The organism is Pseudodesulfovibrio sp. JC047, assembly GCF_010468615.1.
GTDB lineage: Bacteria > Desulfobacterota > Desulfovibrionia > Desulfovibrionales > Desulfovibrionaceae > Pseudodesulfovibrio.
In genome coordinates this window covers 57,672-115,342 of the sequence record NZ_WUEH01000005.1, presented here as the reverse complement: position 1 = coordinate 115,342, position 57,671 = coordinate 57,672, and the positions used below count along the sequence as shown (strand labels likewise).

54 protein-coding genes and 1 tRNA gene (2 of these 55 cut by a window edge) are annotated in these 57,671 nt (G+C 51.6%); 20 read left to right on the top strand and 35 right to left on the bottom strand.

The window, feature by feature from the left end:
* A protein-coding gene (locus GO013_RS04755) for a purine-nucleoside phosphorylase (RefSeq protein ID WP_163808911.1) crosses the window boundary here: on the top strand, positions 1-381 show its end. 459 nt of this gene lie to the left of the window's left edge; 381 of the gene's 840 nt are visible here — the last part of the coding sequence; its start codon lies off the left edge, out of view; the stop codon is at positions 379-381.
* A gap of 63 nt (positions 382-444) precedes the next feature.
* Positions 445-1,104 carry a FlgO family outer membrane protein gene (locus GO013_RS04750; protein WP_163808910.1) on the top strand — a complete coding sequence of 220 codons (660 nt, stop codon included), beginning with the start codon at positions 445-447 and terminating at the stop codon, positions 1,102-1,104.
* A 128-nt stretch (positions 1,105-1,232) separates the two neighbouring features.
* Here the strand turns inward: GO013_RS04750 and GO013_RS04745 are convergent, their stop codons facing one another.
* The 9 genes from GO013_RS04745 to GO013_RS04705 form a co-directional block, all read right to left on the bottom strand.
* The gene (locus tag GO013_RS04745) at positions 1,233-1,820 is read right to left on the bottom strand and encodes a 2-oxoacid:acceptor oxidoreductase family protein (RefSeq protein ID WP_163808909.1); all 588 of its coding nucleotides are present in this window, start codon (positions 1,818-1,820) and stop codon (positions 1,233-1,235) included.
* Positions 1,820-2,662, bottom strand: coding sequence for a 2-oxoacid:ferredoxin oxidoreductase subunit beta (locus GO013_RS04740; protein ID WP_163808908.1), 843 nt, complete (start codon positions 2,660-2,662; stop codon positions 1,820-1,822). The genes GO013_RS04745 and GO013_RS04740 overlap by 1 nt, the downstream gene beginning before the upstream one ends.
* Positions 2,663-2,666: 4 nt before the next feature.
* Positions 2,667-3,812, bottom strand: a complete 1,146-nt coding sequence (locus GO013_RS04735) for a 2-oxoacid:acceptor oxidoreductase subunit alpha (RefSeq protein ID WP_163808907.1) — start codon at positions 3,810-3,812, stop codon at positions 2,667-2,669.
* A 3-nt stretch (positions 3,813-3,815) separates the two neighbouring features.
* Positions 3,816-4,100, bottom strand: a complete 285-nt coding sequence (locus tag GO013_RS04730; protein ID WP_163808906.1) for a 4Fe-4S binding protein — start codon at positions 4,098-4,100, stop codon at positions 3,816-3,818.
* A 238-nt stretch (positions 4,101-4,338) separates the two neighbouring features.
* A complete protein-coding gene (locus tag GO013_RS04725; protein WP_163808905.1) occupies positions 4,339-4,977 on the bottom strand; it encodes a precorrin-8X methylmutase in 639 nt (212 codons plus the stop codon).
* A 437-nt stretch (positions 4,978-5,414) separates the two neighbouring features.
* On the bottom strand, positions 5,415-6,143 hold the full coding sequence (locus GO013_RS04720; RefSeq protein ID WP_163808904.1) for an amino acid ABC transporter ATP-binding protein: 729 nt from the start codon (positions 6,141-6,143) through the stop codon (positions 5,415-5,417).
* A gap of 324 nt (positions 6,144-6,467) precedes the next feature.
* Positions 6,468-6,866, bottom strand: coding sequence for a hypothetical protein (locus GO013_RS04715; protein ID WP_163808903.1), 399 nt, complete (start codon positions 6,864-6,866; stop codon positions 6,468-6,470).
* A gap of 15 nt (positions 6,867-6,881) precedes the next feature.
* Entirely contained in the window at positions 6,882-8,963 is a 2,082-nt protein-coding gene (locus GO013_RS04710) for a TRAP transporter permease (protein WP_163808902.1), read from the bottom strand.
* 145 nt (positions 8,964-9,108) lie between these two features.
* Positions 9,109-10,077 (bottom strand): TAXI family TRAP transporter solute-binding subunit, encoded by a 969-nt coding sequence (locus tag GO013_RS04705; protein ID WP_163808901.1) that lies wholly within the window; start codon positions 10,075-10,077, stop codon positions 9,109-9,111.
* Between the two features lie 303 nt (positions 10,078-10,380).
* On the opposite strand from GO013_RS04705, the gene GO013_RS04700 reads away from it, so the two are divergent.
* Genes GO013_RS04700 through GO013_RS04690 form a run of 3 tightly spaced genes read left to right on the top strand, consistent with a single transcriptional unit; the run spans position 10,381 to position 14,490 of the window.
* Positions 10,381-11,781, top strand: a complete 1,401-nt coding sequence (locus tag GO013_RS04700) for an ATP-grasp domain-containing protein (protein ID WP_163808900.1) — start codon at positions 10,381-10,383, stop codon at positions 11,779-11,781.
* A gap of 1 nt (position 11,782) precedes the next feature.
* A complete protein-coding gene (locus GO013_RS04695; protein ID WP_163808899.1) occupies positions 11,783-13,336 on the top strand; it encodes a KamA family radical SAM protein in 1,554 nt (517 codons plus the stop codon).
* Positions 13,336-14,490 carry a M20 family metallopeptidase gene (locus GO013_RS04690; protein WP_163808898.1) on the top strand — a complete coding sequence of 385 codons (1,155 nt, stop codon included), beginning with the start codon at positions 13,336-13,338 and terminating at the stop codon, positions 14,488-14,490. The genes GO013_RS04695 and GO013_RS04690 overlap by 1 nt, the downstream gene beginning before the upstream one ends.
* Positions 14,491-14,993: 503 nt before the next feature.
* Here GO013_RS04690 and qrcD read toward each other — a convergent pair.
* The 6 genes from qrcD to rfbC all read right to left on the bottom strand — a co-directional run bounded on the left by qrcD (position 14,994) and on the right by rfbC (position 21,939).
* Complete coding sequence (gene qrcD, locus GO013_RS04685) at positions 14,994-16,220, bottom strand: menaquinone reductase integral membrane subunit QrcD (RefSeq protein ID WP_163808897.1); 1,227 nt, start codon at positions 16,218-16,220, stop codon at positions 14,994-14,996.
* A gap of 11 nt (positions 16,221-16,231) precedes the next feature.
* A complete protein-coding gene (qrcC, locus tag GO013_RS04680) occupies positions 16,232-17,041 on the bottom strand; it encodes a menaquinone reductase iron-sulfur cluster-binding subunit QrcC (protein ID WP_163808896.1) in 810 nt (269 codons plus the stop codon).
* Between the two features lie 11 nt (positions 17,042-17,052).
* A complete protein-coding gene (gene qrcB / locus GO013_RS04675; protein ID WP_163808895.1) occupies positions 17,053-18,999 on the bottom strand; it encodes a menaquinone reductase molybdopterin-binding-like subunit QrcB in 1,947 nt (648 codons plus the stop codon).
* 13 nt (positions 19,000-19,012) lie between these two features.
* Positions 19,013-19,762: a cytochrome c3 family protein gene (locus GO013_RS04670; protein WP_163808894.1), complete on the bottom strand. Its 750-nt coding sequence runs from the start codon at positions 19,760-19,762 to the stop codon at positions 19,013-19,015.
* Positions 19,763-19,934: 172 nt separating this feature from the next.
* Entirely contained in the window at positions 19,935-21,365 is a 1,431-nt protein-coding gene (locus GO013_RS04665) for a mannose-1-phosphate guanylyltransferase/mannose-6-phosphate isomerase (protein ID WP_163808893.1), read from the bottom strand.
* A 4-nt stretch (positions 21,366-21,369) separates the two neighbouring features.
* Positions 21,370-21,939 (bottom strand): dTDP-4-dehydrorhamnose 3,5-epimerase, encoded by a 570-nt coding sequence (gene rfbC, locus GO013_RS04660; protein ID WP_163808892.1) that lies wholly within the window; start codon positions 21,937-21,939, stop codon positions 21,370-21,372.
* A gap of 197 nt (positions 21,940-22,136) precedes the next feature.
* Between rfbC and GO013_RS04655 the strand changes: the two genes are divergently transcribed.
* Positions 22,137-22,664 carry a CvpA family protein gene (locus GO013_RS04655; RefSeq protein ID WP_163808891.1) on the top strand — a complete coding sequence of 176 codons (528 nt, stop codon included), beginning with the start codon at positions 22,137-22,139 and terminating at the stop codon, positions 22,662-22,664.
* Positions 22,665-22,704: 40 nt separating this feature from the next.
* Entirely contained in the window at positions 22,705-23,511 is an 807-nt protein-coding gene (mazG, locus tag GO013_RS04650) for a nucleoside triphosphate pyrophosphohydrolase (protein WP_163808890.1), read from the top strand.
* 198 nt (positions 23,512-23,709) lie between these two features.
* On the opposite strand, the gene GO013_RS04645 is transcribed toward mazG, so the two are convergent.
* The 17 genes from GO013_RS04645 to GO013_RS04565 all read right to left on the bottom strand — a co-directional run bounded on the left by GO013_RS04645 (position 23,710) and on the right by GO013_RS04565 (position 41,689).
* Positions 23,710-23,898, bottom strand: a complete 189-nt coding sequence (locus GO013_RS04645; protein WP_163808889.1) for a hypothetical protein — start codon at positions 23,896-23,898, stop codon at positions 23,710-23,712.
* A gap of 144 nt (positions 23,899-24,042) precedes the next feature.
* The gene (locus tag GO013_RS04640; RefSeq protein ID WP_239057743.1) at positions 24,043-26,325 is read right to left on the bottom strand and encodes a PAS domain-containing sensor histidine kinase; all 2,283 of its coding nucleotides are present in this window, start codon (positions 26,323-26,325) and stop codon (positions 24,043-24,045) included.
* A gap of 39 nt (positions 26,326-26,364) precedes the next feature.
* Positions 26,365-26,805, bottom strand: coding sequence for an Rrf2 family transcriptional regulator (locus GO013_RS04635; RefSeq protein ID WP_163808888.1), 441 nt, complete (start codon positions 26,803-26,805; stop codon positions 26,365-26,367).
* Between the two features lie 94 nt (positions 26,806-26,899).
* A complete protein-coding gene (locus tag GO013_RS04630) occupies positions 26,900-28,819 on the bottom strand; it encodes a response regulator (protein ID WP_163808887.1) in 1,920 nt (639 codons plus the stop codon).
* Between the two features lie 71 nt (positions 28,820-28,890).
* A complete protein-coding gene (gene divK / locus GO013_RS04625; RefSeq protein ID WP_163808886.1) occupies positions 28,891-29,262 on the bottom strand; it encodes a DVU0259 family response regulator domain-containing protein in 372 nt (123 codons plus the stop codon).
* 139 nt (positions 29,263-29,401) lie between these two features.
* Entirely contained in the window at positions 29,402-29,755 is a 354-nt protein-coding gene (gene divK / locus GO013_RS04620) for a DVU0259 family response regulator domain-containing protein (protein ID WP_163808885.1), read from the bottom strand.
* A gap of 133 nt (positions 29,756-29,888) precedes the next feature.
* Complete coding sequence (locus GO013_RS04615; RefSeq protein ID WP_163808884.1) at positions 29,889-30,782, bottom strand: universal stress protein; 894 nt, start codon at positions 30,780-30,782, stop codon at positions 29,889-29,891.
* 19 nt (positions 30,783-30,801) lie between these two features.
* Positions 30,802-32,193, bottom strand: a complete 1,392-nt coding sequence (hmcF, locus tag GO013_RS04610) for a sulfate respiration complex iron-sulfur protein HmcF (protein ID WP_163808883.1) — start codon at positions 32,191-32,193, stop codon at positions 30,802-30,804.
* A 39-nt stretch (positions 32,194-32,232) separates the two neighbouring features.
* Positions 32,233-32,910 (bottom strand): sulfate respiration complex protein HmcE, encoded by a 678-nt coding sequence (gene hmcE / locus GO013_RS04605; RefSeq protein WP_163808882.1) that lies wholly within the window; start codon positions 32,908-32,910, stop codon positions 32,233-32,235.
* A gap of 54 nt (positions 32,911-32,964) precedes the next feature.
* The gene (gene hmcD, locus GO013_RS04600) at positions 32,965-33,096 is read right to left on the bottom strand and encodes a sulfate respiration complex protein HmcD (protein WP_128328731.1); all 132 of its coding nucleotides are present in this window, start codon (positions 33,094-33,096) and stop codon (positions 32,965-32,967) included.
* A gap of 17 nt (positions 33,097-33,113) precedes the next feature.
* Positions 33,114-34,289, bottom strand: coding sequence for a sulfate respiration complex protein HmcC (gene hmcC / locus GO013_RS04595; protein ID WP_163808881.1), 1,176 nt, complete (start codon positions 34,287-34,289; stop codon positions 33,114-33,116).
* Positions 34,290-35,342 (bottom strand): sulfate respiration complex iron-sulfur protein HmcB, encoded by a 1,053-nt coding sequence (gene hmcB, locus GO013_RS04590; RefSeq protein WP_163808880.1) that lies wholly within the window; start codon positions 35,340-35,342, stop codon positions 34,290-34,292.
* A gap of 18 nt (positions 35,343-35,360) precedes the next feature.
* On the bottom strand, positions 35,361-36,968 hold the full coding sequence (gene hmcA, locus GO013_RS04585) for a sulfate respiration complex hexadecaheme cytochrome HmcA (RefSeq protein ID WP_163808879.1): 1,608 nt from the start codon (positions 36,966-36,968) through the stop codon (positions 35,361-35,363).
* Between the two features lie 549 nt (positions 36,969-37,517).
* Entirely contained in the window at positions 37,518-38,594 is a 1,077-nt protein-coding gene (locus GO013_RS04580; protein WP_163808878.1) for a Gfo/Idh/MocA family oxidoreductase, read from the bottom strand.
* Between the two features lie 17 nt (positions 38,595-38,611).
* Positions 38,612-39,751 (bottom strand): N-acetylglucosamine-6-phosphate deacetylase, encoded by a 1,140-nt coding sequence (gene nagA / locus GO013_RS04575; RefSeq protein WP_163808877.1) that lies wholly within the window; start codon positions 39,749-39,751, stop codon positions 38,612-38,614.
* Positions 39,751-40,794 carry an SIS domain-containing protein gene (locus GO013_RS04570; protein WP_203529387.1) on the bottom strand — a complete coding sequence of 348 codons (1,044 nt, stop codon included), beginning with the start codon at positions 40,792-40,794 and terminating at the stop codon, positions 39,751-39,753. Before GO013_RS04570 ends, nagA begins: the two co-directional genes overlap by 1 nt.
* On the bottom strand, positions 40,787-41,689 hold the full coding sequence (locus GO013_RS04565; protein ID WP_163808876.1) for a BadF/BadG/BcrA/BcrD ATPase family protein: 903 nt from the start codon (positions 41,687-41,689) through the stop codon (positions 40,787-40,789). Before GO013_RS04565 ends, GO013_RS04570 begins: the two co-directional genes overlap by 8 nt.
* Positions 41,690-41,814: 125 nt before the next feature.
* On the opposite strand from GO013_RS04565, the gene GO013_RS04560 reads away from it, so the two are divergent.
* The 6 genes from GO013_RS04560 (at position 41,815) to GO013_RS04535 (ending at position 48,611) form a co-directional block, all read left to right on the top strand.
* A complete protein-coding gene (locus tag GO013_RS04560; RefSeq protein ID WP_163808875.1) occupies positions 41,815-42,732 on the top strand; it encodes an N-acetylmuramic acid 6-phosphate etherase in 918 nt (305 codons plus the stop codon).
* 46 nt (positions 42,733-42,778) lie between these two features.
* Positions 42,779-44,041 carry an ABC transporter substrate-binding protein gene (locus tag GO013_RS04555; protein ID WP_163808874.1) on the top strand — a complete coding sequence of 421 codons (1,263 nt, stop codon included), beginning with the start codon at positions 42,779-42,781 and terminating at the stop codon, positions 44,039-44,041.
* A 61-nt stretch (positions 44,042-44,102) separates the two neighbouring features.
* Complete coding sequence (locus GO013_RS04550) at positions 44,103-45,035, top strand: sugar ABC transporter permease (protein ID WP_163808873.1); 933 nt, start codon at positions 44,103-44,105, stop codon at positions 45,033-45,035.
* 9 nt (positions 45,036-45,044) lie between these two features.
* A complete protein-coding gene (locus tag GO013_RS04545) occupies positions 45,045-45,881 on the top strand; it encodes a carbohydrate ABC transporter permease (protein ID WP_163808872.1) in 837 nt (278 codons plus the stop codon).
* 9 nt (positions 45,882-45,890) lie between these two features.
* Positions 45,891-46,973, top strand: coding sequence for a sn-glycerol-3-phosphate ABC transporter ATP-binding protein UgpC (gene ugpC, locus GO013_RS04540; protein ID WP_163808871.1), 1,083 nt, complete (start codon positions 45,891-45,893; stop codon positions 46,971-46,973).
* A gap of 411 nt (positions 46,974-47,384) precedes the next feature.
* Positions 47,385-48,611 (top strand): ROK family transcriptional regulator, encoded by a 1,227-nt coding sequence (locus GO013_RS04535; protein WP_163808870.1) that lies wholly within the window; start codon positions 47,385-47,387, stop codon positions 48,609-48,611.
* Between the two features lie 444 nt (positions 48,612-49,055).
* Here GO013_RS04535 and GO013_RS17365 read toward each other — a convergent pair whose 3' ends face one another.
* Positions 49,056-49,691 carry a CatB-related O-acetyltransferase gene (locus tag GO013_RS17365; protein WP_163808869.1) on the bottom strand — a complete coding sequence of 212 codons (636 nt, stop codon included), beginning with the start codon at positions 49,689-49,691 and terminating at the stop codon, positions 49,056-49,058.
* A gap of 589 nt (positions 49,692-50,280) precedes the next feature.
* Positions 50,281-50,372: transfer RNA gene (locus tag GO013_RS04525), tRNA-Ser, on the bottom strand.
* A gap of 205 nt (positions 50,373-50,577) precedes the next feature.
* Between GO013_RS04525 and GO013_RS04520 the strand changes: the two genes are divergently transcribed.
* Positions 50,578-51,006, top strand: a complete 429-nt coding sequence (locus GO013_RS04520) for a Fur family transcriptional regulator (protein WP_163808868.1) — start codon at positions 50,578-50,580, stop codon at positions 51,004-51,006.
* Positions 51,007-51,024: 18 nt separating this feature from the next.
* Here GO013_RS04520 and GO013_RS04515 read toward each other — a convergent pair whose 3' ends face one another.
* Positions 51,025-52,005, bottom strand: a complete 981-nt coding sequence (locus tag GO013_RS04515) for a hypothetical protein (protein WP_239057742.1) — start codon at positions 52,003-52,005, stop codon at positions 51,025-51,027.
* A 217-nt stretch (positions 52,006-52,222) separates the two neighbouring features.
* On the opposite strand from GO013_RS04515, the gene GO013_RS04510 reads away from it, so the two are divergent.
* The 6 genes from GO013_RS04510 to GO013_RS04485 all read left to right on the top strand — a co-directional run.
* Positions 52,223-52,906 carry an HAD family phosphatase gene (locus GO013_RS04510; protein ID WP_163808866.1) on the top strand — a complete coding sequence of 228 codons (684 nt, stop codon included), beginning with the start codon at positions 52,223-52,225 and terminating at the stop codon, positions 52,904-52,906.
* A 119-nt stretch (positions 52,907-53,025) separates the two neighbouring features.
* Complete coding sequence (locus GO013_RS04505; RefSeq protein WP_163808865.1) at positions 53,026-54,279, top strand: hypothetical protein; 1,254 nt, start codon at positions 53,026-53,028, stop codon at positions 54,277-54,279.
* A gap of 286 nt (positions 54,280-54,565) precedes the next feature.
* Entirely contained in the window at positions 54,566-55,321 is a 756-nt protein-coding gene (locus GO013_RS04500; RefSeq protein WP_163808864.1) for a GntR family transcriptional regulator, read from the top strand.
* Entirely contained in the window at positions 55,309-55,587 is a 279-nt protein-coding gene (locus tag GO013_RS04495) for a hypothetical protein (RefSeq protein WP_163808863.1), read from the top strand. Before GO013_RS04500 ends, GO013_RS04495 begins: the two co-directional genes overlap by 13 nt.
* A 63-nt stretch (positions 55,588-55,650) precedes the next feature.
* Positions 55,651-57,069, top strand: coding sequence for a hypothetical protein (locus tag GO013_RS04490; RefSeq protein ID WP_163808862.1), 1,419 nt, complete (start codon positions 55,651-55,653; stop codon positions 57,067-57,069).
* Positions 57,070-57,087: 18 nt separating this feature from the next.
* Positions 57,088-57,671, top strand: partial view of a twin-arginine translocation signal domain-containing protein gene (locus GO013_RS04485; RefSeq protein ID WP_203529385.1) — the 5' portion only. Its footprint extends 574 nt past the window's final position; the window shows 584 of its 1,158 coding nt (coding positions 1-584); the start codon lies at positions 57,088-57,090; its stop codon lies beyond the right edge, outside the window.

Here is a 57,671-nt window from a genome sequence, read left to right as displayed (position 1 = left end):
CGATTCCCGGACATGTGCTCCGCCTATGACCCGGCATTGCGACAACTGGCGATATCCACGGCTCTGGAGTTGGGCATCCGACTGGAACGGGGTGTGTATATGCAAATCATGGGACCAAACATGGAAACTCCGGCCGAAACCCGCATGTATCGAAACCTGGGAGCCGACGCCATCGGCATGTCCACCTGTCTGGAAGCGATCGCTGCGCACCATATGGGTATCCGCCTGCTCGGCCTGTCCTGCCTGACCAACAAAAACCTGCCGGACTGCATGAAGAAGGTCCCTCTGGATGCCGTGATTGCCCAGGCTGAAAAATCCTCGGCAGCCATGATACAACTTATTCGTGCGCTCCTAAAGAAAATGGTCGGGACAGCCGAATAGATAGGTGACAGATCGTTGAAACGATTTGGCACTCAAAGGGACAACGACTTCAGGATGGCATAGATGAACAAGGACATACTGGTTTTTTTGATACTCTCTACCACACTCCTCACTGCGGGATGTGGTAATCGCATGTGGGAAGACGGCAAACAAACCACATCGGACGGATTCAACTATGTTTTTGACACCACCCCGACGGCACGGCCCTATCATGAGACCGCAGCCATCCCTCTCATTGAACTGAACTACAGAGCGGCTGACGAAATATATGCCAATGTCGGCAAAAGTGAACTCACCCCCAAATCGGCAATCTTTGTTTCTCGGTTCACCAACCCTCAGGATCCCGGCGATGCGGCCATTTTCGGTTCGGTCATGACACAACAAATCGCGGACCGGCTGGTTCAACGAGGAGTGCTGGTCACGGATGGCACCCCCGATGTCACGGACTACCTTTACGCTCCGGGGACCACTGCCGAAGACTACAAAAGCCTGACCGCAACCATGTCAGGTCGATTGCCTCCGCGATCAGCCATGCTTTCCGGCACGTATGTTCTCGGAGACAACACGATCTACCTTTCTTCCAAAGTCATACGATTGGTTGATTCCGCAGTGGTATCCGCCCACAACTGGACCATCCCGATCACGGATAATGTCCGGGAGATGCTCCCGCAACTGCCTCAAAATGAAGGCATGATGCCCACCGTCAAAAACACCTTTGAATAATTATCCGACCGATCCAACAAACAAGGCCACAGCTGCATCTGCAACCGTGGCCTTCTCTTTGTCTGCGCTTCAGGAATATCTCGACTCACGATATCCCGGAACTTTTTTTCCAATAAAGTTCTGTCGAATTATTCCGTGCGCCAGGAGTCCCCGGCCTCTTCTCCCCATTCCTTTTTGGCGAGCCGATGGCCCAAATTGAAAGCCTTGGTATTGATCGCCTTGATCTTGGGTGGCAAAATGGACTCCAGACTTTTCCGCATGGTTCCCTGAATGACAAAGGGAAGCAAAAAGGACAGGGAGCCGAGAACCACCGTATTCATGGCCTGAAGGATGCCGACCTTTTCCTTGGCGAGTGCAGTATATGGCAGGCCGAGAAATTGATTGGTCGGCGGCTGTTTGACCAAATCGGACTCCAGCACCAGCACACCCCCGGGCTTCAAATAGGGATAATAGCTGTTGCAGGCCTCTTGAGATAACGCAACCAACAGGTCCAGATTTTCCGCTTTCGGATAACTGATGGGACCGGAACTGATGACCAGGTCACACTTGCTGGACCCGCCACGGGCTTCGGGACCATAGCTTTGGGTCTGGGTCACATTGTATCCATGCCCAAGGGCCAGACCCTGGCCCATAATTTTGCCCAAGGTAATGATTCCCTGCCCCCCAAGACCTGAGAACCGAATCTCAAACCGTTCAAGCTCTTGTTGCGGTTTCATTACTTGCCCCCCTTTGCCTGCAATTTCGACCGGAGTTGCGCATAGCTTTCCTCGAAGCCGGGTCGATTCCGCTCGACAAAAACACCGATCGGCAACCGTCCGGCCCGTTTGTCTTCAGGCAATTCAGCATACCGTTCAACGGAAATCGCGGTCTTCTTCATCCATTTATACATTTCAACAGGATTTTTGAACTTGTTCTTGCGGCCATACTGAGTATGACACGGGGTTATGGCTTCAACCACACTGAATCCGGGACGCTGAATGGCTTCGGTCATGATCTTTTCCAATTTATTGACATGGAAAACAGTTCCACGAGCCACGTAATTTGCCCCTGCCCCCCGAGCCAGCTCAACCGTGTCGAAATTGCTGTCGAGCTGTCCGTAAGGATTCGTCATGGTGGTTGATCCCAAAGGCGTTGCCGGAGAACTCTGGCCGCCTGTCATGCCATAAATGCTATTGTTCAACACCAAAGCGGTCACCCCTATATTTCGTCGCGCCGCGTGAATGAGATGGTTTCCACCAATGGACAACGCATCGCCGTCACCCATGATGGTGATGACATTGAGCTTCGGATTGGCCATCTTGATGCCAGTGGCAAAACTCAAAGCACGGCCATGGGTGGTGTGAATGGTGTTGAAATCAACGTACACGGCCAATCGCCCGGAACACCCGATACCTGCCACGACCACAACGTCGTCCTTGGGAATTTCTAATGCGTGAATGGAACGGATCAGGGTGCCCAAAACAATACCATGTCCGCATCCGGCGCACAAAACATGCGGGAACTTCTTGTTGTGCCTCAAATACTGATGAATTATTTCATTTCCGGTAAATGTACTCATGTCACTACCCCTGCATGATAACCTTGAGAATTTCCGCGGGAGTGACGATCTGTCCGTCCACGCGATTGATGGTCCTGACCGCGGCCTGGCCCATATTCACACGTTTCACCTCGCGAGACATCTGCCCCATATTCATTTCGGGGACCACCAACGTCTTTGCGTGTGCCAACAATTTTTCCGTGTGTCTTCTCGGATACGGGAACAGTGTTTTCAACTTGAGTAACCCAGCTTTGACGCCGTTTTCCCGAGCCTGATGAACAGCCAATTCAGCGGATCGAGCCACGCTGCCATACGCGATGACAACCACTTCGGCATCGTCGGTCTGTACTTCATCGACCAACTGGATATCATAAAAGAATTGATCGATCTTGCGATGAATTCGATCCATCAACTCAACGACCTCTTCAGGGCGTTGGGTCGGAAATCCATTGCGATCATGGGTCAACCCCGTCACATGAAACCGATACCCTGATCCAATGGCAGGCATGGGCGGCACACCGCGCACGGTTTCCTCATACGGTTTATACCATTCCGGCGGCATGGACGGGACAGTCCGGGAAAACACTTCGTACTCCCCGTCATTGGGCAATTCGATCTTTTCTCGAGTGTGAGAAGTAACCTCGTCAAGCAACAGTATGACTGGCGTCCGATACTTTTCGGCCATGTTGAAAGCGGTAATCGTCATATCCAGACATTCCTGAACATTGGACGCGGACAACACGATAATCGGATGGTCACCATGGGTTCCCCAACGAGCTTGCTGCACATCGCCCTGTGCGGGACAGGTCGGCAGCCCCGTTGACGGGCCTCCCCGCATGACATTGACCAAAACCAACGGTGCTTCCGCCATGATCGCATACCCGAGATTCTCCTGCATCAAGGAAAATCCCGGCCCACTGGTGGCTGTCATCGCCTTTCGTCCTGCCAGGGATGCGCCGACGACGGCCCCCATACTGGCGATTTCATCTTCAAGTTGGATAAACACACCGTCTTCAAGAGCGGGCAGACGAGAAGCCATAATTTCCATGATTTCGGACGATGGTGTAATGGGATACCCGCCGAAAAATGAACACCCTGCCAACAACGCTCCTTCAACAACCGCTTCGTTGCCAAGAGCGAAAATTTCTTTGCGTTTCTTGCGTCTGGGCATTGGCTACTTTCCCTCACTCTCGTTCTGTGTGACGTCCTTGGACATCACTGTCCGGTCAACCTTCTGATCGCTTTCAGGGTCCTTGTCCTTGACCACAATCGCAAAATCGGGACAATGCAACTCACAAAAACCACAACGGATACAGTTTTCTTCCCGAACCACCGAGGACTTGCCTTGGTCATTCAACTCAAGCACGTTGCCCGGACAAAATTCGACACAAATGCCGCACCCCTTGCACCAATCCGGGTAAACGGTGACTTTGTTCTTTCCCTTGTCTTTTCTGGCCATAGCTCCTTCCAACTCGTGAAAGATTCCTTCAGGTTTTACCTGAATTTACAAAAAAGTCATCTTCGCAAGTATCAAACATTCAAGATACTCACCTGAATTCCTAACAGGATTCTTTCAAGTGTCCAGCGTTTTTCAAATTTTCTTGAACCATCACACAGGACCATTTTGAAAAAACACAAAAAAAGCGTTCCGAGATTTCACTCAAAACGCTTTTTGGAAACTGAAAAAATGGAAAAAATCACAACACCATAACCGCCATTGCATTGATAACACACGCGGCCAAGGCGCTTCCGCCCTTCCGACCTTCAATGGAAATGTATGGGATATCGCGGCTCATGAGCAGAGCCTTGGACTCGGCGGCATTCACAAATCCAACCGGCATTCCGACGACCAACGCTGGAGAAATATCACCGTTATCCACATGCTCGACAAGCCGAATCAACGCGGTTGGCGCATTTCCTACAACGAATATTTCCGGTTTGACCTCGTTGACCGCGATGTCAACAGCGGCCTTTGCCCGGGTCATTCCTTCACGTTGAGCACGCTCGACAACACGTGGATCATTAATAAGACAACGGGCAGTACACCCCAACGGGTCTAAACGACGCACAGGCATCCCACGCTTGGCCATCTCTGTATCCGTCACGATTATGGCACCACGTTTCAACGCAGCTGTCCCTGACTCAATGGCACCATCGTGAAATCGAACCAAATCAAGCATCTCAAAATCGGCTGTGGTATGAATCATTCTCCGAACAATTTCCCATTTATGACCAGAGTAAGGACGCGGTTCAGGAACTTCAGAATCAATGATTCGGAAGGACTCTGCTTCAATATCATTTGGTTTTTGAAAATTCTGAATCGTTATTTCTGACAAAACAAACCTCCTTCGAGGTACATTTTTTTGATATTCTTAAAAGATTAAATCAAAAATTATTGGTAGGAGAAGAACACTTTTTTCTCTTTTTCCTACTCGTAAAAAAACACTTTAGCGCCCATGTGGACACGTAAATTCTCACAATCAAAAAACATCAGATAAAAAAAACAATCCTTTTCGCTCAACGCATCAGTCTGAAGACAGTCTTTCATCCCAAAAGACACCGAGAATCATCCAGACATGCATCTCGTATCAGAGAAAAGCCGGAAACGCCTGAACGTCCCCGGCACACGCTTCAATCACGATTCCTTACGCAAAAAGAATCAGCTTTCACGGCTATACAGTGAGCCGCACACACCGCCACGAGACAATCCCAAGGGCCGAAGCACCCTGCGAGTCTCCAACAGTGTCTTCGTTGAAAAACAAACCGCTTTGGCTTACAGAATTTCCTTCAGGAAATTTTTGGTCCGCTCATGCTGTGGATTCTTGAAAAATTCTTCCGGTGCCGCCTGTTCGACCACGACACCGCCATCCATGAACAACACCCGGTCGCACACTTCGCGGGCAAAACCCATTTCATGGGTGACACAAAGCATGGTCATCCCCTCGCGGGCCAAATCCTTCATGACATTCAGGACTTCATTAATCATCTCTGGATCCAGAGCGGATGTCGGCTCATCAAAAAGCATGACCTTGGGCTTCATGGCCAAAGACCGGGCAATGGCGACACGCTGCTGCTGTCCACCAGACAACTCGGACGGATATTTATGTGCCTGATCGTGGATTCCCACCCGTTCAAGCAAACTGAGCGCAACGGTTTCAGCTTCGTCCTTGGGAACATTCTTCACTTTGATAGGAGCCAACGTGACATTTTTCAGCACAGTCAGATGGGGGTACAGATTAAACTGCTGGAACACGATACCGATCTCGGCCCGCAAATCATTGACGTTGACATCCTTATCCAGAATATCCTTGCCGTCAAACAGGATTTGTCCCTTTTGGTACTCCTCCAACCGATTGATACAGCGAATAAACGTGGATTTACCAGACCCGGAAGGACCGCAAATCGCGAGCACTTCCCCTTTATTCACGGACTCGGTAATCCCCTGTAATACATGAAAATCGCCATACCATTTGTGCAGCTTCTGCACTTCTATCATTGCCATTTGAAGATTGCTCCTCAGCATAAATTTTGGAAGAAAAAAAGAAGCCCATCAGCAGTTCATCTGTTCTGACTGCCGACCGAGCCTCCTGAACAGGAAAAAACATTGTCTACAACGCGTAAAAAGTCAAGATACAGTTACTTTCCGACTGACAGAAATTACTGTTTGAAAAGCCCTATTTCACGCCTGTGGTCAAACCAACGCTCCAACGATTCACTTTTCCGACGATTTTTCGCCTTTTCAAAAACCTATCCCCGTAAAAACACGCAAAAAGTCTGCCAAAAGCAGTTTCCCGGAAGTCCCAAAGGGACTTCCGGGAAAGCTGAATTATTCGTTACTCACATAATCCTGCATGAAAGCACGGACCCGGCGTTGAATTCGAATCATTCTTTTCAACATTTCACCCAATCCGAAAAGGGTGACAGACATGACCATACTGAAAAGCAGAACACCAAATCCCGCACATGCAAACATCCAATTTCGGCTGCTATCATCCGAATTGGTATTCCATAAGAGGAAAAGACACCCAACCAGGCCAATCATCCACATGAGATGACCCGTGGCATACAAAACCCGCTCCATGGGCAATCTGGAAAACGGATTCTGTATCTTGTACCCAATCAAATCGTCACTGCCGCATACTGGACATGTCTCCAAATCTGCCGAGAAGACTTCGAGACATCGTTCGCATTGAACCATTTTCCTGTAATCACTGAGTTCAGGCATAAGAGTCTCCTCGCACTACGCCGTGAGGGCGCTTGCCTTCTTTTGTCTCGGACGCTGAATCATCCACATGACACCCCACAAAATCAAACCAATGGGGTAGACCCAATACCGCATGTCATACGGCAGACCAATCAGCCTGGAAATGAAGTCAGGTCTGAACATGACAATCGTAATGCTCAACAGAATCGGAATATCATAGAACTTGTTCTTGGCAATGAACCATCCTTGCGTGGCCGAAGCAAATGCAAAGTTTCCAATACACGCCATCACGAAGATCAATATTCCCTGCGGCCAACTGTCAACGTTATGCAAAATAAGGTCATGGTTGAATATGAACATGAACGGTAAAATGGCCGTTCGGATATCATACATGAACCCCTGCAATCCCGTTGGTATGGGGGGCGCCTCGGCAATGGCTGCGGCAGCGTAGGCTGCCAGCCCGACCGGCGGCGTGTCATCCGCCAGAATACCGAAGTAGAAGCAGAACAAATGCGCCGCCATAAGCGGAACCAGGAAGCCCTGCAATCCACCGATGCTCACAATGGCCGGAGCGGTCAGGGACGCCATGACAATATATGTTGCCGTGGTGGGCAGCCCCATCCCGATCAACAAACTCGCCATGGCCGTAATGACCAGCATCAAGAAGATGTTGCCTCCAGACAGGACATCAATGATCTGTGTGATCAATCCCCCCAGTCCAAGGGCCACAACACCGACAATAATACCGGCCGCAGCCGTTGCCATGGCAACGCCAGCCATATTCCGCGCCCCTTCTGCCATGGAAAGAAAAATATCCTTCAGGCTCTGAATAATGGCGGGGACAATCGGCTGCTTATCCAGCACTGCCCTGATCGGTTTCTGCAACAACATAATGCCCATCAAAACGAGAATGGCCCGGAAGGCAGCCAGCTCAGGGGAATGCCGCAAAGCGATCAGTTCGTACAAAAGCATACTTAACGGCAACAGAAAATGTAATCCGGACATGAGTGTCGGGAAGAATTTCGGCAACTCGGCACGGGGGATTCCCGACAATCCGAGCTTGGAAGCCTCAATATGCGAGATGTAAATCAACGCGGCATACGAGGCAAACGCCGGAACCGCAGCCGCTTTGACGACTTCGATATACGGCACGTTCACATACTCGGCGATAATGAAGGCCGCAGCCCCCATGATCGGAGGAGCAAGCTGACCATCCGTGGACGCCGCGACTTCAATGGCCCCAGCCTTGGTCGGCGGATACCCGACTTTCTTCATCAGGGGAATCGTGAAGGTTCCTGTGGTCACGATGTTGGCGATGGATGATCCCGAAACCATGCCGGTCAGACCGGAGCCAAGAATTGCGGCCTTGGCCGGGCCGCCTTTGAACCCACCGAGAATACAGAGTGCCAACTGAATGAAGAAATGTCCGGCCCCGGCCTTTTCAAGCATGGTTCCGAACAACACGAACAAAAAGACAATCGTTGCCGACACATCCAACGGAATACCGTAGATACCTTCGGAACTCATGGCCATCTGTCCTATGAACCGATTCAGGGAAACCCCTTTGAACGCAATAACGTCAGGCATGTACGGTCCAAGGAACGCATACACGCAAAACAGGATGGCGATCACGGGTAAAGCCGGGCCGATAACCCGGCGGGTCGCTTCGAGCAACAGGCCGACCAGCATCAACCCGAACAGGATATCCCTGGTCGTCGGTGCTCCATAGCGCATGGCGATTCCGTCAAAATCAATAAAGATATACAATGCGGCAAAGGCAGCCAGTATACCAAAAACATAATCCAGAATGGTCACGCGGTTCATGATCATGAGGAAGCGGAGGTCAGGCCGCCATTTGGGATTCCCCTTCATCATGGGCACGTTCAAGAAAACAAGCAGAATGGCGAATGCCAAATGAAACGCCCTGATATACAAGGTGTCCACGATCAACCAACTGGCAATAGACAATTGAAACAGGGACCACATGATGGCGATGGCGATCGTCAATGTCCGCGTGACACCGACACTGTCGCCCTGCATACCGTGTTCTGCTTCAGCCAGTTCCCGAGCGTATTCCACTCCTTTTACATTGTTGTCATCGAAAGTCTTATCTTCCATTTCTCCCTCTATCGCTGTGGTGGCGAAAATCAAAGAACCGTTTGCAAGCTCCCCTGCAAACGGCGGCGGTCTGGCCGAATTCGGCCTCAGCCTGATGCGACCGGACGGCGAACCGCCCGGTCACGATACTGCAAAAGAAAACGCCTTACTTCAGGCCGGCTTCCTTGTAATATTTCATTGCGCCAGGATGAATCGGAGCGGATAACCCCTGGAGCATTCCTTCTTTAGTCAGGACAGCGTATGCGGGATGCAATTTCTTGAATTCATCAAAGTTTTCGAAAACTTCCTTGGTAATGGCGTACACCACTGCATCAGGGACATCGGCAGAAGTCACAATGGTCGCCTTCACGCCGAAGCTGTTGACATCCTTGCCTGCATTGGCGGCACTGGGATAATTCTTCATGGGGATAATGGACGGCGCATAGTACGGATGATCCATGTACAGGGAATCCACACCAACGATGGGCACGATATTCACTTTACGAGCACCGGCACAGGCTTCCTTGATGGCACCGGAAGGATGTCCAACAGTGTAAAAAAATGCGTCGATACGTCCGTCCTGCAACAAGCCAGGAGCCTCAGCGGCCTTGACCTTTTCAGCGTCAATATCATCCATGGTCAGACCAACGGCGCTCAACGCGTCCTTGGAATTCTGCAACTGACCGGAACCAGGGTTTCCAATGTTGACTTTCTTGCCCTTGAGATCCTTGATGCCCTTAATACCAGTATCAGCACCGGCAACCAGGGTCACGGATTCGGGATGAATGGAAAAAACCGCACGCAGCTTCTTCTGCGGCTTGCCTTCCCATTCGGCAATACCTTCAAAAGCCTGGAACTGACGATCAGACTGCACGACACCGAATTCGAGGTCGCCTGCCATGACAGCATTCACGTTGAATACGGAACCGCCGGTCGATTCAACCGTTGCACGGATGCCGTAGACATCTTTCTTTTTATTCACGATTTTGGCAATAGCGCCACCAGTGGGATAATACACACCCGTGATACCACCAGTTCCAATCGTCACAAATTTCGTTTTTCCAGCCGAAGCGGGAACAGCAGTGAGCATGTACCCCAGGCACAGCAACAGAGCGACGTACAGAAGCTTCTTCATTCTCAGTTCCTCCAAAACAAAAACAGTTAACCCAATCGGCCCGGCCCTCTCAAAGCCCGACCTAGAACGAAAATCCACAGGGAAATTCACAAAAACAAAGCCTGAGCCAGTTTACACTTCCGTCAAACTCGACGTATAAGCTTACCAGCTAATAGAGGTATTTACCAAAAAACGTTTTTTTTCGCAACGAGTTATTCCAAAAATAGAGACAGCCCGATGGATTTCTGTTAATTGCATATCAGCTGCTGCTGTTCACAACAACAGCCCGCACTTGTTGAACGTTTAAAAAAGTATGTATCACATATGGACGAACCGCATTTCACTCGCACACACCTGGATCCTTCGATTTCATATTTTCTCTTTATTGGTGAATTGAAGGCATACGGACTGAACGACTTTGTTGCCAAGGCCTTGGAAAGAGAATTCAACACCCCCTTCAAGGCCATTTCCATTGCCCCGGATCTTATCGACACCTCGTCGTTTGACAATCTTATCCTCATCAATCCTGATGCTCGGGCCGAAATGGAAACCGCCGGACAAAAAGTGGCCTATCGGACTCCCATGGCCGATTTTTCCAAAACCGTCTCGCAATCAGCCTCTATCAATACAGTATTGGATACGCTGCTGGAACGACAGGATCACGTTTTTGTCTGGATGTTCGAAAGCCGTCCGGAACTGGACCTTGGACACGACGGACAGGTCTTGTTGCTCGGTCCAAAAGCCGATCTCATCGAACATCTCAATGACAAAACATGGCAATACGAAACGTTTTCCCAAGTCGTCCCGGTGGTCAATTTCATGACATGCTGCGGAACAACCGCCTTGAAACACTGTCTTGAAGACATGGAGCGTCATTGCCAACATGGCATGTTCGTCTCGGCCAGCCACAGTGCGGGAGGTGCGCAAAGCATGGTCTGTCAGTGCGCAGAAGAAGCCCTGTCCCGTTTCACGAACGATGAGACCCAATACCTTATAAGTGCATATACCCCACACACTTCGGACCCGACGGTTCTGGCTGTCGTGGGCAATGAAAACGAAGTCTATGTAGCCGGTGTCGCGGATATGAACATCGTGGATGGCAACAAGTTCAGAGGGTCCACCTTCCCTTCGACCCTGCCCGCCACAATCCAAGCCGATCTCAGAGATCACACCGCAGCCGTTGGCCGGGAACTCGGCAAACTCGGTTTTCGAGGCATCTACGGGTGCGACTACATTGTGACGGAAAATGATGAAATCTTCTTCATTGAAGTCAATGCCCGGAAACAGGGAACAACCATGGAATTTTGCAGTGCGCTCGAACAGCTCCTGCCCGAAGAAGCCCCCAACCTGTTCGATATGGAATGTCACGCCGTCTTGCACGACGGGCTACCGGCAACAACAACCGAGCCGGATCATGACGCCATCATCAATGGACATCTCCACTGGGGCACATTCAACCACAAAGTCGAACAGGATGTCGTCACCACCGACATCATCAGACAAAATATACCAGAACGCGCACTTTTTGCAGAAACAGCAAAAAAAGGCAGTCATGGACACGTCATTCTGGAGCATACCGGAAAAGACGTGCTGGTCAGATCCGGGACATTCCTGGGACGCGTAGCCGCCGTGGCCGCTACTCATGATGAGATGCTTCAAGAATTGAAAAAAGGAACACATCGGTTGGCGGAATCCATCGTCAACCGGGAAACAAACAGGTACTGATATGGCTTTTCAACTGGATGATTTTACGACGGACTTGCTTGAACAGATTTCCGGCAACGGCACTGCGACCGAAGCCGATTCCGCCAACATGCAACAGCTTTATGCCGACGCCCAAAATAGCGAAGGAACCGCGCCCATCGTGGCCCTCTTCCACGCACTCAAAGACGCCAAGACAGCGGGCGGTCCTGGGTACGAAGCATACGGTTTGACTCGCGAAGGCCTTGTCGAACTCTGCGCTAAACATGTTGAGATTGATGAACACTCAGTGACGATTGGTGGCCGTGTCGGACGCGCCCTTGAAATCATCACCGACGCAGGACTCCGCGTACAGGACTATTTGGCACGCAAAGACGTCGAAGCCCCCAGCGGAATTCAACTCTGGGACACTATTCTCGAGAATCAAGCCCGCATCAAATCTGTTTTAGGCATGACCGATGATGATTGGAATTCCTTTCCCGGCCAGCTCAACAATTGCATCGACACCGCAGAGACACTCCAAAAATGTCTCAATCTGCCAGATGACTGTATTCAAGATGTTGCGCGTATCACCCAAAAATACCGGATGCGCATGACTCCCTATTATGCCAGTCTGATTCAGCCGGTTCCGAACGACCCGGTTCTGCTTCAGGCCGTGCCGACAGCCGAGATGGTTGATACGGTCGGCAAAGAAATTCCCCCTGTTGCTTCGGACCACTCCCCTGTCCGTCTTGTGGACCAATTTTACCCTCGGGTCGTCGCGCTCAAGTCCACCAACATCTGCGCCATGTATTGCACCCACTGCCTACGGATCGCCCATATCGGCGGATCTGACCGCACGTTCTCCAAACAGGCGTATCAGGAAGCACTGGATTACATCGCGTCCAAACCGGCCATCCGCGACGTCTTGATTACGGGCGGTGACGCCTTCATGCTCTCCAACAGTTCCCTGCGTTGGCTGCTCGGCAAACTTGACGACATCGATCATATCAAAATGAAACGTCTCGGTACCCGTGTTCCGGTCACAACACCGCAACGAATCGATTCGGAACTGTTGGATATTCTGGAAGAAAGCAACGACAGGAATCCGGTTCGAGTGGTCACGCAGATCAATACGGCACAGGAAATCACTCCGGTTTCTCGCCAGGCCTTCAAAGACATCTCAAAACGTGTTTTCGCAGTTCTCAACCAGGCTGTTTTACTGCGCGGCATCAATGACTCCAAAGTCAAGATGTGGCATCTGTGTGAAACCATTCAAGAAGCCTATGTGCGTCCGTACTACATCTTCAACTGTTCCTACCGGAACCCCCAATATTATCATATGCGCGTGCCCATCCAGAAAGGACGGGACATCGTCGAAGGCATGTACGGCAACATCTCCGGGGATGCCATCCCACGCTATATTGCCGCAGCCGGTGGAAAAATTCCGCTTCATCGCGACAATGTTCGCGGCTACGACGAAGACGGTACAGCCATTCTCGAAAAGCCCTGGGGTGGCGAAGTCCATTACCCCAACGCGGATCACGAAAAATACATCAATGACGACGACTTCGCCTTCAATAAGTACGGCAAGAAATAATGCAGCGCATCATTCGTTCCTATCTGGCAGACCATGAACAGGAAATGATGGATCTGCTCGAAAAGACCGTTCGCATCAACAGCTACACGCCCAACAAGCAAGGGACTGACGCCGTTGTCACGGTTTTCGAACAGGTCATGACTGACATGGGGTTTACCGTTCAACGCGAAAAACAGGACAACGTCGGAGACAACCTCATCGCCCGAAAAAACTGCACGTCCGACGCCCCGGGGCTTTTGCTCTGCGGCCACATGGACACGGTTTTCCCTCCCGATGATGGGTTTGACTGTTTTCGCCCGGAAGGGGACACCATCATCGGTCCCGGTGTCATTGACATGAAAGGCGGGTTGGTCGTCGGCATCTATGCCCTCAAGGCACTTGATACCGCAGGACTGCTCGATCACATGCCCATCACCTTTGTCTTCAACTCGGATGAGGAAATCGGCTCGCCAAATTCCCAGGCTCTCATTATTGAAGAGGCCCGGAAAGCGGCTGCGGCTTTTGTCTTCGAATGTTCCGGTCCCGGCGGAAAAGTCGTGACCGCGCGCAAAGGCAAGATATCCTTTATCTTGAATGTCCAGGGAAAAGCCGGTCATTCCGGCAACCTCTCAGGGCCAAAGGCAAGTGCCATTCTCGAAATGGCCCATCAGACAATTCGCCTCGAAGCGCTCAACGATGCCGCCAAAGGTATCTCGCTCAATGTCGGGTTGGTTGAAGGAGGCATTGGTCCAAATACCGTTGCTCCATCAGCCTCCGCAAAGATCGAATGTCGCTACTGGCACGAGGAGGATGGCGTGCTTCTGCAAAAAGCCATTGAGCAATCCGCCGCTTCTCCTACCATTCCCGGGACACAGTGTTCACTGCAACGCATTCCCGGGCGGCCCACCATGGAAACTAGCCCGGCAATCACCAAGCTGTTTGACATTGTGGCTAAGGCTGGTGCCGATCTCAATATCGCAGTGCAAGAAAGTGCGCGAGGTGGTGTCTCTGACGCCAACTTCATCGCCAATGCCGGAACACCTGTCATCGATGGCCTTGGTCCCACCGGCGGCAAGGACCACTCGCACAACGAATATATGCTCACCCGCTCTCTGACCGAACGCACCATTTTGGCCGCCGAAGTGTTGCGCCGGACTTTCGAAACATTCATCTAATCCCTGCCGGTAGGTTCCCTTTCCAAGGAAGCCTACCGGCAGCCACCCTACCGGGGGTCGCCTTCAGCGAGACCAGGACGCTGTCCTGGACCTGCCAGAGAACCCTTTGAAAAGGGTCCTCTGGACTCTCCGAAACTTCTTATCGCTCGCTTCGCTCGAAGCTGTCGACAGCGTAATTTCGTACAATTTTTGAAAAAATGTCATAAAGAATATCTTTTACAAACTTTGAAAAAAAATTGACACATATTCTTTTTGCCCCCCCCCTTTTTTAATTCTTCAATCCCACTCAACCGATAACGAATGGCCTCGCCGAAGGCGCGATAAATAGTTCTGGAAGGGAGTCCAGAGGGAAACCTCTTTCAAGAGGTTCCCCTCTGGCCGTCGGAGACATTCCACGCCACCCCGGCGAAGGGTCGCCGAAGGCATTCCCAACTCAATCAAATAAACAAAAAAAAGGCCCGCTCATTTGAACGGACCTTTTCATTTTTCAGTATTGGTAACGCTTAGTTCAGTTCACGCTCTTGCGGGAACAAGGGAAGATAGCGATATACCAAAGTCAAAACCAGGAATCCATACGCCACAATCATGATGGAAGACGCATATTCAACCCAGTTCGGATAGTACACCTGCCATTCGTCAAACGGCATAACCGGGAAGGCGATGGTTTGAACGGTGAAGATGTAGCGATTTAGGGAAACGCCGATACAATCCAGTAAAGCAGCAGTATACAACAGCGATGGTGTATTGCGAATGGCCGGAACAATCAACATGACTGCCGGGACAACACCACACAACACGATCTCCGAGAACAAAAGCCACTTACCATAGGCCACACCATAGAACATGTCATCAAAGGTCAATCCGATAGAAGGCAGGTAGCCATAAGCCCATGCCCACGTATCGAGAATCTTGAAGAACATGTACACACACAGCATGGTACCAGCGATTTTGCCCATCAAAGCCTTGGTCTTGAAATCGACCAATTTCTTGCCTGTCAATTTTTCCATGAACGTCGCAACCAGCACGGTGAAAACCGGACCGGAACCAACAGCGGAAAGGATAAACAGGAAGAATGTCCACGGCCAGATAAAGAAGCCTTCGCGGAAAGCGAAAGGACGACCAATCAAAACGCCATACATACCACCAAGGGACCCCTGGTGGAAGGTGGACAAAAAGGCACCGAGACCAGCAAACAAAGCCATGTTTACGTGCATATTGTGCGCCAGCGCATGGATGAAAGGAATCTTGTTCAACTGTTTCTGCTCAAGAACCAGCGGGATAAACTCGATGATCAAGACAGTGCAGTAACAGGTGATACAAAAGATAACTTCCGTCAGCATGGAATGAACGTTCGGATGCCAGTAGCCAAACCACGCACGGCCAGGCTGTCCAATATCGAGCGTCAAAACCAGCATTGCACCGGAATAACAGATAAATCCAACAACAACTGTCAGATTAATAATTTTTTCAAGTTGTTTGATCTTGAGAATGTACTTGAGCAGACCGGTAAAAAAAGCACCGGCGCCAAGTGCGATCACAGCAAGGTCAAAAGTAATCCATGCACCGAACCCGAAGTAGTTATCCAGGCCGGTGGTCCCGATTCCATTGTACAAAACGAGTACTGCGGAATAAAGCCCCCAGGTGAAGAAGCCCAATATCACGGCTGTCCAGATCAGGAACTTGCCAAACGAGCACCGCTGCACCCCTTCCGGGAAGAGTTTGCTATCCATTGTTCAGCCTCCTAGTGACCGCCGCCATCGGCGTTATAGTTATCACCCTGATTGCGGACCCATTCACGTTCACTCATGTAGTAGACCTGGGGTGCCAGGCCGAGCTTTTCAAGCAGACGGAATGCATTCGGACTCTTGGCAAGCTGATGTACCTTGTGTTCGGGATTGTTCAAATCGCCAAAGGTGATTGCCTTGGTCGGACAAATTTCCGCACACGCGGTGATGTATGCCCCTTCAGGCAGATTCATCGGGTCCTCACCATTCTGTCGGGCCTCGTCCTTTGCGTTCATGTACCGAGTATGACAGAAGTTGCATTTCTCAACCACACCACGAGGACGCGGAGACACTGCCGGGCTCAAGCCCTTGTCCATGCCTTCCGGCCAGAGCGGATCCCACCAGTTAAAATACCGAGCGTGGTACGGGCACGCAGCCATGCAATACCGACAACCGATACAACGGGGGTAAATCTGCGAGACAATGCCACCCTCTTCATTCTTGTCCGTGGCGACAACCGGGCACACAGGCACACAGGCGGGGTTGCCGCACTGCATACAGGGCCGAGGAAGATAGGCTGTCTCGTGTTCCGGGAAAGCCTTGCCATTGGACAACTCATACACGTTCATCCACGTCAAGGTCTTGAGTTTATCGGACGCGTCATCACGGTCCTTGGTCAAAGCCTGAACATAGTTATATGGGTCCTTTTTCGTCATGGGAGCGATATTGTTCTCCACCTGGCAGCCGACCATACACGCGCCGCAGCCAGTGCATTTGTCAATATCAATGACCATGCCCCATCTAATTTTGAATTCTTTCATATGCATGTCGGTTCTCCCTAGATTTTGGCGACATTCACAGTGGAACCGGCCCATGTCGAGGCACCGGCCGCAGCCTCGGAACTCACTGTAAGAATCTTGTACACGTTATCGCCCTTCCCCTTCGAGAACTCGTCGCCGACAGTGTGTCCCATTCCCAAAGGAGCGGCCACAACGCCGGGCAAAACGCCTTCGAAGATCTGGACCAAGGCTTCGCACTCACCGTTTCCACCGGAGAGCTTGACCTTGGAGCCAACCGTCACGCCAAGCTGCTTTGCAGTGGCGGAAGCCATCATCACGACCATGTGATCGCCAACCAATTGGTTGTTGCTGATGGTACACGGAGCATTCGGGGTGGTCGCCTGATTGGCGGTACCGACATTGAGCAAGGTATACGGGGCGAGTCCCACCGCGCCAGTTCCTTTGACAGGAACAGCGGCTTTCCCCAATTCGCTCGGAGCCATGCTCGTCGCAACTGGAGTCTCGCCATCCAAAATAAATGCACTACCTTCTGCCAATTCATCCATATCCGCGCCAATGGCTTCGACTTTGGCTTCAAGAACCTCTTCAAAGGTCTCGAATCCGAGATCAGCCAGACCGAGGATGAAATCAGCGGCATTTTTGACATTCAATGTTGCCTTGGACGCCGGAGCACCCAAGGAATACGTTGCTGTCGGTAATCCATACGGAGCAGCCAGATCATCGAACCGCTCAAAACAATGCGGCGTGGGGAGCACCAAGTCAGCTGCGGCAGTCGTTTCGGTATTCACCGAATCAAATGCAACAGTAAATCCGACCTTAAGCTGCTCAGGCAACGCGTACACCGGGTTGGCTTCATAAACGAACAGCAGGTCGGTGGAAACACCTTCCAAAATGTCCGCTTTCAACATTTCGTGACGGCTCATGGCCATTCCGACAGCCTTATTGAACTCGGGAACTGCCTTCATGGCACCACCGAGCAACAGGTTCAAGGCAAATGCAGCACCATGTGCGGCAACAGAGCCACCAGGGACAACAACCGGATTGCTCGCGGCCAATAAATCCTTTGCAATGGCAGCCATCATATCGGCCTTGACGCCAGTGGCAGCTTCGACCTTGGCCGGGCTGTAATCATTCATGACCATAGCCTTGAACTGACCGAAGTCAGTCATGGACGCGGTCTTGCCAGACTGCAAGACATAATAGGCAATACCCAGCGTGAAGGCAGCCATGCCCTCAGCCGGAACTGGTACCCATTTGTCTGTCACGGAAGCGGTTTTGGTCTGCATGGGACCAGCAAAATAGAATTTGCCGGACTCATTAGCCGCAAACGCCTTGAGATTGGAAACCGTCGGTCCCCATGATTCAAGTGCGTCGGCTCCTGCCAACAAAACCACATCCGCATTTTCCAGATCGTAACCGATCTGACCAGAACCACCCATGAGACCAGCCCAGGCCTTGTCTGCGGCCTGCATGTCACATGGCATGGTATAAAATGCATCGCTGCCCTTATCGGCCAACAATGCGGAGAAGACCTCATTCACGGTGCCATTCTGATCACCGGAAACAACAGCAATCCTGCTGCCCGCGGCGTCCAGTTTCTCGGCAACAACCTCCTGAGCCTTTTCCCAGGAAATCACCTCACCGTTCAACAAGGGTGTCTTGATACGATTCGGGCTGTTTTTCACCTGCACACCATTGGCGCACAAGGGACAAACACCACCGCCAGAAAGCGGATTTTCCATATTTCCTTCAACACCAAAGGCCTCACCAGCAACGGTGCGAACCTTCACGGCACATCCGGATTCACACATCTTGGACACAGTCGGTACACCTTTGAGTTCCCCGTATTTCAACTTGGGAATCCAAGGCCAGTTCTGGGTCCAGATGGAGACATCATCAAGGGCTTTCCATACCGTCGGTGTAAAAAGGATACCAACGGTGGCGCCCACACTTAACTGGATAAAAGCTCTGCGTGCTACGCTCATTCTCAGTACCCCTTTACTTATGGCAGGTGTAGCAGGCGTTCGGCTGGCCCTTCAAGGCGTGACACCGTTCGCACTTCCACATCTTCATGGTCATCTTGCTGTAACCGGAAAGGATATTCCGTTCGAATGCCGGCGGCACATCGTTCGTGCTGATATCCTTCACATGGCACAGATTGCAGTTCTGCTCGGGAGCCTCGCCCTCAAACACTGCAGGGTCAACGACATCAGCCAGATCTTTCTTCATCTCTGCCATTTCGGCAATATCCAGCTCGGCATGAGCCTTATGAGAGAAGTACACATTGTCCGGCTGGTACTGGTAGTTCAACCAGGGAACTTCTTTTCCCTGAATCAGATACTTCACCACGTACTCGCGTTCGGCCTGCATTTTGTCATCATCCGAAGAAGCCAGATTGTCCTCAATGGCACCCAGCTCGGCTTTGATGATTGCCTCGTAATCAGTCGGGTCGATATCTGCTTCAGCAATGGCTTCCATTGCTTCTTCAGGATCAACCGAATGACATTCGGCACACACTTCGTTGGTCGGGAACCCGGCATAGGAGCCGTCATCCCGGAAATAGTGGCAACTTTCGCAATCCATCCCCTCGCCTTCAACGTGCACAGCATGGCTGAACCAAATCGGTTGTTCTTCTTTTTCGAAGAACAATCCGGGGATCACAGCCCAGCCCAACACACAGAAGGCTAGGAAACCGATGATAAAGGGAAGAGCCCCTCCACACCGTTTCGATGCTTTTCTTTCCTCCATAACCTCGCCCCATCACTCTAAAGTTAATGTGAAAATCACACCAATTGAACTCTGTTTCCATACGGCATGGAACGTTTTCGTGTCAAGAGAATATGAATATTTTCACGATCTCCCTCAACAAAAAAACGATTTAGAATTCAATATGTTATACACAAAACCCCAAACATCTCCTTTATTTCAAAACCCTTCCATAAACATCGTCGAATCGGACAATATCGTCTTCTTCCAAGTAGGGTCCACTTTGAATTTCTATAATATTGAGCGGCAACTTGCCAGGGTTCGTCAACCGATGTTGTGAGGCCTTGGGGATATCAACAGATTGATTTTCCACAAGAACTCGCGGTTCATTATCCACTTCAATCTCGGCGGTTCCATCCACCACAACCCAGTGTTCACTCCGATGATGGTGCATCTGCGAGCTTAATCTGGCCCCCGGGCTGACCTGAATCCGTTTGATCTTGTAATGCGCCCCTTCTTCAAGCACCGTATAATTTCCCCACGGACGATAAACCGTCGGATGACTTTCCACCAGAGGACTTCCCTCGGCTTTCAGGGTTTCAACCACATCTTTCACGGCCTGAACCCGGTCCATAGTGCAATGCAACGCTGCATCGCGCGTCTGAATCATTATCATGTCGGAGACTCCGACAACCGCGAGTTTACCGCTATCGCTGACAAGCAGGGAATTTTTACAATCCATGGCCAAAACATCACCTTGAATCACATTCCCGTTTTCATCCTTGTCACCAAGACGATACATGGCTTCCCAACTGCCAAGGTCATCCCACTCAAAACCGGCACGGATCACGGCAATATTGTCGATTTTTTCAGCAACGCCATAATCAACTGAAATATTGGGGATTTCACGATACCCCTGAACAAGTGGAACTGTTTCCCGCCGCAGCCACCATTCCCAGAGTTCAGGTTGGCATTTGGCCACCTGTGTCAAAAAATGTTTGGCAGAGAACAAAAACATGCCACAATTCCAATAATGACTTTCGTTTCTGACAAATGTTTCGGCAACAGCGTATTCCGGTTTTTCCACAAACCCATCCACCACATGGACACCGGGTTCAAGCGAGGCACCAAGGGCGATATATCCGTACCCCGTTTCGGGTTTGCGGGGTTTAACGCCAAAAGTAACGAACCGTTTGTCGGCAGCCAGAAAGGACGCCTTGACCAGGTCGTTTACCCAGGCCTTGCCGTCGCTGATGAGGTGGTCCGATGGAAACACCGCGGCTAATGCCGTAGGATCACGTTCGACCACCTTGTCCAGCCCCAACATAATTGCCGGCAAGGTATTTCGCCCCAACGGTTCAGCCAAAACCTGTTCTTTTAAATCCACATCCAAGGCTCCCACCTGTTTGCGGACCTCAAAAAGATGCTCCTCGTTGGTCACGATCCAAATGTTGGACGGAGCAAAAGCCTCCAGCACTCTGGAAACCGTCTGCTGCAAAAGAGTGCTCGTCCCACCCAAGACCAATAATTGCTTGGGCATCAAATTTCTGCTCAAAGGCCACAATCGTGTCCCAGACCCTCCCGCAAGGATAATTGCATGGCATGGCATGGCAAAATCGGCTTGACAATGTTTACCCTCTGACATGGCGTTATCCTTCGAAGTTAAAAGGGGAATCAAAATCCATTAACCGAGGCAACCGTTTATCTTTCTCTGACAGAATCGGAATCTGTCCGTTGAGAACCGCTGCCCAATCAACACCAATATCAGGATCGTCCCAAGCAATCCCTCCATCATGTTCAGGCGAATACGGGGAGTCCACCTTATACTGGAATTCCGTATCCGGCTTGGTCGTGACATACCCATGGGCAAAACCAGCTGGAATAAATAATCTTTTAAAATTATCAGCATTGAGCAAAATCTGCGTCCACTGGCCAAACATGGGGGAACCTTTTCGAAGGTCCACCACCACATCCACTACCTCGCCACGGGTCACCCAAACCAACTTGCTCTGGGCTGCCGGAGGTATTTGAAAATGCAATCCTCGAAGGACTCCGACGTCTTTGGAATAGGCGTGATTGTCCTGAACAAAATCACAGGAGATCCCAAGTCCTTCAAATGCTTTCTTATTATAGCTCTCCAAGAAAAAACCTCGTTCGTCCTGAAAGACTTGAGGGACCAGGACCTGAAGACCTGGAAATCCTGTTTCGTGAACCTGCATTCACCGCTCCTTCATATAATTGGGTGCTGTTGCGCTGACTTGAAATCATGTAGCCGAGATCGCATACGGACACAAGCCCAACACTCATTTTACAATGACATATATAAAAAAAAGCAGACTGCCGGTTCACATTTCCTCCTCAGTTTGCTAAATCCTCGTGCAGAACGAATACTTCAGCGAATCAAGGACATGATTGCATGAATTTTTTGGATATCATTCTCATCTGCATTATTGCACTTTTTGTCGTGCGCGGGTTTTTCCGAGGACTGATTCAGGAAGTCCTTTCACTCGTCGCCATTATTCTGGCCCTTTTCCTGGCCTCCCATTTCGACCATCTGGTCGCGCCGCATCTGGAATTATACATTGAAAACGGCATCACGGTCAGTGCGCTGTCGTACTCGCTGATTTTTTTCGGGACCCTCATCGTTTTCTGGCTGTTGACCAAGCTGATCCGTTCCATGTTGGAGCTGTCCCTTCTTGGTTGGCTCGATCGAACGGCCGGAGGAATCTTCGGTCTAATCGAAGGAGTGCTCATCGGCCTTGTGGGATTGCTTTTTCTGCACACATTCGCACCCAACGCCGATGTCCTGACTAAATCCTTTCTGGCACCACACGCACAGCACCTGATGGACAGTCTGAACAACCACATTGACATCCCTTCACCACAAGATGCATTGGACAACGCCAAAAACGCCCTTGGCATAGTCAACGAAACCGAACAATAATCCGTGGTCTTTCCAGGCCATTGCATAAGGAATATTCACCATGAGTGATATAAAACATGACGCCCCGGCTCTCGCCATGAAAGAACTGCTCGAAGTCATCGACGCACTGATCGCCCCGGACGGCTGCCCCTGGGACAAGGAACAAACACCGCTCTCCATGTGCGATTACCTGGCAGAAGAAGCATTTGAACTCATTGAGGGTATTCGAAATGCCAACCCGGCCGAAGCAATGGAAGAATTGGGGGACGTCATGTTCATCCTCCTTTTCATTGCCACACTCTACGAACGACAGGGCACGCACACATTGACCGATTCCATCAAGTACAGTGCCGCCAAAATGATTCGACGGCATCCTCATGTCTTCGGAGACACGCACTTTGAAAACGTGAACGAACTCTGGGACAACTGGGAACGGGTCAAACGCGAAGAAAATACGGAAACCGGCAGAAAACGGGTTTTCGACTCACTTCCCAAAGGACTGCCTCCCCTGCTCAAGGCGTACCGAATCAACTCCAAAGCCGCCCGCAACAAATTCACTTGGGACTCGGATGCAGCTGTTGAGGCACAACTCAAGGAAGAATGGCAGGAATGGCAGGAAGCCCTCGCAGCCAAAGATCAGGACGCATCCGAGCGGGAATTCGGTGACTATCTTTTTACCTTGGTCGAATTGGGCCGTCGAAAAGGTATCAAGGCTAACAGTGCATTGGACTTCGCCAACCAAAAATTTCTCAACCGATTCGGAAAAATGGAAGAATTGGCCGAAATGCGCAATCTGACGTTTTCAGAATTGACCATGGACCAAATGAATGCGCTCTGGGATGAAGTCAAGGACTGGGAGAGCCGGTAAATTCCACACCACTCAATCAGCAACGAATTTAAAGAGATAAAAGACGGCGACACCTGCGCCGATGGAAACGTACGTGAGTATTCACGGGAGACATCTTTTCCGAAATTTCCAGACAAGCAGTCCACCAACAAGGGCAGAGGCTCCCAGTGCAGCGACGAATCTGATGGTTTCATTCATGAAGGGCATCTCCTCGCGTTTTCAAGGCCAGCCGGTTCGCCCATTGCCAAAGGCGACATTGAGTATGTAATACACAGCAAACAGGGCCGCAAGAATCGCCACGACGGAATACGAAACAGAGAGCTTGGGGCGCTGCCAGCGATACAAGATGCCACCGATACAGGCCGTAATCACGACGGCAAGTAAAAGCAATCCTCTTTCAATCTGCATACTCCCTCCACCCTTAGAGTATATCCCCATGGGCTTTCCGGGAGCAACATTTTATTTTTTTCTCCTGCTCCTCACCCTCGCCGGAGACACTTCCTCTTGAAAAGATTCGTTTTCTTCACATGAAGGGCTCGTTCTTTTCTCGCATTATTTCAGTACTCCGCACAATTCACACTCGGCTTTGGGAAATGTTATTTCAAAACAGGCTCCGGTCGAATCCCACGATTTGGCGACAATCTCGCCACCATAATCACTCACGATACCGTAGGAGATGGACAGCCCCAGTCCTGTTCCCTTGCCCACATTCTTTGTGGTAAAAAACGGCTCGAACAACCGCTCCCGCATGGACGTCGGGATACCGGACCCTGTATCGCACACCGAAAAAACGACGAAGTCTTCCGTGCTAAATGAACGGATATAAATCCGCTTGTCCGCTTCCGGCCCATGGCCATCCCACCGTTCGACAATGGCATCCCGGGCATTGAGCAACAAATTGATAACCACCTGTTCCAATCGATTCGAATCGGCCATGATCATGGGCAACCCTTCTTCCAAAGCCCAAGTCACACGAATGTCGTGGACACTAAGTTGTTGACTGAAAAACTCAAACCCACGTTCCAAAACTTCATTCATCTGAACCGGCATGGCCTTGAGGTCTGCTTTACGACCAAATTCCCGCATATGTTCAATGATTTTACTGGCCCGCTGGACATGCGTTGCAATGCCATCTGCCATCTCCCGCATCATTTCCGGTTTGAATGGTGATCCGGACGTTGCCTTGCGTGACAACAAATTGCTGATGGCCTGCAAAATGGTCAATGGTTGATTCAACTCATGCGCGACACCAGCGGACATTTCTCCAAGCGTCGTCATCTTGCTGGCCTGAATGAGCTGTTGCTCGGTCTCCATTTTCTTGGTCACATCCGTACAGGTGACAATCACGGTTTCAGTCCCTTCAAATCGGGCCGGCGAAAGACGTAGGGCCGCGAAAATCGGCGCACCTGAATGGGTAACATGCGTACACAATTCGATCTCCGGCACGGTCCGCACCACCGACTCCCAATCCTCGACCTCTTCTTCTCGGAAAAAATCCATGAATGATCGGCCGATCAATGTATCCCGGCTCCATCCATAAATCGTTTCCGCCGCTTCATTACAATTGAGAATATCCAATTTTGCTCGACCCAAAACAAAAACCGCATTGGGAATGGAATCAAAAATGGCGTGATAGCGATGCTCCGAAGCCGCCAATTTCTGCTCCAGCTCCTTACGCCAAGTGATGTCGATCATCATCTCCATGGCGGCCACGACATCGCCCTCCTTGTTACGCACTGGCGACGTGTACACAATCCAATGAATGGGTTTGCCTTCCTTGGACATGCCCTCTTCTTCACTCATATGCGACAGGCCATCGACAAACGTTCGGTCAACAGGACAGACTTCACATTTTTCAATCCGTCCCTTGTTGATCTGCCAACACCGTTTTCCCTGCGGGATTCCAAAACGGCGTTTATATTCCTTATTATGTCGTATGACTCGATACTCCAGATCGACCACACTCAGCAGACAGGGAACCGTGTCAAACAAACGGCGAAATTCTTCACGTTGGTCCATAAGTTCCCGATGCTTGTCAGAAACCCGGTGTCCCATCCGGTTGAACTCCTCTGCCAAAGCCCCGATTTCATCGGTCTGTTCAACAGGAAGCGCGGTAAATATTTCATCGGATTGATAACTGCGAGCGGCTGTAATACACCGCTTTATCGGCCTGAAGACAAATCGATAAATAAAGAAAAACAATGCGATAAAGGTGGCGATGAAGACAATTACGGCAATGGAGATATTCGCTCGCTCAAACATGACAAGCGTCGCGTTCTTCTGCTCCATGCTCACAGTCACATCCAACAGGCCGAGCACCTGCTCATCCGACGTATGGACATGACATGGCCCTGGCGAACACCCCTCTGAATTGGGAATAGGCGTCATGATGGACATGAGCGATTCCCCCCGCACCTCATTCAACCGCGTTCGCTGCTCCAACGGCATGGTTGGCGGTGTCGGTGAATATTGGTGACAGGTCCGACAGGACGGCGACGTCACGTCAAGGACCGTCCCGACCTCATCAGGGATATTTGAAAAAACGATCTCTCCGGCCTTGTTATAGATACGGATAGAGCGGATAGCATCCTGACGGCTGATATTCTTGATATTTTCTTCAACATCCTCTTCAGAATCCACCAACATGCCATAGCGAAGTGCCAACATGATCGTCTCTGAAACCAGAGCGATATCAGACATGGAATTGGACCGAAGATGTTGACGGAAATGATAAATATTGAAACACGACCACAAAATCACACACACCAGCAAGGTGACACCGCCAAAAAGCATCAGCTTGGCGATCAGGCTTTCACGAAATCCCTTGAACAACATGAGACCTCCCTCATGGTTGCCGATGTGCCACCATGACGGTTATTCTTTCGGCGGCGGATTTTGCGGACACAGATACGCGTCCTTCATAAGATCGGCCAAAGAAAAGGAATCGAGCATTTTGTACATGGCCAGACTGGCGTCATCCCAAATGGATCGTTTGAGACACACCGCAGCACGTGGACAGGTGGACACATCCCCTTCGCAGCCAAGCACCTGGTCCTCACCGTCGAGGATACGAGCGACTTCACCAATGGAAATCTCGCGGGGCTTTCGGATCAGGGTGTTGCCGCCATTGGGACCACGCTTTCCAACAATGTACCCTTCTTCTTTCAGCACCTTGACGAGCTTTTCCAAATACTTGAGCGACAACCCTTCCCGAGCGGCAGTCTGTTTGCTCGGCACGGGATGGCCGTCCTTTGAATGCAGGGCGATGTCGAGAAGCAATCGTGTCCCGTATCTACTGCGTGTGGTCAATTTCATTGCCTATCTCCCCTACAAAAATACATGGTGCTCGCACACGACGATTCAAATGAGCCAGCACGTACCACCGTGCCATCAAATACCATCATGGGAATCAGAGAGACGTGGCCATGGGCAACGTCACAATAAACTTCGACCCATTCTCGGGCGAAGACTCGACCGTGATGGCTCCGCCGTGCTGTTCAATGGTCTGATTCGAAATAAACAACCCGATCCCGGTGCCCCGTTTCCCCTTGGACGAAAAGAACAACGTAAAAATCTTTTCCCGGGTTTCCCGATCCATACCCATACCATTATCGACAATAGTCATGGTCAAGACATCCCCAGTACGTCGAGCCATGAAGGCCACTCGTCCGCCCCCTGCGATATCCCGGCCCTCACAGGCATCAACCGCGTTCTCAAGGAAATTGACCAATGCCGCAGCCATGGCCGCACTATCGATCGTCAATCGCCCCAAATATTCCGGAATGTCACACACACTCTCCACTCCGGCCGCGACGGCTTTTGCTTCGGCAATTTCAAATGTTTCTTTCAGGAAACTGGATGCGTCCAGCTCTTCGGTCTCCAGCTCTCGGGACTTGGCGTAATACAAAATATCGAGCACCATTTTTTTGACCCGACCAATCATGGATTTAAGAACTCGGGTCGCGTCTTCGACTCGCGCTGGATCTTGCCTTTTCAAGCCGGATTCCAACCGGTAAATGCCCCCATCAAGCGACGTCAACATCCCCTTGACCCCATGCGACATGGACCCCAACATGATGCCCAACGACGTCAAATGATCCTGCAAACGACGAATTTCCGTGATATCCGTCGAAATTTCCATGGCCTGTACAATGGCTCCGGCCGCATCGTGAATAGGCGCGGACTGCACAAGCATATTCTTCTGCTCACCAGACAACGTGGTGACCACGGTTTCTCGTTGTCGGGTCTCACCATCGGCAAACGTCTTGCGGACCAGACAATCAGCGCACGGTTCACTTCGGTGCTTGTAGCTGTCAAAACACGGCCTCCCCACAGACTCGCCAAAATCCTTCTTGAAAAGATGATTGGCCTCGGCAATGGACAAATCCGGATTTTGAACGGTGATGTAACACGGCGCATCGTTGAACACGCGCTGATACTTGTACTGGGTGGTCAACAACTCGTCCTTGAGCCGTTTCAATTCAGTCATATCCACGGAAATATCCAGCACCAACTCGATGTCGCCATCGTTGTTTGGCAAAGGCGCGGTATAGACCGTCACCGGAATTTCCTCTCCGTCCCTGCCAAGAAAATTTTCCTTACTCCGCTGGCCCTTGCCGGTATCAAACGTCTTCTGAACCGGACAGGCATTTCCCGGAGAGTCCCTGTCGGAATAGATATCGAAACTATTGTTCCCGACCTGGTTGCCCAACCGCTCTTCAAACAGCGTATTGTGGGCGACAATTTCAAGATACCGGTTATGGATAGACACCAGACACGGCAGCTCATTGAACAAACCTGATCCGGTCTCAACTTCCTGCGTCGCATCAGACAAGGCAGACGAGAACCCCTGAACCACTTGGGACGCCGCGTTCTGTCGTTCCAACTCAACGATACGCCGGGTCTTTTCCTCGACCAGCTTTTCGAGGTTTTCCGTATGCTCACGCAACTGGCGTTTCATGGAAATACGCGTGCGGGCGCGCTCCAAAGAGACTTCAAGAACGTCGTTATTAATGGGCTTTGTGATAAAATCAGAGGCATCGAACTTCAACGATTCAATCGCCAAATCCAAATCCCCATGCCCGGTTATCATGATAACCTCAGTGTCCGGGGACTGCGTCTTGATCCGTTTGAGCAGCTCGATCCCGTCCATGACGGGCATCTTGATATCCGTGAACACGATGTCTGGCCTGAACGACGAAAACAGCTCCAACGCCGTTTGACCGTTGGCAGCCGTTTCAACCTCATATCCCAATTCCTCGAAAGAAAGACCAAGAAAACGTCGAACGCCTTCTTCATCATCCACGAGCAGTAATCTTCTGAAGTCCATCATACCCCCGGGTTTACCGCGCACACGACAACCGCCCCCGGCTGCATCATGATTCCGGCACCCTTGAACCATCAGTCGTTGTCGGAAGACTCTCCCAATGCCTCATGCACAATCTGGATCACATCGGCCGGATCAAAAGGCTTCTTGATTGTCGCCACAGCTCGCCGAATGGCCAGATGTATCCCAGAGAGTCCACTGATCACGATAACGGGAATTTCCGAAAAGGCTTTCTCACTTGTCAGCCGACGATAAAACCGAGGCCCCCATTCGTGGGGCATTTCAATGTCGAGCGTAATGAGATCCGGCTTCTCCGCTTTGGCAACATCATAAGCAACCATTCCGTCGGAAGCGCGGCAGGTTTCGTATCCATGGTCTTCGAATACAGTCACAAGGTAGTCAACGATATCCGGATCATCGTCCACAACCATAATTTTCTTTGGCATTCGTTCTACCTGAAGTTCAAGGTATCGGGTTTATTCCACAACCCGAGGAACGTACACACAACCCGCGCACTTGTTCAAGAAGAAAACCCGACCTGCCTACTCTGAAAATAAGACAGGCCGGTTCCCCCACACCTGCCAACTACCCTATTGCGTCTTTGACGATCTTCAGCAATTGAGCAGGTTCAAAAGGTTTCGTCAGGCTCGCAATGGCTTTCGGGATAGCGTATTTGATCCCGCTCAGGCCACTGATCACCACTACAGGAGTCCGCTTGAGCGCGTCATCCTGACTGATTTTCCGATAGAAACGGGGACCCCATTCATTGGGCATCTCCAAGTCCAGAGTAATAAGATCCGGCTTTTCCTGTTGTGCGATTGCAACGGCCTCGGCCCCATCCACAGCGGTCACGGTTTCGTAACCGTTGTCGCTGAGCAATTCGGACAAATACGAACGAATTTCCTTGTCATCATCAACGATGAGAATCTTCTGTGTCATATCAAAACCCTCCTGATACGCCCAAAACGTTTTTTCGATCCGGGCTTGTGCCACAGCCGTACCCGCCATGATCGACTGCACCATTCATCCTTGAACATCCGGCCCAAAACAGGCCGGACGCTGTGCCCTCTCGTTATACCTTGTCCGGTTTGCTCACACTGACGACAGGACAACCGGCTCGCATGAGTACCTGTTCCATGGTGGAACCGATACGTGCTTTTTCCGGGTCCAATTCACGGCTATGGTGAGCCATGACAATCAGATCAGCAGACCGTTCCCGAGCCATCTTGACGATTTCCACATACGGAACGCCTTCCCAGACTTCGATATCGAAGTTCTTGAAATCCCCCATCAACGGGACATACATGTCCCGAAGACGTTGGCGCGCGGCAATGAGTTCGTCTTCAATAGAATTCTGATCCAGTACCTTGCCACTGATATCCAATGCGTGCAGTAGCGTCAGGTCACACTCCAGTTCCCTGGCAGAGGCCAGGGCGAACTTGAATGCGTGGTCAGCCTGTTTCGAGAAATCGGTCGCAAAAACGATATTGCCGAATCCGCCCCAATATGAAGCGGTTTCGCGATGGACGGTCAGCACCGGGCACCGGGCCGCTTTGGCCACACGTTGCAAGGTCGAGCCAGTGTATCCCATCCGATAGGCCGAAGATTCACCGGAACTTGCTCCCATCACAATCAGATCGACATCTTCTTCACGGGCGGCGCGAAGGATTTCCCGATGTGGCACCCCGGTGGTCAACACCATCTTGGAGAATTCGACACACTCGATCTGCTTTGCAAAGGTGTTCTTCAACTCCTCTTCAACCCAGGCCCGATACTCGTCGTCAACCTCGACCTTCTCCCCGGTACGGACGTCATTGACCTCCTGAGAAAAAGCCTTGGTCGGCACCCCCATGACGTTGAAGACAATGACTTCAGCACCGTAGCGCTTGGCCATGTCGAACGCGACACGAGCGGCACCAAAGGTGGACGGAGCACCGCTGGTCGCCAATAGAATCTTCCTGAACATATCTCACCTCGTCCTTTGGTTACTCGTCCTTGGGCAACAGATGCTCGGGCACATCCAACATGCTGATAACCAGCGGCTTGAGGAAGGACCAACGAATACCGATTTCGTATTCTTCCTCCAGATCGCGAATTGCATCCCAGCAGTTGTGACACGGAGCAATGACCAGCTTGCAGCCGGTATCCAGAATCTGGTCCATCTTCTTGCGAAGTGCCACGTTGCGCTGTTCCCGATACATGCCGATACCGTTGAAACCGCCACCACCACCGCAGCAGTAGTTGTGTTCCCTGGTCGGCGCCATTTCGACGAAATACCCGGGTTCGACAATGTAGCTGATGATTTCACGGGTCACATCTTTCAGCCCCTGATTCCGGACGTAGTTGCAGGAATCCTGCAAGGTGACCGGCTCCTTGATCCGCTTGGTGGGATCAATCTTGAGCTTGCCGGTACGCAATGCCTCGGCCAACCACTCCACATAATGGACATATGGAACAGGCGGCTGACCGTCTTCACGACCGACCCAGTACGGACCTTCGATGACCGTGGCCCGGTGCGCGTGCCCGCACTCGGTGCCAGTTGCGCGTTTCGGCTTCAATCGTTCCAGGGCGTTGTAGACATGTTGAACATTGTCCTTGCAGCACTCCCAGTCTCCGGCGAACATGGACAGGGACGTCTGTTCCCACCCCTCGGACGGAACCGTCCAGTTTTCTCCGGCAACATGGAAAAGAATCGCTGCCTCGGCAATGTCTTCAGGATAATGTTTCGGTTCACGGGCGTTGCAGGTGTACATGATGTCCGCACCGACCTTATCGACTGGAATCTCGAGTCCCGGCCATTCCTCTTCGGTCTCTTCGGCCATCCATTCACAAGTCTCGACCCAGTCTTCCGTGGTCACATCCATCTGCGCGCGGTACACCCGGTGCATCCCGGACCCGATCTTGAGTTCCCAAGGAACGAATCCCTGCGAATACAGCAGGCCACGCAGGTAGCTGAACATGATTCCCATGTCGATGCCGTGCGGACAATACATGCCGCACCGGTTGCAACAGGTACACTTGGACCAGGCGGTCTCCATGCACATCTGCATGAACTCGTTGTCCACCTTGCCCTTTTTCTTGACGATCTGGCCAAGGGTGGATTGAATCTTGTAAGACGGCACCTGTTCAGGCACCCGATCGTTCACCTGATATAAAAAGCAGGACTCGGCACACAGGCCACAATGGGCACAGATTTCCAACCAGGTCTTGAGCCTGGATTTCAAGGTTTTCTGTATGGTCGCCCACAGCTTCTCCGAATCCACCTCCAGGTGGTTCATTTCCTCGTAATATTGCTTTCCGCCCTTGTCCCCGAGAGTCAGCTTGAGCTGTTCATCGGTGGTAATGGGCTTCTTGTTGCAGAATTTTCCTTCAGGCATTGTGCTTCTCCATTCTCTTTGGCTGTGTCTCAATCCCGATTACCAGGACATGTCCGAGCCTTTCATGCCACCACGCTTGATGCCGTAATCCATGCCCAACTGCATACGGGACATGAAGAACAGGACTGCGTGACTGAGCTTGGTGAAAGACAGACAGAGCAACCAGATTTCCGCACTGATGATATGAGCCATCAGCCAGAAGTTGTACTCACCCATCTCGTAGCGTGCGATCAGTCCGGTCACGAAAGGCATGACCGTAATGACCAGCAACAGATAGTCATAGAAGGTCGTCAGAATGCGAACCTCGGGGAACGCGATTCGACGCAAAATCAGGAACAGACCACCGGCCAAACAGATCCAAGCCAACATGTCCGCCACCAATGTGGGCAACGTGGGCAGGCTGAATCCAAACGCATCCCGCAACATCACGTTGTGTGCTTCCAAAAAGATCGGGGTGACAAGCAGCCCGATGTGAAAGGCAAAGAATATGAGGGTAAAGCCGGGGCGTACCCGCCACAGTCTGGCCTTGAACGGAATGATAAAGGCCAAAATGGAACGGAATCCACCTCGCAGCCCGTAGCGCATGTTGGGACGGTAGGCCACTCTGTCAAGCTGCCAGCTCAGGCCCTTGACATACATGACGGCGCGAACGATCAGGCCGCCAAAGCTGACGAGAAACGTCACCCAGAGCATCGGCCCTGTCAGGAAATCGTACATTTCCGCTTCTCCTTGATTGTCATATCGATAAATTGAAAACGATGGCCGTAGTGCCTAGTCGTCCTTTTTGTTTCCACCCATGAGGAACTGCCAGTAGAGAGTGACCCCGACCAGAATTCCGCCCATGATGAGATACACAGTGCCCTTGGTGAAGGTGTAATAATCCTGTAATGTAAAGAATTCCATGATGTTCCCTCCAAGGACTAGTGTTCGTTCTTGTACTCGGGATGCTCATTGAAGATGGGCATCCGGGTACTGATAAACCGAAAGGCAAGTACACCGATGGTCACCACGAACAGGGAGATGGTGATCTCGCCCCAGCTCGGGAAATACCGCTCTGCGGAAGGCAGATGGTAGTTGAAGGCAACCATGGAGATGTTGAATCGGTTGACGATAATGCCGAGGACAGTCAGTCCTGCGGCCCATTTGATAACGGGGATATTCCTGTCCCGGACACCGATGGCGTACAGGAAGGATGGCAGAGCCACGAAACCGAGCATTTCAACCAGATACCACGCGCCGAAGCCAGTGGTCAGGTAATGCCAGTTGTTGTCGTAGGCCAAGCCGATAACCTTGATGGAGAAATACCCGAACAACACGAGGGAAGCGGCCTTTCCGAATCCAAGAATCAGACCATCATGATTGTTCAGGTACTCCTCGTCCATCAAGTGGTGCATGGGCTTATGAGAAAGCGTCCCTTCGAAAATGACCATGGACAGACCTGCACAGATACTCGACACAAAGAAGAAAACCGGCAGGTACTGCGAGTACCAGAGCGGATGCAACTTCGAGGGGGCAATGATAAACAGTGCGCCCAGCGAGGATTGATGCAGCGTGGACAAAACCACACCGAAAATGGTCAACAGCAGTGTCAATTTGACCACGGTCTTCCGAATCTTCTTGAAACCAAGCCATTCGAGCATGGCCGGGGAAAATTCGATGAACAGCACGGTCAGATACAGCATGACGCACAATCCCACTTCAAAGAGCAGCGAGGTCGTCCCCTGCTGCACAAAGAGAGGATATGGGAGTCGCCAGGGACGACCGACGTCATATCCAAGGGCAAAAACCACCAGGGCATACCCGAGGAACGCGGTCAAGATGGCCGGACGAACGGCCGCATGATATTTCTTGAGACCAAACACGTAGCAAGCGGCGGAGGTGGTGTATCCACCGGCAGCCAGGGCAACGCCGCACATCAGATCGAAGCCGATCCAGATGCCCCACGGGTTGTTCTGGTCAAGGTTGGTGACGGCTCCGAGGCCGCCGGTAAAACGCATCACCGTGACAATCAGCCCGGCAACCAGAATGATGCCAGCAATAATATTAAACGGCGTGAACAAGGACTGTTTTTCAGCCGTTGTGGTGTGAACAGCCATCTAGGATTCCTCCTCACCTGTTTCGGCGTCTTCCTTGGGAGTCAGCGCCTCTTCAACGGCCTTTTTGACCTCGACCTCGATCCGTCGTTTGTTGGCAACTTCGGCCTTGGACAACGCATCATGCAGTTTTTTCTCGGCTTCTTCTCCAGCTCTGGTCAGGGCATCCTTGACTGCTGCAACACGTTCGTCGTTGGCAATCTTGTCCTTGCGTTTGCTCACGACATAGATACCACCGAGCAACACCGGCCACATGCCGACCACGATGGGGACGGCAGCCAACGCACCGGCAGTCAGTTCAGGAGCGGACGCTGTTCCCAGGTCCTCCCGCAGGCCAATATTGGAAAACGGCTCACCGGACAGATACATCCAGCTCGTGCCGCCCATCTCCCTTTCGCCATAGATATGATCCACGTATCGATCAGGGTAGGCCGCAATCCGCGCACGGGCGATCTTGATGATCTCATCACGCGGGCCGAACGTGAGCGCTTCCTTGGGACACTGCTCCACGCAGCCGGGCAATTTGCCTTCGGCCAAACGGGGCGCGCACAAGGTGCACTTCATGACTCTGGGAGTCAGCGGTTCATCGTATTCATAGGCCGGGATTTCAAAAGGACAGGCGATCATGCAATATCGACAACCGACACAGACTGAAGCGTCATAGCTGACGGCTCCATTCGGTTCCTTTTTGAAAGCCTTGACAAAACAGGCGGAGGCACACGCCGGTTCCAAACAGTGATTACACTGTTTTTTCACGAAAACCGGAGCACTTGTGCCCTGGAACTTGTTCACGACAGTATATGTTTTTTCATCAGTCCGACGTTTGGTGTCGAGGACTGTCAAATCGTCAAACGTGGAATCGGGTGCAGGCAGTTGGTTCACTTCGTTGCAAGCCTGCTCGCATTTGCGGCAACCAATGCAGCGGGTGGCATCAAAAAGCACGGCCAATGTGTCGGGATGCGGACCAAAGGATTTCCCTCCAGCCCGTGCCGACATGGGAAGCGCGACACTTGCGCCAGCTGCGCCCAACAGTCCGAGGAATGTTCTTCGTAACATTTCGCGTCTCTCCTTCGGTTAGTTGGATTTTTTCTCGTGGCACGCGACACAATTCGTGGCAGCGGGCTTATCGAGCTTCATTTCCGTATGGCAGCTCATGCACTGGGCATGATACGCAGCCTTCAAGCCGGGCATACCGTCTGTTGCAAACGGCTTGGCATGACAACTTCCACACGTGGGTGGTGTCACGGTAGCCGGGGCATTATGATGGCATCCGGCGCACATGGCCGCAGGCGTGGCATGGAATGTCGTCGCCAGCGAATTGTCCTTCATGCCATCAAGAAGCGACAACACGATCTTGCGATGCGGCATTTCACTCGGCTCGTACTCATTGGACAGGGCGCCGATAGTCACGGTTTCCGGGATATCCTTGACGGCGACCATGGCCTGACTCGTCGGACGCGAGGCAAGAACCGTCATCGCTTCGGTCTGCACTTCGGCCTCAGTGGCTTCCGGGGCAGGACGAGGCGCATTGTGACAGCTCTGACAGGTTGCGTCAGACGTCGCCTTGGACACGGGACGGGCCGCATGGCATCCGGCGCATTCCGGTTTCTTTTGTTCCTTGGCATGACATCCCACACAGGACGTATCCGAATTCACATCATGAAAGGCCTTAAAGCTCGTATCCATGGGCGCATTGACACCCTTGTCATGACAGGACCGGCAGGTCTCGACCGCCGATTCATGAAGCTTGTGATCGAAAGCAACCGGGTCCATTCCCGTGGCCTTTTCAGGCTTCGGGCCGGAGACCTTGGCCATCATGAGCACGGCATCAGGCTGCTTGCGGGGCAAACGCGGCACTCCACCCATGGCTTCGATGGTCTTGGCATTTTCAACAGTACGAGCTTCAACAGTCTTGGCATCATGACAACTGGCACAATCAACCGGCCCGCTGCGTTCTGCCTTTTCTTCAATGAGTGTCTGGTGACAAGTCACACATTGGGCATGAAAAACTTCTCGTGTCGTCAAGTCCGCCAGCTCTTCGGGAGGATACGCAGAGGCAAATCGCCAACTGTCTTCCTCTCCTTTCTTATACACGGACTTTCCAGCGGTCTCGTCATACACGGCATGACAGGAACCACAGTTGGTCTGCTCACCCGAATCAACCGGGATGACCTTGGAATCCCAATGCAAAAAGTGCAGTGTATTGTCCATACCGGACGCGACGCGCTCGGCAGTGACTTCCGGCTTTGCCTGATGACAGCTTCGACACTCGCCCACCATGGGACCAGTCTTGAATCCCTTGTCACCACTCTCGACGTGACAGGAAAGACAGCCGTCATGATACGTGTCCTTGAGCTGCGATACGGACAATTCGGGCAGTCCTTCGCCTTCCAGCCGGTTGAACGTCAGGGACATGGTCCCCTCTTCGTCCTTCATATGGCAGGAAGAACAGCTCATACCCTGTTCTTTCAGGGCGTCTGTGTGCAAATCGTGCTGAAACACGACCGCAGATTGTTCAAGTGACTCCAGTTTGGCGATGGTGTCGATCATAATCACATCAGGCCTACCCGTGGCCTTCTCCACCGAATCAAACATGCCCATGGCTTCCATCTGAAACCCCAGCACGCCGACCAGCGCAATCATGATCGCAGCAAATCGCAACATCCTTTTACCGTTTGCCATGTGTGATCCCTTCCTCAAAAGCGTTGATGGCAACGAACCGACCTTTCAGCCCGTTCTGCAGGTCCTGTTTCCAGGTCCTCTTTCGGCCCCCAGACACGGCCACCCGGCACGCATCTCAAATCAAATCCAAAATCCTCCCAAACAAGGAGGTTAAATAACCCACCTATTCACGAGGTTTTTATTCATACCCTGCCGGTATGTTATTTTAACAGACAAGGTCAAGGGGTTTCAAACTAATAGGAACAACTCTCATAAAGATATTAGATAGCTAAAATATTTAGATTTTCTAAAACAGTATTTATTTGATTTCGATTTTCAATTGCCCGTATCTTTCCTGTTATGCCAATACTTTTCATACTTTTTTACTCTGAATTAATTCTTGAGTAAAAAAGTATGAATTTAGGATTATTTTTCCCATTTCCCTTTTTCTCACAAAAAAACAGTGGCTCAAATATTCTTGAAATTCCCTTCCCCACGATGAACCATCAAAAAAAAGACTGAACGCCTTTGACAGCCGTCCAGTCTCATCAACTCGTGATGTATTGTACTCTACAATGAAATAACGTCCCCCGTGCGAACGGATCGGTCTGCGGCCAACACGATCCGCAGACTGTTCACCGCATCCCGCATATGGTCTGTCAAATCGATATCCTCTTGAATCGCCTTGAGGAAAAAAACCTGCTCCCGAAAACACAATTCATCGTGATCGGGTTCATCCTCCATTTCAATAAGCGTATCATCCTCGACAAATTCGCCATTGTCATCTGTCTGAGCATGGTGCAACCGCAAAATCCCAGCCCGGGCATGACCTTCCACATCCGCAGAACCTGGCCCTTGTCCAGCCTGTTCAGCGGCTACGATACTCACGCATCCGTCGGGACCAACCACGTCTTTCACGAAAAAGGCGGTCTCACTCATCATGGGACCCCACCCCGCTTCATACCACCCCACGGACCCATCGTCGAAGGTCACCTGAAGTTGCCCGTAATTATACATATCCGGTGCGATTTCATCAGACAATCGTGCGCCCATGGCATGGACCTTCACGGGTTTGGCCCCACACATCAGACACATGATATCCACATAATGCACCCCGCAATCCACAATGGGCGACATGGTTTCCATGAGATGCTTGTGAACGCTCCATTCACTGCCTCTGGATTGCTGATTCAAATTCATCCGCATCACCAATGGCCTGCCCAATCCCTGCGCCAATTCCACAAATTTTGTCCAGGACGGATGATGTCGCAGGATGTACCCGACAACCAATTTCCGATCGGCCTTGATCGCCGCATCCACCACCGTTTGTGAAGCCTCCACGGTGGGGGCCATAGGTTTTTCCAAAAAGACATGCGCCCCAGCTTCAAACGCCATACAGGCATATTCGGCATGGGAATCAGGATACGTATTGATACTCACGGCGTCCGGTTGCACGGCATTCAGAGCCTCTTCATATGAATCATACCGGGGATACGCGGCCAATTCCGGCGGAAGATCCGTCAAAGACGAGGCGTGCCGACTGCACAGCCCCACGATCTCGAATCCGTCCAAGGCATGATACGCCTTGGCGTGCGAACGCCCCATATTTCCCAAACCAACGACCAGAACCCTGACTCGCTTCTGCATAACGTACCTCAACTCAATCAAAAAGAATTGTCGCCGGCAATCCATGTATCAAGCACATGAAATTCGGCATCCATCACCACAAAGTCCGCTTGATACCCAACAGCGATACGGCCAAGCCGATCATCCACTCCAAGAAATGTCGCCGGATACAGAGAGGCCATTCGCAATGCCTCCTCCTCTGAAAAATGCAGTTTTTCAACGGCATTGCGAACCGCATCCGCCATGTTCAGATCAGACCCGGCAAGAGTCCCTCCGACGGATTGGCACCGCCCGTCCTCGGCCAGAATAGGGTGTCCCTGCAACGTGAAATTCTTTTCGCTCGCCCCGACACTCGGCATGGCGTCTGTCACCAGCATGACCTTGCCCTGTTCTTTGACGGCACACGCAATTCGCAACGAAGCAAAATGAATATGATGTCCATCAGCGATAACCCCGACCCAGGTTTCAGCATCGTCCAATGCGGCACCAACCACCCCAGGCTCCCGGCTGGTCAACGGAGACATGGCGTTGAACAGATGAGTGACCCCAATGGCCCCGGCGGCAATACCGGCCCGGACCTGGTCATATGTCGCGGCTGTATGTCCGAGACACACTCGAACCCCGGCGTCAGATAGGGATCGAATGAAATCAGGCGGGACCAATTCCGGAGCCACTGTGGTCATCACCACCCCCAAATCACCGGCAGAGAATAACTCGAACGCCCCGTCATCCACTGGCCGAATAAACGCTTCCTGATGAATCCCCTTGCGTTCGGGATTGATATACGGTCCCTCGAAATGTACACCGAGCAACCCCGGCACACCGAGCCGGAGTCCCTGCCGAATCACGCCCGCAGCCGAAACCATGACATCCCACCGATCGGAAATCAGGGTGGGAATGAGACTTGTGGTGCCGTATCGCCGATGGGCTTCCAGAATGATTTTCAAATCATGCGTCTCATGGCACTCATTGAACAAGACCCCGCCACCGCCATTGACCTGCACATCAATAAAGCCGGGAGCAAGCAGGTTTCCGCCAAGGTCCACGACCTCCACACCACCAGCCATCCCGCACTCGGCAATCAAGCCCACGACACGGCCATCCTCGATCTCCACACTCAAGCCATCATACAATGTCTCGCCGGTGAAAACCCGACAATTTGTCAAATATGTCCGCATCACAGCGTCTCCGTCACCTTCTTGAGCGAAGGTGGATTATCCGGGTTCATGCCCCGGGCCAATGCCAATTGATTGGCCATGGTATAAAAGGACTGAATCATGGCGATCGGCGCGGCTGCCGGGTGCATCCCCGGGACCACGGGCAACCGTCCGGATTCGGGTGTCCCTTCTTCGGCCATGAACAGCTTGGCCCCTTTTCCACGCAGGACCTCGGCCAATTCGAGCAACCCCGGACGGGTCGCGTCTTCCTGACTGAAGGCCAACACCCGCGACCGACGGCGGACCAGAGCCAAAGGACCGTGCATGATCTCGGCACCACTGATACCTTCCCCATGCAAAGACGATGTTTCCTTGAGCTTCAAGGCCGCTTCCAACGCCACTCCATAACTCAAGCCCCGCCCGACCACGAACAGCGTTTCGGCGTCCGCCAACGGTTCAACGGCCTCTTCCCAAGAAAGAGCAAGGGCCGCGTCTAGATGCTCAGGCAACCGATTGAACGCCGTTCCCAAAGCCATGTCTCCAGACATCGCTGCCGTAAAATGCAACAACGCACTCAATGACGCGATATAAGATTTGGTCGCGGCAACACTCTGTTCCAGTCCGGCCAACAAGGGAAGCACGGCATCCGCCATCTGTGCGGCCGGAGAATCTTCTTCATTGACCACTGCGAGAATAAACGCCCCGTTCTTCCGCGCCCACTGCGCACAGGCCAGCAGGTCGGGACTTTTTCCGGATTGGGAAATCACAATAAACAGGCACCCCTTCAAATTCATGGGATGACAATAAATTGATCCCACGGAAGGAGCCATGGACAAGACTGGAATTCCAAGATGAACTTCCATGAGATATTTCGCATACGTGGCCGCATGATCTGAGCTGCCGCGCGCGCAAGTCGTCACAAAACGAGGTCGCGTCTTTTGATATCGAGCCGCCAACTCAGCACAGACATCGTCATTCCGGGCCTTCTGCAAGGCAACGACCGCCGGGGCCTCATGAGTCTCACGAAACATCAATGTCGAAGTCGGTTCCACCACATCACGCATAAAGACCTCCACGACACTCCTCACCGTGACAACGCATTTGAGCCAAAAGCAAAGCACCAGCCAAGGCATCCCCGATCGGCTCAACAAGCCACGATTTCACCTCCTCGGACAGCCATGGACGGATGGCTTCCGCCACACCACCGGCCAAGACAAGCCGCTCGGTTCCCGTGCCTTTCAACGCCCGGAGCAGCAATCCGGTATCATATCCGGCCTGTCGCATGATATCCACGGCCATGGGATCGCCGTCCTCGGCCCAATGGGAAACCAACGGAGCAAACGCTCCATACAGAGACGGCGTGGCTTTCTCCGCCCACGGAACCGCTCTTTCCGGAGAATTTCCCAAACGGTCCATGACCTCTATAGCCAAGCCGCCCATGGGAACCACCCCTTCAAAGGCCAACAAAGAACGACGCACGGCCTGATGCCCGATAAACGCCCCGCTGCCGTAATCAGAAATTTCAAAGCCCCACCCACCGACCGTTTGTTCCACACCGTCAGTAATGGCACACCCACAACTGCCTGTCCCGAGGATCAGGATTCCCCCATTCTGCCCTCCGTGCGCACCAAGGCAGGCGATATACGCATCAGACTCGATGGTCATGGACTTGAACGGATGGCCGAACAAGGCCAACAGGTGCCGCTCTCGTTGCAACGAGACCCCAGCCAGCCCAAGTCCAGCATATAAATCCTTTTTCCGATCCAGCTCCAATCCAGCCGAGGCAAGGGCGATATCTGTGGCCGCCACAATACTTCCGAACGCGACGTCCAATCCCAGACGCGTGTTGGCCGGTCCACCTCGCCCTTCGCCGAGAATGGTCCCGTCCATATCGGAAATACGCGCCCGACATTTGGTCCCGCCGCCGTCTACTCCAACAAACAATTTGCCATTCAACATGGTGCACACTCCTATAAAATCCCTATCCAATATACAGCCGGACAGCAAACATATCAGATAAAATCGGTGACCGAAATAAACGGATTGTCTTTCCCGTTCGCGCCCTATGTGCTACCAAATCCGGCATGTCAGAGAAAAAGAAAGAATCACGCATTTTGACAGAGCGCATCTGCCCCCGTTCCACAGGTTTCGACACATGGTCTTCCAGCGACATTCTCACGCATGTCTGGCAAGACCAGATCAACGGCGTTGCAGCAGTTCGAACTGCCATCAAAGCCCTCGAACAGGCGGCGCTCGGTGCGGTCGAAAGGCTCCAAGAGCCTGACAGCCGACTCATCTATGTCGGAGCGGGGTCATCCGGTGTCCTCGCCGGGTTGGATGGCATTGAATTGCCATGCACCTTTGGTTGGCCCAAATCCCGTCTGGCCATCTATCGAGCTGACGACGCCGACAACGTTCTGACCATCACCACGCCCGGGGATGACGACAAACAATCGGCGCTTCGAGATTTCAAGAAAAGCATGGTGACCGACAAAGACGTGCTCGTCGCGGTTTCGGCCAGCGGGGAAACCCCATACACCTGTCAATTCGCGAAATTGGCCGCACAACAAGGAACTCAGGTCATTGGTATCGCGCATAACCCCAGATGTCTGCTGCTCCATCTCGCGACTGATCCCATCCTGCTCGACACTGGTCCCGAGGTCCTTGCCGGTTCAACCCGACTCAAGGCCGGGACCGCGCAAAAAACCGCCCTTGGCATGTTCTCGACACTGGTCATGACCCGTCTCGGCCATGTCCATGACGGTCTCTTGATTGATGTTGAACCGGACAATGCCAAGCTCCGCAAACGGGCGGCCCGCAGTGTCGCCTCCATAGCAAATGTCCCAGAAAAAACAGCGCAAACCGCCTTGAAACAAACAGATTTTCACGTCAAACCAGCCGTACTCGTTGCCAAGGGAATGACACCAAAACAGGCACAGGAAAAATTATACCAATCAGGAGGGAATCTGCGAGAAGCCCTGATTCACATTGCCGAAGTATAAACAGAAATGTATATTGCCCATTAAATTGCTAAATTGGGAGGAACCGATGTTGAAAAAATGGACAGGACTCGCGCTGGCTGCGCTGCTGGGACTCAGCATGATCGCCACCAGCGCATTTGCCGCGACCTCACTGAAAATCGAAAGCTGGCGCAATGACGACAGTGACATATGGGTTGATGTCATCATCCCGGCCTTCAACAAAAAGCACCCGGATATCAAGATTTCTTTCGCTCCCATGCCTCCGGCTGAATACAATGCGGGTCTCAATGCCAAACTGGCTGGCGGCACCGCCGGCGACCTGATTACCTGTCGTCCTTTCGATGCCTCCCTCGAATTGTTCAACAAAGGGTACATTGTTGCCCTCGATGATCTCGCCGGAATGAAAGAATTTTCCGACGTGGCCAAATCCGCCTGGCAAACCGATGACGGTTCAGCCACATTTGCGGTCCCCATGGCCTCTGTCATTCACGGTTTCATCTATAATAAAGAAATCTTCGAAGAACTGGGGCTGTCTGTCCCCACAACCGAAGCAGAATTTTTCACTGTCCTTGAAAAGATCAAGGCTGATGGCAGCTATATTCCTCTCTCATTCGGCACAGCCGATCAATGGGAAGCGGCCACCATGGGATTCCAGAATATCGGTCCCAACTACTGGGAAGGCGAGAAAGGTCGCAAGGCCCTGATTGCCGGAACCGCGAAACTCACCGACGCGCCCTATGTCAATACCTGGAAACAGCTCGCCAAATGGGCACCGTACATGGGGAAAGGATACAAGGCACAAAAATATCCTGACAGCCAGAACCTGTTCACATTAGGTCGAGCCGTCATTTATCCAGCCGGTTCCTGGGATATAACCACCTTTAACACACAGGCCGATTTCAAATTCGGCGCATTTCCCCCGCCGCTGCCGGAAGGCTCGACCAAAGGCTATATCTCGGACCATACCGACATCGCACTCGGTTTGAATGCGGCCTCCCCGAACAAGGAAGCGGCCAGGCTGTTCCTTGAATGGCTCTCCACCCCGGAATTCGCGACACTATACGCCAACTCCCTGCCCGGGTTCTTCCCCCTGTCAAACCACGCAGTGTCCCTGAAAGACCCTGTTGCCCAAGAATTCGTAAACTGGCGCAAGACCCACGAATCCACCATTCGCAATTCCTACCAGATCCTCTCTCGTGGCACCCCAAATCTTGAAAATCAACTCTGGAATGTCAGTTCCCAGGTCCTCAACGGAACCATGACACCAGAAGAGGCTGCCAAAGAGACGCAGGCCGGTCTCAAAAAATGGTACAAACCTCAACAACACTAGTCACAAACAACAGGGACTCCAACAGTGGAGTCCCTGTTCACCTTTTTCACGAGGGATTCAAATGAGCGCATCTGGCGGTCGGTTCGCCCGTTTTCCATATCACATTGTCCTATTTCTGGCCCCGGCCACGATCATCTACACCGTGTTCATGATCTATCCCCTGCTCGATTCAATCCGATTAAGTCTGTACACAACCGATGAAAGCGGTGCGCTTTTCTTCACGGGGTGGGCCAATTATGTGGCACTCATCACGGACCCGGCCTGGTCCTCGGCGTTCTGGAACGCCCTCCTGAACAACTTCAAATTCTTTTGCGTCCACATGCTTGTCCAAAACCCCATTGGCATCATGCTGGCCGCCTTGCTCAGCCTACCGAAACTGACAGGACGAACCACCTACCGCACACTCATTTTCATCCCGACCATGCTCTCCGTGGTCATCATCGGTTTTATCTGGCAACTCATTCTCAGCCCGCTTTGGGGCGTGAGTGAGACATTGCTCAGCCTTATCGGACTCACAGACTGGTTCCAGCCCTGGCTCGGGCAGGAAGGCACGGCACTCGTCACCCTCTCCCTCATCTCTGTCTGGCAATTCGTGGGTATTCCCATGATGCTCATCTATGCGGCCATGTTGAATATTCCGCATGATCTGGTAGAAGGGGCCATCATTGACGGGGCCAACCACTGGGAGATTTTCTGGCACATCAAGCTCCCACTCATCATGCCCACCATCGCCATGGTTTCCATCCTGACCTTTGTAGCCAACTTCAACGCATTCGATCTCATTTACGCGGTCAAAGGGGCCTTGGCCGGACCCAATTTCTCAACCGACATCATGGGGACGCTGTTCTACCGAACCTTCTTCGGATTCCAACTCCAACTTGGAAACCCCACCATGGGGGCCACTGTCGCCACCATGATGTTCATGGTCATCCTCATCGGCGTTCTGCTCTATATTTTCATCCTGCAACGAAAACTGCGCCGGTACGCCCTGTAGGAGGTCTCCATGCAATCCCCCAAAAAAGCCGTCAGCACATTCGGCATTCATCTGGTCCTGCTCACCTATACCCTGATCGCACTCTGGCCCATTTTTCTGACGATTATCAACTCGTTCAAATCGCGCAAGGCCATCTTTCGAAGCCCCATGAGCCTGCCGGGCGTCGAGACCTTCAGTCTCAAGGGATTCATCAAGGTGCTGGTTCGTTCCGACTTTGAAATATATTTCATGAATTCCATCATTGTCACGGTCGCAACGCTCGTGCTGGTGCTCCTGCTCGGGGCCATGGCCGCCTGGGCCTTGTCCGAATATGAATTCAAAGGCAACAAGTGGCTCGGTCTCTATCTGGCCATCGGGATCATGATTCCCATTCGGCTGGGATCGGTCAGTCTGCTCCAGCTCATCGTGGACATGCATCTGGCGAATACCCTGACCGCCTTGGTCCTGGTATACATCGCCCAGAGCATCCCGCTCGCCATCTTTATTCTTTCGGAATTCATGCAACAGATTCCCAAGGACTTGAAAGAGGCCGCACGTTGCGATGGGGTCAGTGAATGCACCATTTTCTTCAAGGTCATTCTGCCGCTCACCCGGCCCGCCATCGCCACAGTCGGTGTCTTCACCCTGGTTCCGGTGTGGAATGACCTGTGGTTTCCCCTGATTCTTGCACCGAGCGAAAAGACCCAGACCATCACCCTCGGTGTCCAGCAATTCATCGGTCAATACGTCACGGACTGGAACGCGGTACTCGCGTCATTGACATTGGCCATCGTCCCGATCCTGATAATCTACATCGTGCTGTCCAGGCATCTGATCCGCGGCATTACCGCCGGTGCCGTCAAATAAAGGGAAAACATGTCAGACATTCAATTGAAAAATATCGATAAATCATTCGGCAAAGTCAAAGTGCTTCATGATGTGAACATGGACGTCAAAGACGGAGAGTTCGTGGTTTTTGTCGGCCCGTCCGGCTGTGGGAAATCCACGCTGCTCAGAGTCATTGCCGGGCTGGAAAAGGTCTCCGCAGGAAAAATCTCCATTGATAACACCACGGTCAACGACGTACAGCCCCGGGAACGAGGCATTGCCATGGTCTTTCAGTCATACGCCCTCTACCCGCACATGACCGTCTACAAGAACATGTCTTTCGGGCTGAAACTCAAGAAACATGACAAACAGGAAATCGACCGCCGAGTCCGACAGGCTGCCGAGACGCTCCAACTGACCAAATACCTGAACCGCCGCCCAGCCGAACTTTCTGGCGGGCAGCGACAACGAGTGGCAATTGGCCGCGCCATTGTCCGCAAGCCCAAAGTCTTTCTGTTTGACGAACCGCTCTCCAACCTTGACGCCGCACTCAGAGTCCAGACCCGAATCGAAATCGCCAAACTCCACAAGAAACTTGAAGCGACCATCATTTATGTGACACACGATCAGGTGGAAGCCATGACACTGGCCGACAAAATCGTGGTACTTCACGATGGACGCGTGGAACAGGTCGGCGCACCATTGGAGTTATACAACGCTCCGGCCAATCGATTCGTGGCGGGATTCATCGGCTCACCCAAAATGAATTTTCTCAATGGAATCGTGAAATCAGTCAGGGAAAAGACGGTTACCATCGAATTTTCGGGCAACAGGCACATTTCGATCACCCATCCCAATCCGGGAACCGAAAAAAACGCAGTCACTGTCGGCATCAGACCCGAACACCTCATCCTCTCATCACCCGAAAAAAGCCTTCTCCGGGCTGAAGTGGACGTGGTCGAACGTCTGGGGGATGTCAGCTATCTCTACTGTACACTTTCTGATGGAACCGCGATCATCGCCAGCACTCCGGGAACGAGTGGCGCGACAACAGGGGATCACATCCATCTGACCGCCAGAATTGAAAAAATTCATGTATTCGGTTCAGATGGAACAGCCTGGAAGAAGTAGAGACCCTCGGAATTCATCGTCTCAAGCAAAATCAGGCCATGATGACGCGGGGATGGACAACCCCTACGCGGAAGACTGAGCCTCTCCAATGTATTCATCCGTGGACAAACCGAGGAGATCCAACACTCCCGGACGGTTCTGAAGGTACGGTTAAAATTCGATCATTCTTGTTTTTACGACCAGAAACATCCAACGCAGCGAGGGGCAATAACGAATCCACAGAATTAACCATGGACATCCTTACCTGTCAAAAAATTCAATATACGCATTCTTCGTATTTTATATCGACACTCTATGAATTAGCTTGACGATCCATCCCATGAAAAAAGGCCGAATCACCGACCTCCTTCAAACTATATATCCATGATTCGTATCCTTTATTGTCAAAACTACTCCTTGCCAGTATAGATCATGCACAAATTCAAGGAGCAAAAAATGACGGTGGCCAACAAGGAACTCATGCGCGCCATCAACCGGGACAACGTCCTCCGGACAATCAGAGTGCAGGGAAACATCACCCGCAAGGAAATTGCACGCCAAACAGGGTTGGGACAATCCACTGTCACAGACATTACGGCTGCCCTGCTGCAAGAGAACCTGCTTCTCGAAAAATCCGCGCCGGGCAACCACACAGGTCGTCCCCCCTTCCACCTTTCACTCAATCCGGATGGGACCTTTGTTGTGGGAGCATATATAGCCGCTCGAAAGATTAGTGTTGTCGTCATCAACCTCGAAGCGCACGTCCTCGGGTCACACGCGACCCTCTTGGACGAGACTGCGACCACCCCCGCACGAATCGCTGACTTGGTAGCCGAAGCCGTTAAGACCTGTTGTACCCGATTCGGTTTCATACCCGACGACATCTCCGGTCTCGGCCTCGGCATCCCCGGACTGGTCAATTCCGACAAAGGCATGATTCACTTTCACCCCGGCTTCAACAAAGGCTTTGACTGGTCAAATGTCCCATTCAAGGATTTGGTGGAAAAACGGACCGGATTCCAGACATTCATTGAAAACAGCTCCAATACACTGGCCATTTTCGAACACTGGTTTGGCGCGGCTCAGGGCATTGAGAACTTTTTTGTGACCACCCTCGAACACGGCATCGGCCTTGGATTGTACGTCAATGGGACACTCGTTCGAGGATGGCAGGGCATTGCCGGAGAATTCGGACACGTCAGAGGCAACTGTCGTGAATCCGTATGCCGATGCGGTATGAAAGGCTGTTTGGAAGCGGAGGCCTCACCTCACGCCATACTTGAAGAAGCGAGAGAAGCGGCCAAACACGGGGCATGGCACCCAAAATCAACGCCCCTCACTCTGGAAACCGTCATCCGGGCAGCGCAAAACGGCGAACAGGTGCTCATCGATATCTTTGATCGAGCCGGAACTATTCTCGGCCAACGCCTCACCGACCTGACCCGTATCCTGAACCCGGAAACCATCCTCATTACCGGGAAAAACGATCTGGCCGAAAAAATGCTTTTCACCCCGCTCTCCCATGCCATGGCAGCGTGCAATTCAGAGGTATTCGGCACCATGCCACACCTTGTCTTCCGGCCATGGCGTGAAGAAAATTACGCCCGGGGAGCGGGTGCGCTCGTCCTGCAAAAACTCCATCAAAACTGCGCACTGTAAGCTCTATAACCGCAAAAGGGGAAAAACCGATGGAGCCAGCCCGATTCCACCCGTATGCGAAGGTTCTGCAGCGGGCTTCACTGACGGTCAAACAGACGGGACAAATGACAGAAAAACGGCATGGTCCTTTCCACTCTATTCCAATGCAACAATCAAGCTATACAAGACCACACAGGCTATATCATAACCAATGCCCGTTTTTACTAAAAACCATAACGTAAGCCCCTATTTTTAGGGGCTTTCTGGATGTCCGAGAATTTCGTCGGACTAAAATATGGAGAAAAGGGGAGGTCTTCACATAGAATAATAAAATCGTTTTATTTTAGATGTATACAGAGTAATATTTTAGCATTTGTACAACTTCTTGTACCACACTCCTCTTTGCTCCCAAATTTTTATTTTTCCTTGCCATAAAAAAATCACGAAAATACTTTTTTTTTATTTCTAATTACATCCCCGATCGAATGCTTTCGTTGCTTGCTCTAATGCGTCCATATCCATAGAACAAAAATAATCTTTCATTGCTTCGAACTTTTCCGGGGCCCAATCATAAATGCTCAATGCTAATAAGCGTTTAATTGTGTCCTCGTCGAAACGGTACTTAATTACTTTTGCAGGATTTCCGCCTACTACCGCGTATGGTGGAACGTCTTTAGTTACGATTGAGCCAGATGCAACAACAGCACCCTCGCCAATCTCAACGCCAGCCATAATCATAGAACGCATACCCAACCAGCAACCATCATTTAAAATTGTGTCGCCTTTGCTTTCGTATGCTTCCATAATGTGATCCATATACGGATATAAACTAAACCAGTCCATACGGTGCGTAGAGTTGCCACCCATTATAATAACTGTTTCAGCAGCGATACAAACGTAATCACCTACATATAACTTATCGACATTCCAAGGCGGGGTTCGTCCTTTGGTATGCTCGTCGCCATGTAAGTAACGAACACATGATTTTTCAAACCCATTATCCCAAGCACCCGAATAATAAGAATGTTTTCCTTTAATAATTATATTCTTGTTCTTAACTGTTTCGTGTAACAGTTCTGTCTGTGTCCAATTCTTACTCATTTGAATATTACCTCTATGCAATTTAAATGGGGCTGTACCAAATAACTAGCCCATATATTTCTTAACCCGCTGTTTCAGTTGCTTAAACTAACTTCATGGACTATTTTTATTAAAATCTACTCACATTCTTTCAAATTTAACGGGAAATTATTGGTTGGGATACCATCCATTCTCATTCAAATTTGTTGAAGCCATAGACCTAACCCCATGCCCAGTCATTTCTTCGTTCGAATACCCCAGACACCTTATAGCCCCATTCACAATATTATTAGACATGGGTCTTTCGCATGTGCGCATATTTGGGAACAAAAACCTTCCAGCACCAGTCAACGGCCTCAAGTCCATCAAAACAATAATGGCTTATTTAGACAATGAAACAATATGCTGTTGACGCATCTTCATCTTTCCCTTTGGGATGAGCCATACATTTTTTTAGGTCTACTTCTTCCCTTTCTGCCCATCTCATCTCACCTGGTCAAACGAATGTTAGAGAGGCAAACCAATCTGAACAGACTTAAACGACAAAGGCAAAAACCCCCTTTAAATAAAGGGGGTTTTAAATGACCTTGAACGTCGTTGAACTTTGTCATGGCGGAGAGGAGAGGATTCGAACCTCCGGACGAGTTACCCCGTCTCTGGTTTTCAAGACCAGCGCATTAAACCGAGCTCTGCCACCTCTCCGCAAAAAAAAGATAGTGTGTGACAACACCGTTGCAGAAATGCGGTTGTAGAAAGCAAGCCATTGAATGTCAAGGCTGAAAATGCCATCCTTATCAAATATCGTCCGGCGATAGACCAAAAAAAATATGAGGACCGTTTGACACCCCTTATGGGTTCCCGTATTGAGAGATTGTATCGAAATTCAAACAAACCGACGGGATATGGTATGAAAACCCCGCAAGATGTTTTTGCAGACTATCTGGCAAATGAAAATCTCAAGATGACTCCCCAGCGGCGTCTCATTTTGGACACCCTCCTCAAACACGATAACCATTTATCTTCCGAGGAGTTATACGCAAAAGTCAAAAAAAGAGACAGCTCAGTTGGTCAGGCAACGGTCTATAGGACGCTCAAGCTCCTCAGTGATTCTGGGCTGGTTGAACCGCTCGACTTCGCCGATGGTGTCACGCGTTATGAGCCGTGCTATGGCAAAGATCATCACGATCATCTGATTTGTGAAAAGTGCGGGAAAAATATCGAAATCCTCGACGAGGTCATTGAGCAGCGCCAAGAGGAACTTGCCGCCAAGCATGGGTTTACCCTGCTCAGACATAAAATGTATCTCTATGGACTGTGTCCGGACTGTTCGAAATAGTCCCGAATTCGTCAGCTTTTACGGAGTATCCTGAAATTGAGAAAGGAACTTCTCTAGAGAGTTGACGCCGCCATCCACAGCGTTCCAAATATATTTTTTCCCAACCTGTTCGGCTTCGGATGTGAACTGAATTCCTAGCCCTATAGCGTTTCCCTTTCCTGAAAAACGACTGCGTATTGTCCCCAGTGCGGTAAAATACGTGTATTTTTTGCTTTTAGGATTCCAAATACTCACCCGCAGGACAAGTTGATTCCCTTTTTGCAAAGGGGGCAATGTCCCTTGTGGATGTATCACGTACAAACGGATGCCCCCCGCAGAAATATTTTCTACGGCCAAACGCATCCCTTTGCCATACTGTGCGGGATTATTCACGGTCTGCAAGTCAGGCCGTGCCCTCCAAAAGTTCTTCTTCCTGCTCCCACTCCAGGCCTTGACCCGAACAGCCTCTTCCCGGGAAAACCGCTGCCGAACATGACGTCTTCGAATAATGTGCTTGTACCGAATCGGAGTGGAGAGCGAAAGTTCCTTCAAGACAATACCCCGGCGTTTCATATGACTGATAAACGTCACAAAGGCATTGATTCGCTGACCGGAATACGCAAAAGGTTTCATCAAACAAATAACCCGCGCACTCTTCAACCTCGCGACCATCGGGCTGGTTTCGATCAATTGCAAATGCATTTCCCCGTCAACCACTTTTGCAATACGGGCGCTGCACAACCGTTTGCCGATGCCATCATTAGAATACAGGGAGACTTCGACCAACACTCCCCGCTCTACCAGATATTTTTCAACAAGTGCTCTTCGCCGGGCACAAAAAAGCCGAACAAAAAATCGGATAATTCGAAAAGTGAATATCTGCCGATAATGCCAAAGGACAATAACCAACACCATAGGCACAACCACCAGGAATATCTGGGATAAAAACCCCATGACATCCCAATGGACCGTGCCTCCGAAAGTGCGCTGCACCTCGTGCAAATAATTAGATCGAACCATATACTCCAGCATCATCCCACCACAGACATTCAATTGATTGACGCTAATATACCGTAAGCGCAAGGCAATGCAAGTTTGATACCCCCACAGCGGTGAAAAAAATTCCCTGACGCACTCAATGAATCTTTCAGGGAATCATCATATCGCTTTTGACATTTGACGGCCAACAAACAATCATGAATGAACATTTTATACACAGACGGAGACGGTGACAGCGATGAACATGAAATATCCAGGGGCGGTTCTCTTTGACATGGACGGTGTCATCTTTGATTCGGAGCCCATTCACGAACGCATCTTCATCGAATACGCAGCGGAACTCGGTTTTGTCTGCCCACCGGAAGAATATCGCCACCTCATCGGCACATCCAGTGTGACGCAATGGCGGTTGATGAAAGAAAAACACCATCTGCCAGACGCTCCACAGGCCTTGTCTGATGAAAAAATGGCGCACTACAAGACCTTTCTCGCGGCTTCATCGGGATTACGGCCCATATCAGGGATTCCCACCCTGCTCAACGATCTGACAATGCACGACATCCCCTTTGCTCTGGCCTCGTCCAACACCACGGACGTTATCGAAGCGACACTCAAAGCCATCGGACTGCACACTGTCATCACGACAATCGTGGGTGGTAACGATGTACCGCAGGCCAAACCCGCCCCGGACATCTTCCTGCTTGCGGCGAAAAAGTTAAAAGTTCCCCCAAAGGACTGTCTGGTCATCGAAGATTCGACCAACGGCATTCTGGCTGCCAGACGTGCTGGAATGCGCAGTCTCGGTTTCAATAATCCCAATTCACCGGGCCAACAATTACACACAGCCGATTTTGAATGTTCCAGCCTCGAAGGGCTGACAGTAAATGAACTCTGTCATATTTTCACACATCCACCTAAATAAAAGCAACAAATCGACCAACATGGCACAAACGACGGTGCAACTTCATCACGAGTCTCTGTCCCTCCCGTTGACCCGTTCACCAAATTGCAGTAATTCGTTGAAAGGTAACAGGAGACACCATGAAACGCGATCCAGCACCTCAGCAACACGCTATTCCCATTCAGGACCTCAGCAGTTTTGTGAACGACTTCCCGGCCCTGCTCTGGCGCATTGAAATAGCCCGATCCCGCATTGAATTCTTTAACGACTATCCCTTGCACCCGCTTGGTGACAGTGCCCGACTTTTCCTGAAAAACGTCGCGTTTCGCAAACAGATGCTCCTCCCCGAGGACGCGCATCTGCTGGACGCCTTTTTCGAGGCTGTCCGGGAAGGCCGAACCACGGCCACGGTCTTCCGGGTTCATACTCCGGCCGACGGTATCATGTGGCTCAAACTCACCGGGGCCGTCAATTCATCCGATCCCCGCTACTATTACGGCTATTTACTGGATGTTGGCGATACCGTTGACGTCATCCGAGATATTCAAAAAACCGATGCCGAATCCCGACTCCGTATTGACCACGTCCCGACCCCGATCATTCTGATGAACCACCAATCCATGAGGATCAAACAGGCCAATGCCGCAGCCCGGGAACTCTTTGCCCTGCCTCGCGCCATGAATGGCCTGCTCCCCCATTTTACGGAAATCTCTCCCAAGGCAAATGATGAACTCATCGAATCCATTGTGCCGGATCTGCCAAACCGCCCATGGAACGGCACCCTCCACCTGCACACCACACAGGGTGAACCGCTCAAGGCCAAGGTGGAACTCCAGTGGGTTCCCTGGAAACAAAGTGCCCTGATTCGCATCTCGGCACTTCCGATCTGTATGGGGGACTCCTCATCTTCTGAAAAACAATTGAACAACACCCAAGCCATCTTCGACGAAGCAGCAGACATTTCCGACATGCTGTGCCGCGTGCTTGAACTGCCTGAAATCGCCAAACGGTGCAACGCCGTCATGTTGTCCGACATTCAGACCCGACGAAAAACCGTCATCGTCACCGGCGTGGGCGCACCGCTGGCAGACATGACTCCCGGCGAAAAATTCTCATACAAAGGCACCATTGCCGAAGATATCGCCCGATTCAAGATCGACCATCTCGTGGTTGACGACACGCTCGACAGTATCAAACCCATTGATTGGGCCTTGTTCATCCCGCGCGGCATCCGTTCCTATTACGCCAAGCCCTATTACGAAAAAGACATCCTCAAAACCGTGTTGATTCTCTGTTCCACAGAACCCAACCGTTTTGTGGATTTCGACGCCAAGGCCTTTGATTCCATCCTCACGCCACTCAACAATGCCATCGCGGCCAAACGGCAACAATAATCCACCACTCAAACTCCGTATTCGGAGTTCCCCCCTCTGATACCGTCTTCACAAAAGGACCTGCCTGATCGCCCCGATCGGATCATTTGTGGCCTCACCACACAACCTTCCCTGATTTTATCGATTCAGGTTGATTGGTTCTACCAATTCGCATATTGGATTAAATATATCACCAAATTGGTTCTTTTTTAGCAAATTTATACATTTTTGTTGGCGACACGATGTGAACACAGCTAATTGGTAACTCCAATAGGCGCACAAAAAGCGCAAAGGCGGTCGGTGTCTCATGAAAAAGAAAGAGTTGGCTCTCAAGGAACTCGGACAAATCATTCAGGACATGAAAATCAAGGCGGGTGAACGGCTTCCTCCTGAACGGGAGCTGGTCAAACGACTGAACATCAGTCGAAATACCCTCCGAAGCATTTTGCACGCGCTCGAAGCCAGAGGCCTGGTTTCCATCCGCCCCGGCAGCGGGTGCTATCTCCGCATCGGCATTTCCCCGGCCCACGACAATCCGCTCGAACTCAATCTCAGCCCGGAAAAGGCCATGGCCGATCAATTGGAAGCGGCCTTCATGCTCCTGCCCATCGTGGCAGAACATGCGGCCCACCACATCGGCGCACGCCATCTCGAAGAACTCAAGCAATGCAGTGTCAATATATCCCGGTCCATCTTTCAAAAATCGGCTGAACGTGTCTGGAATGAAAGCCTGACATTTTTCCGGCTCGTGGCCGTGGGCACAGGTAATGATTTCCTCGTCCGCACGGTCGAACAGGTCTGCTCCACGGACATGGCGACCTACGACATTTTTTTTACGCTGCGACGCGAGGAACGCGAAGCCATTTTCGCGGATCACATCAAATTGTTGCACGCGCTCCAAGCCCGAGATGGGGACTGGGCCAGGTCCATCACCGCCAATTATTTCCTCAGAATGTGCAACATCCTCGAAGAACGGGAACAGGTCCCCATGACCGACCTGGTCTACCGTTCACTGCGAGAAAAAGCGGAGCAGGACCAAAAGGACACCCTATGGCACACCTGACACGTAGACAACTTTTCAAGGGGAGTCTCCCGAAAAGGCCGCATGGAGCTGCCGAGACTCAGGGGAATGGACACCCAGCGCACGCCGACGCACCGCGTTCAACGATGGCGCTGAATTCCATTGCCGGAGATTTCCCTCCGGAACTGCTTGCTCTGGAAGCAGAACGACTAGGGTTGGACCCGGACTCTCCGGACCGCGACGCTCTGTTGCTGGCAGTCCATGACGCCATGACAGAAGCATACGGTCCGAAGGAATCCGGGGGGTAACCGAACACCCGGGACAATGGGGTGGGGCCCATGTCTCGGAATCCCCCTCAAGAGGAGGCTCGAATGGAACGGTTTGGTGAAGGCTACTTGGAAGAACGCAAACTCGTCAAGCGATGGTCGGGACCGATCCCCGCGCTCGTCAGTTTGGTGTTGACGCTCGGAATCTTCTATCTCTCATGGTGGATATTCCAGGACCCGCGCGGCGTCATGCGCATGTACACCCCTTATGTGGGCTACATGTATTGTCGCTGGTGGCTGATCATGATGATCTGGATGGTTTACATCTTCAACTACTGGCCCTTCAAACGAAAATGGCTAGAAAACACACATCCCCTTCTCAAGGGGGCGATCCTGACAACAATTTCAGCCGTCATTCTGATCACGCTCATCAAAGGATTCTTTGAAGGGCTGCTCGGCAATTACGGACTGGCATACTTCAACCCAGAACAGCTCGAAAAACTTCCGGGCGTCACCAGCTTTTTCGCGATCGAATATTCGGCGCTGGCCATTCTCATGTTCGCGGCCATTGCAAGCTGGCTTTCCCCGGCATGGGTCGTGGCCTTTGAAGAGGCTCCATGGCAAAAACTGAAACAACCGGCCAAGGGATTCTCCATCCTCATGCTGACGTTTTTCCTGTCCATGGTGGTCTACTTCGTCACCATGCATCCACACATGGGAATCCTGTATCATCCGTGGCAGTACTTCACCTCCATTGCACCACCGTACTGGGAACAGTTTGCGGACACGGTTTCCGGCAACTTCCACATCTCGTGGATCATGTGTTGTACCGTGGTTGTCTGGCTGGTGGAAACCATCTGGGAACGCTATCCCTTCAATCTCATCAAGAACGACTGGGCGCGCCGTTTTGCCTGTTTCTTCGGCATCATCGGCATCGCCCTGGCCATGCACTTTTTCCTCTACTTTGCACAGGAACTGACCTGGGGCGAAGCGATCAGAGGAACCCGCCGTGCATTCGCCCCTGACTGGCGGTGGCTACATGTCGGTGAAATGGCTATCTTCTTCCTGGTCCCGGCCCTGTTCGTAACCTTCTACTGTAACAACTGGCCCAAGAAATACTCCATGCCGGTCAATGTCCTTATCCGGACCGTGGTCACCTTGATCGGTGCCATTGCGCTCTACATTGTCTATTACAAGACATCCCACATGTTCCTCGGTACCCAGAAGGGCTTCTCGCATCCGCAGCAGTTCCCCATGATTCCGATGATCTGGCTGGTCAACATCTGGCTGGTCCACCACTGGTTCATGGATAACTGGCCGGGGTGGAAGATGGTCCAAAAAACCGCTGAAGAAATCGATGCGGACCACGAAGCGCACCAGGCCGCCATCAACGATGTCCGCTGGACGCCACGCTTTGGCGCGGGTCTGGGGGCCGGAGTCGCCATGGGTGTCCTCTTCTACTTCATTACGGTATGGGCACTGCCCTCGGTGTATGCCGCCGTTAACATCATCCCCGGCAAATAGCCCGGACAGGAGTATCGCATGTCAGACAATATGAAACGACGCGACTTCCTGAAGGGAGCCGCAACTGGTGTCGGTGTTGGACTGCTCGGAGCCATGGGCCTGTATTCATACTCGTCCGTGCGCAAGGGGCACTTCCCCACCACCGAACGGAAAATGACGGATATCGGGACGTGCAGAAGCGTCAAGGTCACCAATATCACGGAAACAAGCTGGTTTGATAACGGCGTGTTGATGGGTGATATCAAAGGCGCAGGCGGATTGCTCGTCAATCAGTATGACTACAATTGGCCCCCGTTCGGTAACGGAAAGGGGCTTGGCAAAGGATCATACGAAGAAGGCATCGAAAAGATCAAACACCTGCTCCCAAACCGGTTGGACGAGGCGTGGGAGATCATCGAAGGCAATTCGGTTCATCCTGAAAATGCCGGTGGTTATGCGGCCCTGGTAGAAGTCGAGGAAATGAGCGGCAACAAGCGCAAATTCCTCCTCGACGTGGGCTGGTCCTATAAATGGTGTGACGAATGCTTCAAACGGGAAGGCATCGACACGATGTTGGAAAACAAGGAAATCGAAGCCCTTTTCTTCTCCCACGAGCACTTCGA

What these genes read in the sequence shown, in the direction of transcription:
- GO013_RS04750 (WP_163808910.1), top strand. Translation starts at nt 445, where the DNA reads ATGAACAAGGACATACTGGTTTTTTTGATACTCTCTACCACACTCCTC.
- GO013_RS04745 (WP_163808909.1), bottom strand. Translation starts at nt 1,820, where the DNA reads ATGAAACCGCAACAAGAGCTTGAACGGTTTGAGATTCGGTTCTCAGGT.
- GO013_RS04740 (WP_163808908.1), bottom strand. Translation starts at nt 2,662, where the DNA reads ATGAGTACATTTACCGGAAATGAAATAATTCATCAGTATTTGAGGCAC.
- GO013_RS04735 (WP_163808907.1), bottom strand. Translation starts at nt 3,812, where the DNA reads ATGCCCAGACGCAAGAAACGCAAAGAAATTTTCGCTCTTGGCAACGAA.
- GO013_RS04730 (WP_163808906.1), bottom strand. Translation starts at nt 4,100, where the DNA reads ATGGCCAGAAAAGACAAGGGAAAGAACAAAGTCACCGTTTACCCGGAT.
- GO013_RS04720 (WP_163808904.1), bottom strand. Translation starts at nt 6,143, where the DNA reads ATGGCAATGATAGAAGTGCAGAAGCTGCACAAATGGTATGGCGATTTT.
- GO013_RS04715 (WP_163808903.1), bottom strand. Translation starts at nt 6,866, where the DNA reads ATGCCTGAACTCAGTGATTACAGGAAAATGGTTCAATGCGAACGATGT.
- GO013_RS04710 (WP_163808902.1), bottom strand. Translation starts at nt 8,963, where the DNA reads ATGGAAGATAAGACTTTCGATGACAACAATGTAAAAGGAGTGGAATAC.
- GO013_RS04705 (WP_163808901.1), bottom strand. Translation starts at nt 10,077, where the DNA reads ATGAAGAAGCTTCTGTACGTCGCTCTGTTGCTGTGCCTGGGGTACATG.
- GO013_RS04700 (WP_163808900.1), top strand. Translation starts at nt 10,381, where the DNA reads ATGGACGAACCGCATTTCACTCGCACACACCTGGATCCTTCGATTTCA.
- GO013_RS04695 (WP_163808899.1), top strand. Translation starts at nt 11,783, where the DNA reads ATGGCTTTTCAACTGGATGATTTTACGACGGACTTGCTTGAACAGATT.
- GO013_RS04690 (WP_163808898.1), top strand. Translation starts at nt 13,336, where the DNA reads ATGCAGCGCATCATTCGTTCCTATCTGGCAGACCATGAACAGGAAATG.
- qrcD (WP_163808897.1), bottom strand. Translation starts at nt 16,220, where the DNA reads ATGGATAGCAAACTCTTCCCGGAAGGGGTGCAGCGGTGCTCGTTTGGC.
- qrcC (WP_163808896.1), bottom strand. Translation starts at nt 17,041, where the DNA reads ATGCATATGAAAGAATTCAAAATTAGATGGGGCATGGTCATTGATATT.
- qrcB (WP_163808895.1), bottom strand. Translation starts at nt 18,999, where the DNA reads ATGAGCGTAGCACGCAGAGCTTTTATCCAGTTAAGTGTGGGCGCCACC.
- GO013_RS04670 (WP_163808894.1), bottom strand. Translation starts at nt 19,762, where the DNA reads ATGGAGGAAAGAAAAGCATCGAAACGGTGTGGAGGGGCTCTTCCCTTT.
- GO013_RS04665 (WP_163808893.1), bottom strand. Translation starts at nt 21,365, where the DNA reads ATGTCAGAGGGTAAACATTGTCAAGCCGATTTTGCCATGCCATGCCAT.
- rfbC (WP_163808892.1), bottom strand. Translation starts at nt 21,939, where the DNA reads ATGCAGGTTCACGAAACAGGATTTCCAGGTCTTCAGGTCCTGGTCCCT.
- GO013_RS04655 (WP_163808891.1), top strand. Translation starts at nt 22,137, where the DNA reads ATGAATTTTTTGGATATCATTCTCATCTGCATTATTGCACTTTTTGTC.
- mazG (WP_163808890.1), top strand. Translation starts at nt 22,705, where the DNA reads ATGAGTGATATAAAACATGACGCCCCGGCTCTCGCCATGAAAGAACTG.
- GO013_RS04645 (WP_163808889.1), bottom strand. Translation starts at nt 23,898, where the DNA reads ATGCAGATTGAAAGAGGATTGCTTTTACTTGCCGTCGTGATTACGGCC.
- GO013_RS04640 (WP_239057743.1), bottom strand. Translation starts at nt 26,325, where the DNA reads ATGTTGTTCAAGGGATTTCGTGAAAGCCTGATCGCCAAGCTGATGCTT.
- GO013_RS04635 (WP_163808888.1), bottom strand. Translation starts at nt 26,805, where the DNA reads ATGAAATTGACCACACGCAGTAGATACGGGACACGATTGCTTCTCGAC.
- GO013_RS04630 (WP_163808887.1), bottom strand. Translation starts at nt 28,819, where the DNA reads ATGGACTTCAGAAGATTACTGCTCGTGGATGATGAAGAAGGCGTTCGA.
- divK (WP_163808886.1), bottom strand. Translation starts at nt 29,262, where the DNA reads ATGCCAAAGAAAATTATGGTTGTGGACGATGATCCGGATATCGTTGAC.
- divK (WP_163808885.1), bottom strand. Translation starts at nt 29,755, where the DNA reads ATGACACAGAAGATTCTCATCGTTGATGATGACAAGGAAATTCGTTCG.
- GO013_RS04615 (WP_163808884.1), bottom strand. Translation starts at nt 30,782, where the DNA reads ATGTTCAGGAAGATTCTATTGGCGACCAGCGGTGCTCCGTCCACCTTT.
- hmcF (WP_163808883.1), bottom strand. Translation starts at nt 32,193, where the DNA reads ATGCCTGAAGGAAAATTCTGCAACAAGAAGCCCATTACCACCGATGAA.
- hmcE (WP_163808882.1), bottom strand. Translation starts at nt 32,910, where the DNA reads ATGTACGATTTCCTGACAGGGCCGATGCTCTGGGTGACGTTTCTCGTC.
- hmcD (WP_128328731.1), bottom strand. Translation starts at nt 33,096, where the DNA reads ATGGAATTCTTTACATTACAGGATTATTACACCTTCACCAAGGGCACT.
- hmcC (WP_163808881.1), bottom strand. Translation starts at nt 34,289, where the DNA reads ATGGCTGTTCACACCACAACGGCTGAAAAACAGTCCTTGTTCACGCCG.
- hmcB (WP_163808880.1), bottom strand. Translation starts at nt 35,342, where the DNA reads ATGTTACGAAGAACATTCCTCGGACTGTTGGGCGCAGCTGGCGCAAGT.
- hmcA (WP_163808879.1), bottom strand. Translation starts at nt 36,968, where the DNA reads ATGGCAAACGGTAAAAGGATGTTGCGATTTGCTGCGATCATGATTGCG.
- GO013_RS04580 (WP_163808878.1), bottom strand. Translation starts at nt 38,594, where the DNA reads ATGCAGAAGCGAGTCAGGGTTCTGGTCGTTGGTTTGGGAAATATGGGG.
- nagA (WP_163808877.1), bottom strand. Translation starts at nt 39,751, where the DNA reads ATGCGGACATATTTGACAAATTGTCGGGTTTTCACCGGCGAGACATTG.
- GO013_RS04570 (WP_203529387.1), bottom strand. Translation starts at nt 40,794, where the DNA reads ATGCGTGATGTGGTGGAACCGACTTCGACATTGATGTTTCGTGAGACT.
- GO013_RS04565 (WP_163808876.1), bottom strand. Translation starts at nt 41,689, where the DNA reads ATGTTGAATGGCAAATTGTTTGTTGGAGTAGACGGCGGCGGGACCAAA.
- GO013_RS04560 (WP_163808875.1), top strand. Translation starts at nt 41,815, where the DNA reads ATGTCAGAGAAAAAGAAAGAATCACGCATTTTGACAGAGCGCATCTGC.
- GO013_RS04555 (WP_163808874.1), top strand. Translation starts at nt 42,779, where the DNA reads ATGTTGAAAAAATGGACAGGACTCGCGCTGGCTGCGCTGCTGGGACTC.
- GO013_RS04550 (WP_163808873.1), top strand. Translation starts at nt 44,103, where the DNA reads ATGAGCGCATCTGGCGGTCGGTTCGCCCGTTTTCCATATCACATTGTC.
- GO013_RS04545 (WP_163808872.1), top strand. Translation starts at nt 45,045, where the DNA reads ATGCAATCCCCCAAAAAAGCCGTCAGCACATTCGGCATTCATCTGGTC.
- ugpC (WP_163808871.1), top strand. Translation starts at nt 45,891, where the DNA reads ATGTCAGACATTCAATTGAAAAATATCGATAAATCATTCGGCAAAGTC.
- GO013_RS04535 (WP_163808870.1), top strand. Translation starts at nt 47,385, where the DNA reads ATGCACAAATTCAAGGAGCAAAAAATGACGGTGGCCAACAAGGAACTC.
- GO013_RS17365 (WP_163808869.1), bottom strand. Translation starts at nt 49,691, where the DNA reads ATGAGTAAGAATTGGACACAGACAGAACTGTTACACGAAACAGTTAAG.
- GO013_RS04520 (WP_163808868.1), top strand. Translation starts at nt 50,578, where the DNA reads ATGAAAACCCCGCAAGATGTTTTTGCAGACTATCTGGCAAATGAAAAT.
- GO013_RS04515 (WP_239057742.1), bottom strand. Translation starts at nt 52,005, where the DNA reads ATGGTTCGATCTAATTATTTGCACGAGGTGCAGCGCACTTTCGGAGGC.
- GO013_RS04510 (WP_163808866.1), top strand. Translation starts at nt 52,223, where the DNA reads ATGAACATGAAATATCCAGGGGCGGTTCTCTTTGACATGGACGGTGTC.
- GO013_RS04505 (WP_163808865.1), top strand. Translation starts at nt 53,026, where the DNA reads ATGAAACGCGATCCAGCACCTCAGCAACACGCTATTCCCATTCAGGAC.
- GO013_RS04500 (WP_163808864.1), top strand. Translation starts at nt 54,566, where the DNA reads ATGAAAAAGAAAGAGTTGGCTCTCAAGGAACTCGGACAAATCATTCAG.
- GO013_RS04495 (WP_163808863.1), top strand. Translation starts at nt 55,309, where the DNA reads ATGGCACACCTGACACGTAGACAACTTTTCAAGGGGAGTCTCCCGAAA.
- GO013_RS04490 (WP_163808862.1), top strand. Translation starts at nt 55,651, where the DNA reads ATGGAACGGTTTGGTGAAGGCTACTTGGAAGAACGCAAACTCGTCAAG.